General features: G+C 38.5%; 45 protein-coding genes, 2 tRNA genes and 3 pseudogenes (1 of these 50 running past the window's edge). 36 read left to right on the forward strand and 14 right to left on the reverse strand.

All coding sequences use genetic code 11. The features are described 5' to 3' along the window. Window positions 1-399 precede the first annotated feature (399 nt). Complete coding sequence (locus HEQ36_RS15210) at window positions 400-1,686, reverse strand: glutamyl-tRNA reductase (protein ID WP_053539956.1); 1,287 nt, start codon at window positions 1,684-1,686, stop codon at window positions 400-402. 398 nt (window positions 1,687-2,084) lie between these two features. Next, a complete protein-coding gene (glpX, locus tag HEQ36_RS15215) occupies window positions 2,085-3,122 on the reverse strand; it encodes a class II fructose-bisphosphatase (RefSeq protein ID WP_027404080.1) in 1,038 nt (345 codons plus the stop codon). 263 nt (window positions 3,123-3,385) lie between these two features. On the opposite strand from glpX, the gene HEQ36_RS15220 reads away from it, so the two are divergent. The 9 genes from HEQ36_RS15220 to HEQ36_RS15260 all read left to right on the forward strand — a co-directional run bounded on the left by HEQ36_RS15220 (window position 3,386) and on the right by HEQ36_RS15260 (window position 13,475). Further along, window positions 3,386-3,943 (forward strand): hypothetical protein, encoded by a 558-nt coding sequence (locus tag HEQ36_RS15220; RefSeq protein ID WP_027404079.1) that lies wholly within the window; start codon window positions 3,386-3,388, stop codon window positions 3,941-3,943. Between the two features lie 78 nt (window positions 3,944-4,021). Further along, a complete protein-coding gene (locus tag HEQ36_RS15225) occupies window positions 4,022-4,663 on the forward strand; it encodes a DUF3318 domain-containing protein (RefSeq protein WP_039200635.1) in 642 nt (213 codons plus the stop codon). Between the two features lie 724 nt (window positions 4,664-5,387). After that, a complete protein-coding gene (locus HEQ36_RS15230; protein WP_053539955.1) occupies window positions 5,388-6,437 on the forward strand; it encodes a sugar transferase in 1,050 nt (349 codons plus the stop codon). A 337-nt stretch (window positions 6,438-6,774) separates the two neighbouring features. Continuing rightward, the gene (gene rsfS, locus HEQ36_RS15235) at window positions 6,775-7,212 is read left to right on the forward strand and encodes a ribosome silencing factor (protein WP_027404076.1); all 438 of its coding nucleotides are present in this window, start codon (window positions 6,775-6,777) and stop codon (window positions 7,210-7,212) included. Between the two features lie 5 nt (window positions 7,213-7,217). Next, entirely contained in the window at window positions 7,218-7,718 is a 501-nt protein-coding gene (locus tag HEQ36_RS15240) for a CGLD27 family protein (RefSeq protein WP_168635328.1), read from the forward strand. Between the two features lie 254 nt (window positions 7,719-7,972). Continuing rightward, window positions 7,973-8,926, forward strand: a complete 954-nt coding sequence (locus tag HEQ36_RS15245) for an asparaginase (protein ID WP_027404074.1) — start codon at window positions 7,973-7,975, stop codon at window positions 8,924-8,926. 60 nt (window positions 8,927-8,986) lie between these two features. Next, a tRNA-Met gene (locus tag HEQ36_RS15250) sits at window positions 8,987-9,063 on the forward strand. Between the two features lie 1,069 nt (window positions 9,064-10,132). Next, window positions 10,133-13,141: a phosphoenolpyruvate carboxylase gene (ppc, locus tag HEQ36_RS15255; protein WP_168635534.1), complete on the forward strand. Its 3,009-nt coding sequence runs from the start codon at window positions 10,133-10,135 to the stop codon at window positions 13,139-13,141. A gap of 76 nt (window positions 13,142-13,217) precedes the next feature. After that, the gene (locus HEQ36_RS15260) at window positions 13,218-13,475 is read left to right on the forward strand and encodes a hypothetical protein (protein WP_168635329.1); all 258 of its coding nucleotides are present in this window, start codon (window positions 13,218-13,220) and stop codon (window positions 13,473-13,475) included. Window positions 13,476-13,494: 19 nt separating this feature from the next. Here HEQ36_RS15260 and HEQ36_RS15265 read toward each other — a convergent pair whose 3' ends face one another. Further along, a complete protein-coding gene (locus tag HEQ36_RS15265; protein ID WP_168635330.1) occupies window positions 13,495-14,280 on the reverse strand; it encodes a Uma2 family endonuclease in 786 nt (261 codons plus the stop codon). A 164-nt stretch (window positions 14,281-14,444) separates the two neighbouring features. Between HEQ36_RS15265 and HEQ36_RS15270 the strand changes: the two genes are divergently transcribed. The 5 genes from HEQ36_RS15270 to HEQ36_RS15290 all read left to right on the forward strand — a co-directional run bounded on the left by HEQ36_RS15270 (window position 14,445) and on the right by HEQ36_RS15290 (window position 18,350). Then, window positions 14,445-15,302, forward strand: a complete 858-nt coding sequence (locus HEQ36_RS15270) for a sigma-70 family RNA polymerase sigma factor (protein ID WP_168635331.1) — start codon at window positions 14,445-14,447, stop codon at window positions 15,300-15,302. A 2-nt stretch (window positions 15,303-15,304) separates the two neighbouring features. Continuing rightward, a complete protein-coding gene (locus tag HEQ36_RS15275; protein ID WP_168635535.1) occupies window positions 15,305-16,831 on the forward strand; it encodes a tetratricopeptide repeat protein in 1,527 nt (508 codons plus the stop codon). Between the two features lie 268 nt (window positions 16,832-17,099). Beyond that, the gene (locus HEQ36_RS15280; RefSeq protein ID WP_168635332.1) at window positions 17,100-17,459 is read left to right on the forward strand and encodes a hypothetical protein; all 360 of its coding nucleotides are present in this window, start codon (window positions 17,100-17,102) and stop codon (window positions 17,457-17,459) included. 395 nt (window positions 17,460-17,854) lie between these two features. After that, the gene (locus HEQ36_RS15285) at window positions 17,855-18,112 is read left to right on the forward strand and encodes a DUF4160 domain-containing protein (RefSeq protein ID WP_168635333.1); all 258 of its coding nucleotides are present in this window, start codon (window positions 17,855-17,857) and stop codon (window positions 18,110-18,112) included. Further along, the gene (locus tag HEQ36_RS15290; protein WP_053539947.1) at window positions 18,105-18,350 is read left to right on the forward strand and encodes a DUF2442 domain-containing protein; all 246 of its coding nucleotides are present in this window, start codon (window positions 18,105-18,107) and stop codon (window positions 18,348-18,350) included. Before HEQ36_RS15285 ends, HEQ36_RS15290 begins: the two co-directional genes overlap by 8 nt. Window positions 18,351-18,399: 49 nt before the next feature. On the opposite strand, the gene HEQ36_RS15295 is transcribed toward HEQ36_RS15290, so the two are convergent. Further along, window positions 18,400-18,780, reverse strand: a complete 381-nt coding sequence (locus tag HEQ36_RS15295) for a clan AA aspartic protease (protein WP_053539946.1) — start codon at window positions 18,778-18,780, stop codon at window positions 18,400-18,402. Further along, a complete protein-coding gene (locus HEQ36_RS15300) occupies window positions 18,777-19,049 on the reverse strand; it encodes a hypothetical protein (protein WP_027404065.1) in 273 nt (90 codons plus the stop codon). The genes HEQ36_RS15295 and HEQ36_RS15300 overlap by 4 nt, the downstream gene beginning before the upstream one ends. Before the next feature lie 163 nt (window positions 19,050-19,212). Here HEQ36_RS15300 and HEQ36_RS15305 point away from each other — a divergent pair, with 163 nt between their 5' ends. Beyond that, window positions 19,213-19,500, forward strand: a complete 288-nt coding sequence (locus HEQ36_RS15305; RefSeq protein WP_039200652.1) for a DUF4090 family protein — start codon at window positions 19,213-19,215, stop codon at window positions 19,498-19,500. Window positions 19,501-19,727: 227 nt separating this feature from the next. Next, complete coding sequence (locus tag HEQ36_RS15310) at window positions 19,728-20,090, forward strand: phage holin family protein (protein ID WP_027404063.1); 363 nt, start codon at window positions 19,728-19,730, stop codon at window positions 20,088-20,090. Between the two features lie 83 nt (window positions 20,091-20,173). Here HEQ36_RS15310 and HEQ36_RS15315 read toward each other — a convergent pair whose 3' ends face one another. Further along, a complete protein-coding gene (locus HEQ36_RS15315; protein WP_168635334.1) occupies window positions 20,174-21,322 on the reverse strand; it encodes a cysteine desulfurase family protein in 1,149 nt (382 codons plus the stop codon). 134 nt (window positions 21,323-21,456) lie between these two features. On the opposite strand from HEQ36_RS15315, the gene HEQ36_RS15320 reads away from it, so the two are divergent. The 3 genes from HEQ36_RS15320 to HEQ36_RS15330 all read left to right on the forward strand — a co-directional run bounded on the left by HEQ36_RS15320 (window position 21,457) and on the right by HEQ36_RS15330 (window position 25,859). Continuing rightward, window positions 21,457-23,097, forward strand: coding sequence for a DUF655 domain-containing protein (locus HEQ36_RS15320; protein WP_168635335.1), 1,641 nt, complete (start codon window positions 21,457-21,459; stop codon window positions 23,095-23,097). A gap of 19 nt (window positions 23,098-23,116) precedes the next feature. Continuing rightward, the gene (locus HEQ36_RS15325) at window positions 23,117-24,565 is read left to right on the forward strand and encodes a bifunctional orotidine-5'-phosphate decarboxylase/orotate phosphoribosyltransferase (RefSeq protein ID WP_168635336.1); all 1,449 of its coding nucleotides are present in this window, start codon (window positions 23,117-23,119) and stop codon (window positions 24,563-24,565) included. A gap of 379 nt (window positions 24,566-24,944) precedes the next feature. Next, window positions 24,945-25,859 carry a hypothetical protein gene (locus HEQ36_RS15330; protein WP_168635337.1) on the forward strand — a complete coding sequence of 305 codons (915 nt, stop codon included), beginning with the start codon at window positions 24,945-24,947 and terminating at the stop codon, window positions 25,857-25,859. A gap of 314 nt (window positions 25,860-26,173) precedes the next feature. On the opposite strand, the gene HEQ36_RS15335 is transcribed toward HEQ36_RS15330, so the two are convergent. After that, window positions 26,174-26,869, reverse strand: a complete 696-nt coding sequence (locus HEQ36_RS15335) for a methyltransferase domain-containing protein (protein WP_168635338.1) — start codon at window positions 26,867-26,869, stop codon at window positions 26,174-26,176. Between the two features lie 761 nt (window positions 26,870-27,630). On the opposite strand from HEQ36_RS15335, the gene HEQ36_RS15340 reads away from it, so the two are divergent. The 15 genes and pseudogenes from HEQ36_RS15340 to HEQ36_RS15410 all read left to right on the forward strand — a co-directional run bounded on the left by HEQ36_RS15340 (window position 27,631) and on the right by HEQ36_RS15410 (window position 45,621). Further along, window positions 27,631-28,545 carry a hypothetical protein gene (locus HEQ36_RS15340; RefSeq protein WP_168635339.1) on the forward strand — a complete coding sequence of 305 codons (915 nt, stop codon included), beginning with the start codon at window positions 27,631-27,633 and terminating at the stop codon, window positions 28,543-28,545. Between the two features lie 19 nt (window positions 28,546-28,564). Continuing rightward, window positions 28,565-29,788, forward strand: coding sequence for a macrolide family glycosyltransferase (locus HEQ36_RS15345; RefSeq protein WP_168635340.1), 1,224 nt, complete (start codon window positions 28,565-28,567; stop codon window positions 29,786-29,788). Window positions 29,789-29,841: 53 nt separating this feature from the next. After that, window positions 29,842-30,630, forward strand: coding sequence for a phytanoyl-CoA dioxygenase family protein (locus HEQ36_RS15350; RefSeq protein WP_168635341.1), 789 nt, complete (start codon window positions 29,842-29,844; stop codon window positions 30,628-30,630). 37 nt (window positions 30,631-30,667) lie between these two features. Then, window positions 30,668-31,204, forward strand: coding sequence for a methyltransferase domain-containing protein (locus HEQ36_RS15355; RefSeq protein ID WP_168635342.1), 537 nt, complete (start codon window positions 30,668-30,670; stop codon window positions 31,202-31,204). A 202-nt stretch (window positions 31,205-31,406) separates the two neighbouring features. Beyond that, a complete protein-coding gene (gene gntT, locus HEQ36_RS15360; protein WP_168635343.1) occupies window positions 31,407-32,771 on the forward strand; it encodes a guanitoxin biosynthesis MATE family efflux transporter GntT in 1,365 nt (454 codons plus the stop codon). Window positions 32,772-33,210: 439 nt separating this feature from the next. After that, on the forward strand, window positions 33,211-34,341 hold the full coding sequence (locus HEQ36_RS15365; RefSeq protein WP_168635344.1) for a succinylglutamate desuccinylase/aspartoacylase family protein: 1,131 nt from the start codon (window positions 33,211-33,213) through the stop codon (window positions 34,339-34,341). A gap of 220 nt (window positions 34,342-34,561) precedes the next feature. Further along, a complete protein-coding gene (locus tag HEQ36_RS15370) occupies window positions 34,562-35,755 on the forward strand; it encodes an NAD(P)/FAD-dependent oxidoreductase (RefSeq protein WP_168635345.1) in 1,194 nt (397 codons plus the stop codon). A gap of 118 nt (window positions 35,756-35,873) precedes the next feature. Then, window positions 35,874-36,527 carry an HAD family hydrolase gene (locus HEQ36_RS15375; protein WP_053539933.1) on the forward strand — a complete coding sequence of 218 codons (654 nt, stop codon included), beginning with the start codon at window positions 35,874-35,876 and terminating at the stop codon, window positions 36,525-36,527. Between the two features lie 126 nt (window positions 36,528-36,653). Beyond that, window positions 36,654-39,488 (forward strand): pentapeptide repeat-containing protein, encoded by a 2,835-nt coding sequence (locus tag HEQ36_RS15380; protein ID WP_168635346.1) that lies wholly within the window; start codon window positions 36,654-36,656, stop codon window positions 39,486-39,488. Window positions 39,489-39,608: 120 nt separating this feature from the next. Continuing rightward, window positions 39,609-40,421, forward strand: a complete 813-nt coding sequence (locus HEQ36_RS15385) for a carbon-nitrogen hydrolase family protein (protein ID WP_027404055.1) — start codon at window positions 39,609-39,611, stop codon at window positions 40,419-40,421. A gap of 140 nt (window positions 40,422-40,561) precedes the next feature. After that, window positions 40,562-40,633 (forward strand) — tRNA-Gln (locus HEQ36_RS15390). Between the two features lie 265 nt (window positions 40,634-40,898). After that, a pseudogene (locus tag HEQ36_RS15395) lies at window positions 40,899-41,012 on the forward strand (endonuclease V); the annotation flags it as partial. Window positions 41,013-41,243: 231 nt separating this feature from the next. Further along, window positions 41,244-43,454, forward strand: a complete 2,211-nt coding sequence (locus HEQ36_RS15400; protein ID WP_205748414.1) for a polysaccharide biosynthesis tyrosine autokinase — start codon at window positions 41,244-41,246, stop codon at window positions 43,452-43,454. 124 nt (window positions 43,455-43,578) lie between these two features. Then, window positions 43,579-44,724 (forward strand): SpoIID/LytB domain-containing protein, encoded by a 1,146-nt coding sequence (locus HEQ36_RS15405; RefSeq protein ID WP_053539930.1) that lies wholly within the window; start codon window positions 43,579-43,581, stop codon window positions 44,722-44,724. Window positions 44,725-44,841: 117 nt separating this feature from the next. Then, complete coding sequence (locus HEQ36_RS15410; protein WP_053539929.1) at window positions 44,842-45,621, forward strand: DUF6444 domain-containing protein; 780 nt, start codon at window positions 44,842-44,844, stop codon at window positions 45,619-45,621. A gap of 177 nt (window positions 45,622-45,798) precedes the next feature. Here HEQ36_RS15410 and HEQ36_RS15415 read toward each other — a convergent pair whose 3' ends face one another. From HEQ36_RS15415 to HEQ36_RS15425, 3 genes and pseudogenes are all read right to left on the reverse strand, one after another. Continuing rightward, window positions 45,799-46,167, reverse strand: a complete 369-nt coding sequence (locus tag HEQ36_RS15415; protein ID WP_168635347.1) for a 2TM domain-containing protein — start codon at window positions 46,165-46,167, stop codon at window positions 45,799-45,801. Between the two features lie 723 nt (window positions 46,168-46,890). Continuing rightward, window positions 46,891-47,967, reverse strand: a pseudogene (locus HEQ36_RS15420) (reverse transcriptase domain-containing protein); the annotation flags it as partial. 146 nt (window positions 47,968-48,113) lie between these two features. Beyond that, the gene (locus HEQ36_RS15425) at window positions 48,114-49,202 is read right to left on the reverse strand and encodes an ISH3 family transposase (protein ID WP_325064634.1); all 1,089 of its coding nucleotides are present in this window, start codon (window positions 49,200-49,202) and stop codon (window positions 48,114-48,116) included. A 102-nt stretch (window positions 49,203-49,304) separates the two neighbouring features. Here HEQ36_RS15425 and HEQ36_RS15430 point away from each other — a divergent pair, with 102 nt between their 5' ends. Further along, the gene (locus tag HEQ36_RS15430; protein ID WP_290708008.1) at window positions 49,305-49,547 is read left to right on the forward strand and encodes a hypothetical protein; all 243 of its coding nucleotides are present in this window, start codon (window positions 49,305-49,307) and stop codon (window positions 49,545-49,547) included. On the opposite strand, the pseudogene HEQ36_RS15435 reads toward HEQ36_RS15430, so the two are convergent. After that, window positions 49,488-49,640 (reverse strand): annotated as a pseudogene (locus tag HEQ36_RS15435) (RNA-dependent DNA polymerase); the annotation flags it as partial. The gene HEQ36_RS15430 and the pseudogene HEQ36_RS15435 overlap by 60 nt on opposite strands. 251 nt (window positions 49,641-49,891) lie before the next feature. Between HEQ36_RS15435 and HEQ36_RS15440 the strand changes: the two are divergent. After that, window positions 49,892-50,779, forward strand: coding sequence for an IS982 family transposase (locus HEQ36_RS15440; protein WP_168634808.1), 888 nt, complete (start codon window positions 49,892-49,894; stop codon window positions 50,777-50,779). Between the two features lie 145 nt (window positions 50,780-50,924). Here the strand turns inward: HEQ36_RS15440 and HEQ36_RS15445 are convergent, their stop codons facing one another. The 3 genes from HEQ36_RS15445 to HEQ36_RS15455 form a co-directional block, all read right to left on the reverse strand. After that, window positions 50,925-52,418: a reverse transcriptase domain-containing protein gene (locus tag HEQ36_RS15445; RefSeq protein WP_168635348.1), complete on the reverse strand. Its 1,494-nt coding sequence runs from the start codon at window positions 52,416-52,418 to the stop codon at window positions 50,925-50,927. Window positions 52,419-53,425: 1,007 nt separating this feature from the next. Then, window positions 53,426-53,755, reverse strand: coding sequence for a thioesterase II family protein (locus HEQ36_RS15450; protein ID WP_205748415.1), 330 nt, complete (start codon window positions 53,753-53,755; stop codon window positions 53,426-53,428). 642 nt (window positions 53,756-54,397) lie between these two features. Further along, window positions 54,398-57,671 carry the 3' portion of a non-ribosomal peptide synthetase gene (locus HEQ36_RS15455; RefSeq protein WP_168635349.1) on the reverse strand. 1,910 nt of this gene lie beyond the right edge of the window, so only the last 3,274 of its 5,184 coding nucleotides appear in the window; its start codon lies off the right edge, out of view; the stop codon is at window positions 54,398-54,400.

A 57,671-nucleotide genomic window follows, 5' to 3' on the forward strand; every position in this document is an offset into this window, starting at 1 on the left:
GGTTAGGTATTTCATCTTTCGGTTAAATACGATTAACCCCAGTATACTACGTTATTTTGAGATTAGAGAGTATGGCTGGGAAGAATAGGTCAGATTCTCTCATTGTTGTTTGAGCAATTTTATTAATAGGCGTTGCTGAATCGAGGTATGAAATTCCCAAATTGAATCTTTAAAACTCTTACCTCAGTGCGTCTTTGCGCCTTTACGTGAGACTAAAATTCATACCCTTAATCAGCAACGCCTATTAATAAATATTAAGTAGATCAGTAAGAGGGTTAAAAGAATTAAAATAAAAAGAGAAAAAAAGCACAACAGCGACCCAAAAAGCTAACGCAAAACCCCAGTAAAACAGGGAACAATCCCAGGAATGGCATAACATTTCCCTGTTTCTTGATAATTTCAGCTAAACTGTTCCTCAGCGTCCAAATTAAATAACATTTGCAGAGTTTGCATACATCGTCTTCTAGCTTCCACATCTTGCTGGGCGCGTAATTGCACCATCGGATCATGCAAAATCTTATTGACTATTCCTCTTGTCAAAGCCTCAATTACCTCTTGATGCTTTTCGCCAAATTCTGAACCCAAACGAGATAAAGCCTTTTCTAATTCCTGTTCGCGGATAGTTTCTATTTTATTGCGTAAAGAACTAATAGTAGATACAGTTTCTAAACTCCGCCACCAAATATCAAAAGCTTCAACTTCTTCATCTAAAATCTTCTCAGCTTCCTGTGCCATTTGGCGGCGGCTTTCATAATTTTGCGCCACAACTGCTTTCAAATCATCAACATTAAAAGCCTTGACATTGCCCAAATCATTGACATCTGCATCCACATTCCGGGGGACAGAAATATCAAATATCATCAATTTTTGACTGGGTTCTAACACTGTTTCTAACTTCACCCGATCTAAAATGGGTTCAGTTGAAGACGTGCTAGTAAATACCATGTCACTAGCGGCAATAACTGACATCATTTCTGGCAGGAGATGGATTTGAATAGGTTGTGCTGGGAACAACTTCGCCAACTCTTCAGCCCTGCTGCGGGAACGATTAACAATACTAATTTGAGTTGCACCTTTAGAAATTAGGTGTTGTACAAGTAACCGGGACATTTTCCCAGCGCCGAGAATAGACACACGATTTGTAGATAAATTTTCTACTTTCATCTGTGCCAATTCCACAGCAGCCGAACTGATAGAAACTGCACCAGTCCCAATACTGGTTTCGGTGCGAACCCGTTTACCCGCCGTTAAAGCTTGTTTAAATAAGCGATTTAAAATGGTTTTGATGCCATTAAATTGTTGTCCCAGTTTGTGGGTATTTTTAACTTGAGCGAGAATTTGACCTTCACCCAAAACCAGACTATCCAAACCACCGGCAACCCGTAAAATATGGGTGACAGCATCAACATGGAGCAACATAAATAGATGATGCCGTAAAGACATAATCGGCAGCTTGCTATGTTCTGAAAGGAACTGAGTCACTTCATGAATACCCTGGGTAGTTTCCTGACTAACAATATAAATTTCTAAGCGGTTACAAGTGCTGAGAATAGCAACTTCATCAACATGAGGATAACTGAGAAGTTGGGCGATCGCTCTTTCGATTTGAGGTTCAGGAATACTTAATTTTTCTCTAACTTCGACTGGGGCCGTTTTATGGCTTAACCCCACCACTGCAATATTCATTTCTTAAATAGATAATTGGTTAGGTGTCAGTTGTTCGTTGTCAGTTGTCAGTTGTCAGTTGTCAGTTGTCAGTTGTTAGTAGACTATCAATAACTGATTGACGGATATAAATTGACCAAAAACTATAAAACACAAAGTTTTTAGATTTTCACAACCTGTCAACAGATTTTGGATTAACTCCACCAAACAAGTGTGGACATTGAGGATTTTAGATTGGTGTTAGGGAAGCGTACGCAGCGAGTATTTTTGATTAATTCCGCCCTGGAGGGGCGGGTAACCTGTACCGAAAATTCCCAATCCAAAATCTAAAATCCAAAATCTCAGATTTTTCGGTCAAATTTACTTTGACAGACCACTAATAACAAGGGACTAATGACCACTGACTACTGACTTAATTACTAACGCAGTTGGATATTCTTAGGTTCGTCCCACAAGTGAACTGTATCCACAAACCGAGCGGTTTTGGATTGACTAGAAATAACCAAGCTTTGGGTTCTAGCACCACCGTGGAAGAAGCGCACACCATCCATCAAAGTTCCAGGAGTAATACCGCAACCAGCAAATAGCACTGTTTCACCAGAAGCTAATTCATTAGCGTTATAAACTCTGTCTCCGTCAGTAATACCCATTTCATTTAAACGGGCTAGATTACCTTCTCTGCTTTCACCAATTAAGCCAGTTTGGACAACTTCTGGATCATAGATTAATTGTCCTTGGAAGTGTCCACCCAAGCAGCGTAAAGCCGCAGCAGAAATTACACCTTCGGGTGCAGCACCAATACCCATCAAAGCATGAATATTAGTACCAGAGAAAGCGCAACAGATAGCAGCAGAAACGTCACCATCACTAATCAGTCTAACTCTTGCGCCAGCGGTGCGGATTTCTTGAATGAGTTCTTTGTGACGGGGACGATCCATCACTACTACTACCAATTCTTCCACAGCCCGGTTTAAGCACTCAGAAAGAATTTTCAGGTTTTCTGTAGCAGACTTATTGATATCAACATGACCTCTAGCGGCTGCTGGTGCTGCGAGTTTCTTCATGTAGAAGTCAGGAGCAGCAAATAAACCGCCCTTTTCAGAAATTGCCAAAACTGCCATTGAGCCATTTTGACCATAAGCAACTAGGTTAGTACCTTCGCAAGGGTCAACAGCAATATCAATTTCTACAAGCTCATTAACATTACAGAAATTTGCCGCATCAGGTCTGGTGCAAATACCAACTTCTTCGCCAATGTAAAGCATAGGAGCTTCGTCCCGTTCACCTTCACCGATAACGATGCGACCACGCATATGGATTTTGTTCATCCGTTCACGCATCGCTTCCACTGCTACTTGGTCAGCAATGTTCTTTTCGCCCTTACCCATCCACTTAGAAGAAGCGATCGCCGCTTGCTCAACTACTTCTATAATCTCTAACCCAAGTGTATTTTCCACGAGTATCCCCTTTAAATTACTTTTCTTAGCGTCGTTTTCTTAGCTATTTCAGTTTTTAAGTTTACCAAAGTGCGGATACATATTAGAAAAAAGTCTGGAATAGCAACTATGTTAAGTTTTGCAACTAAGGCAACTCCGACTGTATCAATACAAATGTATTAATGCAGTTGAGGCAGAAATTACAGCAATAATTGAGTAAATGCGCCTAGCGGGTTAAAATAGATTTGGTGACAGCCTCTTGTACTGTTCCTTACGAGGCTTTTATGGCAGCAAATCTCAAACAAATAGCCAAGTATCTAGATAATCTTGGTTGGGACTACCGTATTGATGAAAAAGAAGACCGGATTATTACAGGTGTTGAAGCGGAAAATATCGAAGATTTTCTGATAGTTGTCCAACTGGACGAGGAAGGAAAATTTTTTCGGCTGTTTGCACCCCAAGTTTTAGCGGAAGTAAAAGACCATCCCCATAAAGATGCTATCCTCCAGACGATGCTGGCTATTTCCTGGGAAACCAAAATGCTGCAATGGGAATATGATCCATCCGATGGTGAAATCCGCGCTATCATCGAATTTCCCCTGGAAGACTCCATGCTCACCGAGAGACAATTTAACCGTTGTCTGAGCGGATTAATCCAAATTGTGGATACCATTGCCCTACCGCGTTTGCAAGAGGTAATGGAAACAGGAGAAGATCCGGGCAATCTAGACTTAGGAGAAAGATTATTGTTGAGTATTCAAGAACAAGCTCCTGGATTATTAGAACTCCTAGAAAAAGCTATGGAAGCGCGGAAAAAACGCGGTAGTTTTGCCGATGATTAAGGCGAATAACTACTGAAATCGCTAGACTGCAAAGTGATAACCTGATCATATACTGAAATTTTGTAAGGCGGGATTTTTATGACATCCTATGCAACCTCCTCTGCTAAAGCAGAAATGAGTGAACTCCGGCGGTTAAAAAGCTTGTTACCCCCAGAATTGCAAAGTTGGGTAACAGTTGAAGGCACAATAGAGGTTAATCCATCCCTGATTCGTTGTGAAGAAATTGGCAAAGACCAAGTAGAAATTCAAATTGACTTGGTAAAGTGGGATGCTCTCGCAATGGATCAGCGCAATTTGCTGTTTTGGCACGAAGTTGCTCGCATTCAAAATGACACAATTCCCAAAGATGGTTGGGAAATGGCAGCACTAGCTATTGGTTTGGGTGGTGCTGTAGGTGAGTTGTGGGTACAAGATGGATTATTGCTAGTATTAGCTATGGCGCTCTGTGGCGTGTCCGGTTGGCGATTATATCAAAAAAATAATGGTGGTAAACAAGTTAAAGAATTGCTGGATGCGGACGAAAAAGCGATCGCTCTAGCAACCCGCTTTGGTTATAGTTTACCTAACGCCTATAAAAGTCTTGGTAGTGCCTTAAAAACTTTGGTGGAAAACACTCCTAGTAAACGTCAGCGTTCTCGATATGAAGCCAGACTTTCTGCTCTCAAACGGAGCGCCAACAAAGCTAAAACTAAATCGAGGAATGAGGATTCTGGTCTGTAAAATCTTCATAGCTAGTAGACAACGGCGTAAATAAACCAACCATTCTCAATCACCCAAAAGCCTATCTCGTACTCGTTTTGACTTTTGACTTTTGACTTTTGACTTCCGCTCTGCGGTACCAGTGGGTTGGGTGTTGCCCACCCCACAAGGATATAGATTTATGTTCCTGACTTCTTCACGCCATATTAAAACTTTATCAAACTTTCTTATTTCGCTCATCAAAAATTTTTAAATAATCTAATCGCTGCAATATTTTATAATTTAGAAAGTCACAGATTACAAAAATACCGGAATCCCATCATTCACCTTCGCAACTAATAAAACTGCCCATTCTAACTTTTTAACAACTGTACTTTGGAAGACAATTATTTTTACAAATACCTCTAATTTAGTGTTAGAGACAAGTTATATAGCGATATGGACTTTTTGTAAAATACATTGAGGAAATCAAAAATCTCTAGACACAGGGTTTTCATGCTCTTGATTGTATCACATCCGATTTCTTTTCCCTTTGGGGAAATTCTAAATACATACCTACGGAGTTTAAATAGATCCGACATATTCACAACAGCAAAAACTTTATAAATTGCTGTTATTGTGAAGCTTTATTGGTGATATTTTTCTAATCTTTAAAAATCTACCAACTTGTGCTTCATCAGACAGATTAAAGGTAAGGTTAATTGTTTTTCTAAAGCAAAATAACGTTGAGAAAATTAGATTATATATGGCAACTAAAGTCCAGAGTTTTATGAGTAGCCAACCCATATCAGTAGATTTTTCAGTGACTTATTTAGAAGATGCAGCAATCTTGCAAGTTCCAGTGAGGTTAACTGTACTTGAAGCTGTCAATTTTAAACAAACTTGCCAAAACTTAATTCAAGCGGATGTACCACCTGGACAAATTTTCATTGATTTTCAAAATACTACTTTTATGGACAGTAGTGGTTTAGGTTCTTTAGTCAGTAACTTTAAAAATTCTCAAGAAAAGGGAATTCAAGTCACATTGCGTCATGTGACACCCCAAGTCATGGCCGTTTTAAATCTGACGGGACTAGATCAGGTGTTTCCCATTGAGTCTCTTTACAATCTCACATTAATAGCAACAGATAATTTAACAGATGCCGGAAAAAATAATTATCGCAAAGTAGATCCACTTCCCCAAACTCATCACTCCGTAGCATCTTGGATGAAACGGGCTATTGATATTGTAGGATCATTGGTGGGATTAGTAATTACATCTGTTTTATTTATTCCCATAGCGATCGCCATTCAAATTGATGATCCCGGTCCGATTTTATTTCAGCAAACCCGTTGTGGCTGGATGGGTAAGCGGTTTGCAATTTGGAAATTTCGCTCTATGTGTGTAGATGCCGAAGCCAGAAAATCCCAAATCAAAAACCAAGCCGAAGGTGCTTTCTTTAAAAACGACAATGATCCCCGAATTACTAAAGTAGGTAAATTTTTACGCCGTACCAGTCTCGATGAACTACCTCAATTTTGGAATGTTCTCAAAGGGGAAATGAGTTTAGTCGGGACTCGACCACCTACACCTGATGAAGTAGAACGCTACGAAGTCCCAGAATGGCAACGTTTGGACGTTAAACCGGGCATGACTGGTGAATGGCAAGTTAACGGTCGCTCTAAAGTGCGGAGTTTTGAAGATGTGATTCGTTTAGATTTACAGTATCAGCAAAATTGGACTTTAGTTTACGATTTAAAGTTAATTTTCAAAACCATTGCCATTTTGTTTAATAAAAACAGTGGGGCTGTTTAGATTATCTACTCCTAAACTAAATTTACAAATTTATCTATGTAATTTACCCAAGTCATCAATCGGCTTGGGCTTATTTTTATGAAAGGGAACAGGAAGCAACAGAGAACAGGAAAACTCAGCCGCTTCCAAGGGGCAGTGTTGCCACCAATCCAGAAAAATATGGCTTTGCAGCTAATTTGTCTCTTTTTTTCCGCCTTCCCCGTTCCCCTTGTTCAGGAAGTAATCAACTGTAGAATATGTTACTATTTAGAGAAAACCTATTCATACAATTGCAGTTCAGATATTTGTAAGCAAGTTGAATAAGTATTTGCTTCCATGAAAACATACATGAGGTTTAATGACTGAATCTTTAAGAGGGAATTTCCCATTGACAAAAAACGCTGTGAGCAAACCTAAAACTGACACAGAAGCTACAAGCAAAAATTTAGCTTTAACCATTGCTGAGGCGGCTTTAGACCGCAAGGCTGTAGAAATCGTCCTGCTTGATGTGGCAGAAATTTCTTACCTGTCCGATTACTTTGTGATGATGACTGGTTACTCTAAAGTACAAGTAAGAGCGATCGCTGACGCAATTGCCGGACAAGTAGAAATTGACTGGCAACGACGACCCCTCAGAACCGAAGGAAAAGCCGAGGGAACTTGGGTACTCCAAGATTATGGTGATGTTATCGTCCATATCATGATGCCAAGGGAACGGGAGTTTTATAATTTAGAAGCGTTCTGGGGACACGCGGAACGTATTCCACTACCAAACTCCGATAATGTTGGGGGTTAACCAATATGATGCGATCCTCTCTAGCGAATTGCCCAGTTCCTACGGAACAACAACCGCTGAATGAGTACGAAGAGCTAAAAAATGCTTGGCTATTTCGAGATAGTACCCTAAGTTGGGGTAACTACACCAAAAAAATGTTTTGGATTTGGGCTTGGTCTTGGTTAATAGCCGGACCTGTGGCAGCAGCCAGCTTTCCTCCCCAAAAGCAGATTTTTAATTTTCTTCTTTGTGGATCTGGTGCTGCTAGTGTAACTGTAGTGCTAGTATTGGTACGGTTATATTTAGGTTGGTTCTATGTGCGCGATCGCCTTTACAGTCCCACCGTATTTTATGAAGAATCTGGTTGGTACGACGGACAAACCTGGACAAAACCCCAAGAAGTCATGAGCCGCGATCGCCTAATTGTTACCTACGAAATCAAACCCATTTTCCAACGCTTGCAAATTACCCTTGCCGCCTTGGCTCTAATGTATCTTATTGGTACTATAGTTTGGCATTTCTTGTAAATACTTATTAGTCATTGGTCATTAAGTAATTGGACAAAAATATTTACAGTCATTGCGAGCGAAGGGAAGCAATCACAACCCTGGCAATTGCTTCATTTCACTTCGTTCCATATGGCTAACGCCACGGAGCGCTAACGCAATGACATTGTGTAATTAATTCTGTCTCACTACTTAGTCATTGGTAAAACAACTGACAACTGACAACCGACAACCGACAACTGACAACTGACAATTCACAAAATAGATATAAACCCATGACAATGGGAAAACGAACTCAAGCCGCAGCACTGGAAGTCCGGTTGCTGCGTGAAGGTATTATCGAATCTCGGCATATAGTCCAGGCTGTAGTTAGTGATGACCGGGGACGGGTACTTTCCGTTGCTGGTAACGCTGAAACCGCCGCATTTGTCCGTTCTGCCCTCAAACCATTTCAAGCCCTGGCTGTCACCAGCACAGGCACAATGGAACGCTATGGTTTGAGCGATCGAGACTTAGCAATCATCACCAGTTCCCACAAAGGCAGCATGGAACAGGTGAGACAGGTATTTAACATTCTGTGGCGGGCAGATATTGACATCAACTCCCTGCACTGCCCAATCCCTAAAGACAAGCGTAGCTCTCTAGAATATAACTGCTCTGGTAAACACGCGGGAATGTTAGCTGTTTGTCAGCAACGCCATTGGCCATTAACTAACTATTTGGATCGTAAACACCCAGTCCAACAGTTAATTATTACTAAAATAGCCGAATTGTTGCGAATGCCAGCGGAAGAATTTCTCACCGCCCATGATGACTGCGGCGCACCTACCTATCTCATGCAACTCAGTCAAATGGCATCACTATATGCTGTTTTATCTTCCAGCAATAGCGTAGACATGGAACGCATTGTCCGCGCCATGAACCATCACCCCACAATGATAGCAGGTGAAGGGGAATTTGATACAGAATTAATGCGTCTCACTCCTGGTGAACTGGTTAGTAAGTCTGGGGCAGAAGGAGTACAGTGTATAGGCAGACTTGGTGAAGGCATGGGATTAGCTATTAAAGTTATGGATGGCTCAAAACGCGCCAAATATGCCGTAGCTATTCACATCCTCCAACAAATGGGTTGGATTACTCCCAGCGTTGCCCAAAGCCTGTCTGAGAAATTTATGAACCTGGGGAAATACAAGCGTTTGGAAGTAATTGGAGAATTATCGCTTTTGTAGTTGACAAACTTTTGACTTCGCGCTATATTAAAGGAGTCGAGAGAAAAGCGACACAAGCGACGCGGGATAGAGCAGCCTGGTAGCTCGTCGGGCTCATAACCCGAAGGTCAGTGGTTCAAATCCACTTCCCGCCACCAAATTGAAAAACGAATCCCTGTAATCTTCCAAGGTTGCAGGGATTTGTTTTATAAGGGAAATGCCGAAAACCCTTGAAGATGTAGCTTCCTAAGTCAGCTACATCTGTGCTTTAGACAAGAGATGAAGGCTAGAGGCAGAATTTATCCTGCATTGACATTAATTTAAAAATTTGAAATAATTTCAAATTTTAATCCATATTCGTGAGACAATCAGATTGTCAGCAAAGACATTAAAAACCTACCAGGGGACTCTCGGAAAGTTACGCCTGTCAGAGATGATTCTGCCAGTAATGGCAAACAGGATCAGGGCAAGAACCCAAATATTTATTTAAGGAACCCTGCCTGAAGCTGGGATAACTGAGAGATATAGACTGAAACTCTCTAATGATATTAGAGGCAGAGCCTCATCAACTGCATTCCTAGTCAGAGACTAGGAACGAGATGTGGTAGGGATTTGAGCTTAAGTTGACACTAATGAAGCTCTTGCTCTACCCCTACAAATCTAATTTTGTCGTGATTTTATATAGGGTTTGCTGAAAAAGTTGTCTGTGAGGGCAGGGAACAGGGAACAGTTTTAACTGTCTGGATATCCTCAATTTTCCAAATCTGAGAAAGAAAAATGCACCTATTTTGAGACACCATTAGCCAAAACCTTGCACTTTTTTGTGGTAAAAATCCGCGAAACCCTTTGTTAATAAATGGTTTTAGCTTTATTCAGCAAGCCCTATATAAAGTCTATGTCCCAACCATTTTGAGTATATAAGCCAGTACCGCAGGGTGAAATTAAAAATTCAGAAAAGTGTCCCAGATTAGGTGAAGCCTAACTCCTGACTTCTGCTATAGCTTTTCTCCTGTTAGCTATTGAGTGAAAGCGAACTTTATCCTAAAATAATCTAGTAGGAATTTGGTGAAGCGGTTTATTTTACTTGCCTCTTCTCTACTGAAAATGAATCAAAAGCAGTTAAAAGGAAGATAAGTCACCTGTGAGTAGCTCCTAAAGAAAAGCTAACAGCTTGATATTGGATGCTCAAAAAGGTAGGTTAGATGTTTTGAGTATCTTAAGAGTATGATGAAAAGTATGAAAGCTGAACATATTGATTTTCCAGTGCTACACTCAGAATTATTCTTACGTCATCGTCTACAGGTAGTAGAGGAATTGTGGGAGTCGGTGCTGCGTCAAGAATGCGGTCAAGAAATGGTGGATCTTTTGCGCCAATTGCGGGACTTATGTTCTCCAGAGGGACAAGCCACGAATGACTTAGCTGCCTCGGCTGTAGAATTAATTGAACAATTGAATATCAATGAAGCGATTCGTGCGGCGCGTGCCTTTGCGTTGTATTTTCAGTTGATTAATATTATTGAGCAGGAATATGAGCAAAAGCAGCAATTAAACCGCTATAGTGGAGAAACTGATGAGGAGGTTTTTCCCAGTATAATTTATTCTACGAACCAAAGAGAAGAAGAATTGCCTATTACTAAGGAAATAGGTAGTGATTTAATGACATCGGAAACTCCGCAAAAAGGGACTTTCGCGGCTTTATTTCCCCTGTTATTTAAGTTGAATGTTCCACCCCAACAAATTCAACGTCTAATTTCTCAACTGGATATCCGCTTAGTTTTCACTGCACACCCGACGGAAATTGTCCGTCATACTATCCGGGATAAACAGCGTCAGGTGGTTCATCTTTTGCAAAAATTAGATGAAGCCCAAAATCGCGCTGGTAGCTATCCTTGGGAAACTTTGGAAGTCAAGGAAAGATTACTGGAAGAAATTCGCCTGTGGTGGCGGACTGATGAGTTACATCAGTTTAAACCGACGGTTTTGGATGAAGTAGATTATGCTCTTCACTACTTTCAAGAAGTGTTGTTTGATGGTATTACGCAACTATACAAACGCTTCAAATATTCTTTGGGCGAAACTTTTCCCTGGTTACAACCACCAACGACAAATTTTTGCTCTTTTGGTTCTTGGGTAGGTTCAGACCGAGATGGTAATCCTTCGGTGACACCGGAAGTAACTTGGAAAACCGCTTGTTATCAACGAAAAATGGTGTTAGAGCGGTATATTAAGTCAGTTAAAGAGTTAGTGTCTTTATTGAGTGTATCTATGCACTGGAGTGATGTACTACCAGATTTGCTAGAGTCTTTGGAGTTGGATCAATCGCAGTTAAGTGGGGTGTATGATGATTTGGCCTTGCGTTTTCGCCAAGAACCTTATCGTCTAAAATTATCTTACATTCTCAAGCGTTTAGAAAATACCCGCGATCGCAATTTGGCTTTATATAATCGGGAAACGCCAAACAATGAAGATGCACCTATGTACCGAACGGGTGCGGAATTTTTAACAGAATTGTTGTTAATTCAACGCAATTTAACGGAAACAGGTTTAAGTTGTCGAGAATTGGAAAATCTGATATGTCAAGTGGAAATATTTGACTTTAATCTGACTCAATTAGATATTCGTCAAGAATCATCTCGTCATGCTGATGCTATCAATGAGATTCTCGAATATTTGCAACTTTTACCCCAATCCTACAACGAATTATCAGAAGCACAGAGAATCGCTTGGTTAACTTCAGAATTGCAAACTCGTCGGCCATTGATTCCCGCTGAATTACCATTTTCAGAAAAAACCAATGATGTGATTGAAACTTTCCGAATTTTGCGATCGCTACAACAAGAATTTGGCATTAAAATCTGTCAAACTTATATCATTAGTATGTGCCGCGAAGTCAGCGACGTACTAGAAGTTTTACTCTTAGCCAAAGAATCGAGTTTATTTGATCCTGTAGTTGCAGTGGGGACAATTCGCATCGTTCCTCTGTTTGAAACAGTAGAAGATTTACAACGTTCTAGAGGCGTAATGCGGGAACTGTTTGAATTGCCTTTATATCGGGCAATGCTGGCTGGTGGTTACGCCGCAATTAATAACAGTGAAAAACAAGCAGCCCCATCTATTTCTACTCTAAATCCTAACTTACAAGAAGTAATGTTAGGCTATTCCGATAGTAATAAAGATTCTGGTTTTTTAAGCAGCAACTGGGAAATTCATAAAGCTCAAAAATCACTTCAGAAAATCGCCGAAAGTTACGGTGTAAATCTGCGGATTTTCCACGGACGAGGCGGTTCTGTGGGACGTGGTGGCGGTCCTGCTCATGAAGCGATTTTAGCCCAACCAGGTCACAGTATTAGTGGCCGGATTAAAATTACCGAACAAGGGGAAGTATTAGCTTCTAAATATTCCTTGTTGGATTTGGCTTTGTATCACCTAGAAACCATCACCACAGCCGTAATTCAAGCCAGTTTACTAGGAACAGGGTTTGATGACATCGAACCTTGGAATGAGATCATGGAAGAGTTATCTCATGCGTCGCGTCAACACTATCGTAACCTAATTTATGAGCAACCTGATTTCATTGACTTCTTCCACCAAGTCACCCCCATTGAAGAAATCAGCCAATTGCAAATTAGTTCTCGTCCAGCCCGTCGTCCATCTGGTAAAAAAGATTTAAGTAGTCTGCGAGCGATTCCTTGGGTATTTAGTTGGACACAAACCCGGTTTTTATTACCTTCTTGGTATGGAATTGGCACAGCCTTACAAGAATTTTTAGACGCAGAACCAGAACAACATTTGAAATTACTTCGCTATTTCTACCTTAAATGGCCATTCTTTAAAATGGTGATTTCTAAAGCCGAAATGACATTAGCAAAAGTAGACATGGAAATGGCGCGTCACTATGTTGATGAATTGTCTAACCCAGAAGACAAACCCAGATTTGAGAAAGTTTTTGCCCAAATTTCTAGCGAATTCTTTCTGACCAGAGATTTAGTCTTAAAAATCACTGGACACCAAAAACTATTAGATGGTGATCCAGTATTGCAACGTTCTGTACAATTAAGAAATGGAACAATTGTGCCTTTAGGATTTATCCAAGTTTCCCTATTAAAACGCCTTCGTCAATCAAAAAATGCCCCCACAACCGGAGTAATTCACTCTCGTTATAGCAAAGGAGAATTACTCCGAGGAGCATTATTAACCATCAACGGAATTGCTGCCGGCATGAGAAATACAGGTTGATAAAAACCAAAAAGCAAAAGGCGTAATTTCTTCCTTTGCGCCTTTGCTCCTTTGCGCCTTTGCGCGAAACAAAAATATGATTAAAAAACGCATTCTTATTTGTACCTTTTTGGCACTTTCCTCTGGTTTTTTTACTGCTTTAATAGCTGGACAAATCACCGTAATGCAACATAGCCAAAAATGTCAAAACCAGACTTGGGGATTTAAACAAATGTGCAGCGCTTTAGTGACTCCAGGAGCAAGTTGGCAAGGAAGCACTGCGGGACTGTGGACAGGGACAATTTTAGGTGCATTTGTGGGTGGGTTGATTACTCGTAAATCTAGTGATTGGTAATTGGAGATATGGGTATTTTTTACAGTTCTGGTTCTACTCCTAAAGCGCGTAATTGGGCGATGAGGCGATAGCTTTTTTCTTTTTCACTTTCAGCCTGTTGGCGTTCATTTTCAGCCCGTTGGCGTTCATATTCAGCCCGTTGGCGTTCATATTCGGCTGTTTCATGACCATCAAGTAATAAATTACCATCTAAACCCCACCACCGTAGCCAAGGTAACTCCATATTTTGATATGTTCCTTGCCAAATACCTAATTCTACGCCCATAGGTGTAATCGGATAATGACCTCGTTTATTTGGTGGCAATAAATGATATTGTCCCTCCATGAGATGATATACTTCCACGCTGGCTTTACTAACTTCATAAATGCCGTAAAAGGCAGGTTTAATCACTTGTTCATAAATCCAAAATTTCCCCTGCCAAGGTGTTTTATCTCTTTCTTCTGTGCCATTTCCTGATACAAATTCTAAAGCAATTAATGGGGCAATAAATTCTTGCCAAAGCACATAGGAACGTCGAACTTTACCATCTAATAATGGTGGCACATGAGGAACATAAAACCAATCTGGGGCTTCTGCACCTCGTTCTGGTGGTTCAGTTATTCGCCAATAAATACCGCTATCTTGTCCTATAGCATATTGTCCATCAGCGTGGAGTTTTTGTAATACTGGAATGATAGATTGAGTTAGTAGAATGCTTTGAGGATGTTCCTGAAAATTCTTCACAAATAGTCCGTTAGATTCTGGTAGTTGAGTATGATCTGGGAGGCTGGTTTGTGTATAGGGAGGATCTGCGGTAAAGGTCATGATGTCCTCGTGTTTTATAAGGTTTATTGTAGTTAAGAATTTAAGACTCCTAACTTCTGAGATTAAGTAGGATGACAATGAACAAATTATAACAATAATTTACAGATACCTGAACTTACCTGAATTATACTGTACACCGTGCATTATCCTTCATCTTGTTAAGAATGAACAGTAAGTCATCTATGTCGGTAGAGCTAAAACAAGAACTCTTGTTTTTGTCATCAGAGATGGGAAACGGAAATATATTGCCAGAAAAAAGCCAATTTGGCGATAAAACTCCAAATAATTGTCAGGATTTTTGGCAATTATGGGACTTACATCAAGGTTATCTTTACAACTGTTGTTTAAAATGGCTCAACGATAATTACCATGATACAGAAGATGTAGTCAATCAGGTAATGCTTAAAGCTTGGGGTCAATGGACACAATCTACAAATGACATTGAACATCCTAAATCGTGGTTATCTCAAATTACTTATAACTATTGCATTGATGTCTATCGAAAACGTCAACGAGAAGTTGCAAAAGTTGATAATATTGACGACATTCAATTTGCAGATCATCCAGCACTTATCTGTAATTTATCACTTCCTGAATCCCAGCTTTTGAATCTGGAAATGGCCGTATATCTCAACTATCAAATAGCCTCTTTACCTGATAGATTGCGCTATCCTTTGATATTACATTGTCGTCAAAACAAATCCTATTCAGATATTGCTAAACAACTCACCATTCCTGAAGAGAACGTTCGTAAACGTATTCAAGAAGCGCGAAAGATTCTAAAACAGCATTTAAAGAAGTATATTGCGGGGGAAGATAACACTGCTTTTGATTCCCTTTCACCATTAAACACGGTGATTCCAATGGTAGAAGAATTAGAATCTGAGCAAATATGGAATCATGATGAGGAATCATCAATACCCACAAAAATTCAACAGCAAGAAATTAACTATAAAGTAACTTTAATATGTCTGGAAGCCTTACCGCATCATTGGTACAATTCACAGATTCATCTGGTATAAAGATGAATACTCAGTTATTTATAGAGGAAAAATCAGCCAGACAACAGCAGAAAATTATCACTTTAAACAAGTACATTGAAAAATATCCTCAAGGATGGGAAAAAAGATTAGAGTTAGCTGATTTGCTTTACGAAATAGGAAAATGGTCACAAGCCATTATCGAATATAGTCAAGTAATTGAACAACAACCTCAACTACTTGATGTGCATCTGCAATTGGGGAAAATATTGCAGTTAATGGGACAAAAAAAAGAGGCTTTACAAGTATATGATACAGCCCTATTTTTGTCTGAAAATCCGGGAACTCAGCATCATATACAAGGATTGATTGCAGTTTGCAAAGGTGACAATGAAAAAGCTCTCACAGCCTTTAATTTAGCGGCTAGTTTAGAACCTGATCAAGTATTTCACCGACTGGCTTTGTCACAGGTATATCAAAATGTAGAAAATCCCCTGGGTATTCTCCGCAGCCTAGAGCCGGTTTTAGTAATTAATCCAGATGATGTTATGTCCCTGATTTACAGCTATGATGCCCTGATGGTGGTGGGGGATATGCAAACGGCAAAAGAGAGGTTTAACAGCCTTATAGCCCTAGCTGGTGATGATTTTCGGGTAATACAACGACAAATTGATCAACGTTTGCTGGCGAGAATGGTATCCGGTGAAGAGGGGAAAATCACTAAAAAAATGATTACCTCCTTACTAGGAACAGTTCCCCATAGTGTTGAAGTCCATAAATCCTTAGCCTACTATCACATTCTACGAGGGGATTGGGCGCAAGGGGTGGAGGTATTAGCCAAATTTACCACGGAATGCCCCAATTATCCCTACGGTTGGTATTATTATGGGCGATGCTTATTCCACACAGGGAAATACCAGCAAGGGGCGGAAATGATGGAGAAAGCTTATTATCTGTATCCCCATGACCGGAAAATTTATCAGGGTTTGTGTGAAATTTTACCCCTTGCACCTCATCCAGAGAAGAGTAAAACGATTCTTGCTTCCATAGTGGAGGAGATGTTAACGCGCTTTCCTGAATGCTGGAGTATGTGGACAACTGCGGGGCGGGTATTGGTGGAAAATTTCCCAGACATTGAACGGGGTTGTCAGGTTTCCCAACAGGGAACAAAACTACAACCCCAGTTAGCTGATGCTTGGTTGCGTCATGGCCAGGTGTTGATTTTGGCTCGTAAACATCGGGAAGCCGTGGAAGCCTTAAAAAAGGCATGGGAGCTTTTACCAGATGGAGGTTATTTGCATTCCGTACCGGCGGCGTTTTGGTTGGGGGAGAGTTATCGAGTTTTGAAGAATGTGAAGGCTAGTAAACGGTGGTGGGAGGTAGCTGCTCAAGGATGTCAGGAGTTGAGGTTATTTAACCCAGCCATGGCTGATTACTGGTTAGGGAGGGTGATGTTTCGCTTGGGGGATAAGTCAGGGGCTAGACGGGCTTATACAGGGGCTTTGAGTCAGCAGTTGTTGTATCCCGTGCGTGGGGAGGTAGAGGGAATTTTGGAGAAGCTTAAAAGGTAAGAGGGGTAAGGGTTATGGCGATTTAGTGTGGTTTTTTTGGGAAAAAATTTGTCCGTAACTCGGAAAATTCACAAATGGGGGGGGTAAAACGTCTAAATAGTGTGGGAAGAAAAAACTACATCTTCAGTTAGTCTAGAAGGTAAGCAAATGTTAAAAAATTTCAAGACCCCAATTTCTGCAACATTGACAATTTGCTCTTGGTGTTTTCTTCACTGTTGGAGTTAACAATGCTAAAGCTATTTCCCTGCAAGGAGATAATGGTCAATACTTGAGTCGAATCAGAAGAGGTGGAATTGACGCAATTGAAGTTGCTAAACCAAACCTTGATCCTCCTTTTACTAGCTTTGATCTGGTCAAACTGCCAGACGGCAAAGTAGCTTTGAAAGCAGATAATGGTCAATACTTGAGTCGAATCAGAAGAGGTGCAATTGACTCAATTGAAGCTGCTAAACCACAACTTGATCCTCCTTTTACTAGCTTTAATCTGGTCAAACTGCCAAACTGGAAAGTGGCTTTCAAAGCAGATAACGGCCTATACTTGAGTCGAATCAGAAGAGGTGCAATTGACCCAGTTGAAGCTGCTAAAACTGATATTGACGTTTTTTCTCAATTCACACTAGATTTCTAATGTTATAACTGGGCTGGATTTTTGTTTAAGTGCGATCGCCTGATATTGTAGGGTGCGTTAATGAAATGTAACGCACCTTATGTATGTTTATTTACTGATTTTCGGTGGGTTACGCTGTTGCTAACCCACCCTACGTTTTTTGCCGTGGTTGATAGCCTTTCCCTTGTTTCCTCACCAATCAATCAACCTAATATTGTAATATTACTTACTCCAATCTCGAATTTCTAAGTTTTCTATTTTTCCAAAATCTCGATTAAATTCGGTGGGTTAGGGATAGCGTAACCCAACAAATAAAGTTTTCTACCACTAAAATAGAAGTATTATAGATGCGATCGCTCAGTTACACTAATTTTAGTATTAAGACAATATGCTAAAATGTGGTGAGGTGAAAGCAAATGCCAACAGTTCTATATATAAGGGGATGGCGATTTTTCTTTTATTCAGACGAGGGAAATGAGCCGATTCATATTCATGTGCAGAAAGGAGACAGTGAATGTAAATATTGGCTAGACATCGATCTGTACGAGATTCGTGAGGCTTATTCATATCAAATGTCATCACGAGACAGGCGGGAAGTCAAGAAGATCATCTTGCAAAACTTTGATGAAATAGTAGATGAATGGCAAACATTTAGGAATTGGCAAAATGGATAAGCAATACAACATATCAAATATTGACTTTAATGGAGAGTTGATGATTCTATCAGTAGATGGAAAAACTTATCAAATCCCAATTATTCAAGCATCTAAGCGACTTGCTCAAGCAACAGATATGGAGCGCAAAATGTATCGTATTTCGACCTCTGGTTATGGTATTCATTGGTACGCCATTGATGAAGATTTGACAACTAAAGGACTAATCAAACTAGCAGAGATCGCCAAGACAGCTTAAAGTGCGATAGTGAAGCACTGATGCAAGCAGATCGACCCTCATCCTGAATCTATGAAATCAAGGGTGGGATTTGTTCTAACGAAACTAAACCATTCTCTTCAAAATCAATCTCCAGATGATATCCTGCCATCAAAGCCGTTCCCAATAAAGGTTTAAAACCAGATGCTAAAATAGGAACTACTTTTTCTCGATTGTCCCAAACAATTGTTGCTAAATGTATAGATAACAACGTCTCCCTACCATCGGCTAATCTAGCAAGCGTAGTGGAATATAACGGCAGATTCATCGCGCTGACGGCTTGTGGTGGTAAGGTAAGATGGTCGTTGAATCCAGTATCAATAATAAAATTAATAGAAAAATCTCGTTGTGTCGGTAAACGAAAAATTACTGGCACAATCGCTTTGCTATCGATCAATCTCCCGTAAATCATTTGACAGTACGCTCAATCGCTCCCCCAAAGCTGACAGCAACATCATAACCAATCCGCATCGTAAATAATCTGGCATTTGGTTTCTTTTGCTTTAACTTTAGTGCAGTTTCTACACCAGTTTTATCAATTCCGTATTCTCCGGTTTCCGCATCAATTACAATCATTTTGCCAATGTGATCATCACATTCCACTTGTTGACGAATGCCATTTTCGTAAAATTGTTTAGCCCTTTGAGCAACTTCTTCTATGGTCCAAAAAATAGCCTGCATGATCATTAAACCTCCTTTATGCTGTTTAATTATTTTAAATGTAAATTAATCAAGCGATAAGTTAATTATATAGCAGAAATAGCGGAAAAATTTATTCTAGCTGAACCGTCCCTGTTCCCTATTCCCTGGTAAAATATTTCAACATCTCTGAAAATACGTTACCATGACTACTGAAAATACCACGGGTGCTGATGCTATTGATAGAGCGATATCAAGGGGAATTGATTTTGATGGTTCTCCTATTCCCATAGTTAAATTAGACCTATATGAACAAGTTATGGGTTTAGAATCAGGCAGACAACGCAGCGGTGTATCCAATACCATGCGTTCTCGCATTGTTCGGATTGGTGCTAAACATATCCCCCAAGCTGAACTTGATCAAAAGCTGGTTGAAGCTGGTTTTGCACCTTTAAAAGAAAAGGAAATTGCTTTTTTCTACGGTGGTAAATAAAAGACAAAGAATTCCGTGCAAAAGTCAGATCCCCGACTTCTCTAAGAAGTCGGGGATCTGGTGGTTTATAGTAAACCTAAAGATATCTAGAATAAATTTCAGTTCTAGTCAGAAATTCTGCTAATTTATAAATAATTGGTTAAGCTACGAAGATTTTTGGATCAAGAAACCAAGTCAACCAGGTAATTTATCGTCATATCAACATTCACGTTTCAGGGGTTCTGGTAATGGATATTACGACGCTGCTAATTGTTTGGTTAGTAACGGCTGTTAGTTTGTGGATTATTAGTAAATTACCTTTAGGAGTGGAAATTGATTCTCCTGAAAAGGCAATTTTTTCTGCCGCAGTTTTAGGTATTATTACAGCATTAGTGAAGCCAGTTCTCAAATTTTTGTTTGTGATACCAAATTTAGCCACCTTTGACTTATTATCTGGTATCTTCACTTTCATGATTGCTGTTGCTTGTTTTAGTATTGCTGCTTGGTTAGTAGATGGTTTCCGGTTACGTTTTGGCATTTGGAGCGCAATTTTAGGTGCTTTTGCGCTTACTCTTGTCAATAACATTATCTACAAATTATTAGGTGTTTAATTGGTAATTGGTGATTGGTAATTGGTGATTGGTAATTGCTTACTATCACCTATTCGTTATATTATCAATACGAATCCCAAAAATCAATCTGGGATTAATCTCTGCAAAATCTGTTTCACAACTATCCCAGTCCAATCAATATCCGCTGCTGTTGTCTGTTTTCCTAAAGTTAATCTAATTCCACATAAAGCCGCTTTTTGAGAATATCCCATTGCTAATAAAATGGGACTAGGGTTCAATTTTCCACTATTGCAAGCCGCACCTGCACTAATACCAATTCCGGCTAAATTTAACTGTCTTACTAAGGTTTTACCGCTGATTTTTTCTCCGTCGGCTGCTTCTAAATAAAAACTGAGATGATGGGGTAAACGATGAATTTTGTCACCTGTGGGTATTAAACCGGGAACATCTGCTAGAATGGCAAAGAGGCGATCGCGCAATAGGATCAATCTCCCTGTTTCCGTCTCTAATTCCTGTGCTGCTAACTCCGCAGCTACTCCAAATCCAGCAATAGCGGGCGCTGCTTGCGTCCCTGAACGCAGTCCGTTCTCCTGTCCACCCCCACCCAGTAGCGGCATTAATTCCACTCCAGTCCGCACATATAACGCCCCTGCACCCAAACCGCCATAGATTTTATGACTGGATAGACTCAATAAATCTACGGGTAATGTCTGCACATCTAGCGGTAAACGTCCAGCAACTTGCACTGCATCTGTGTGAAATAAAGCGCCGTGTGTTTTTGTGATTTTCCCCAATTCAGCAATTGGTTGAACTGTTCCTATTTCACTTTGTCCATAAATCACAGATACTAAAACAGTGTTATGTCGTAAAGCTGCTTTTAAGTCTTCGGGGTTGACTCTTCCTTGATGATTTACACCTAAACGGGTAATTTCCCAACCCCAATTTTCTAACATTTTCGCCGGTTCAGAAATGGCGGAATGTTCTACACTGGAAATGATCATATGTTGGGGGGTAGTGTAACACCGCGCCACTCCCATAATTGCTAAATTATCTGCTTCTGTTCCCCCAGACGTGAAAATAATAGATTCGGGAACTGCGTTAATTAATCCTGCAACTTGCATTCTGGCTGTTTCTAAAATCAAGGCGGCACGGTTGCCCCATTCATGTAAACTGGAAGGATTACCCCACTGTTGTGTTAGGATTGTTTGGATAATTGCGATCGCTTCTGGACGAGTTGGAGTAGTTGCACTGTAATCTAGATATACTTGCATAAAAATTAATAAATAATAATTACGTATTGCTATTTTTAGGTAAGAGTTTCACGCAAAGGCGCAAAGGAAGAAATTAATTCAGGGTGTGATATAAATACATTAAAATCCCTGTAATTTACTTTTATCAGATTACTGTGTTTATTTTCCCACAAATACGCTATTTTTCTTATATCTTTTTATTGCTATTCACTTTAGGTGGTTGTCAACAGGTTCAATCATCAAATCAGCGTTTAGCACCTTTACCTCAAGATCCTTTAATTCAAGTTTACTTTAATAATTCCCAATCTTCAGAATATCAAGAAACCTATCGTCAGCAAACCCGGTTAGGGGATGATTTAGAAAAGCAGATTGTTGACACTATTTCCCAAGCTAAATCTACTGTAGATGTAGCTGTACAAGAATTGCGTTTACCAAGAGTTGCCCAAATATTAGCACAAAAACAAAAATCTGGCGTAAAGATTAGGTTAATTTTAGAAAGTAATTATTCTCGTCCGTGGAGTAGTTTCACTTCCGCAGAAATAGCGAAGTTAGGAAAAAGAGAACAAGAACGATATCAAGAATTTCGGAAATTTGTGGATATCAATCAAGATAATCAAATCACACCAGAGGAAATTAGTCAACGGGATGGTTTAGCTATTGTTCAAAATGCCCAGATTCCCTGGATAGATGATACTGCTGATGGTTCAAAGGGTAGTAGTTTAATGCACCATAAATTTGTCATTGTTGATCATCGTTTTGTAATTATTACTTCTGCCAATTTTACCTTTAGTGATACGTCAGGTGATATTAGTAATCTTAGTAGTTTAGGGAATACCAATAATTTATTAAAAATTGATAGTTCTGAATTAGCAACCCTACTCACAGAAGAGTTTAATATTATCTGGGGTGACGGAGTAGGAGGAAAACCAGATAGTAAATTTGGAGTTACAAAACCTGTTCGTAACCCACAAACAATTACATTAGGGAATAGCAAAATTACAATTCATTTTTCTCCAACATCTCCTACTGAACCTTGGAGTAATTCCAGTAATGGGTTAATTGCTAAAACTTTATCTACAAGCACAAAAACAGTAGATTTAGCATTATTTGTATTTTCAGATCAACAACTTGCCAATATTCTCGAAGAACGTCATCATCAAAATGTGCAAGTTCGGGCTTTAATTGAACCTCAATTTGCTTATCGTCCCTACAGTGAAGCGTTAGATATGATGGGATTTGCTTTAAGTGATAACTGTAAATATGAAGTTGATAACCGTCCTTGGAAAAATCCCATTTCTACCGTTGGAGTCCCAATTTTAGCCAAGGGAGATTTATTACACGATAAATTTGCAGTCATTGATAACCAAACCGTAATTACAGGTTCACATAATTGGTCAGAAGCAGCAAATAATGGCAATGATGAAACATTAATAGTGATTGAAAATCCCACAGTAGCAGTACATTATCAACGGGAATTTGACCGCCTTTATGGTAAAATAAAACCCGGTTTACCAGCAAATGTTAAATCTAAAATAGATGCGGAAGTTAAAAAATGTCCCCAAATCAAACAACCATCATCTTTTGTAAATTCGATTAACACTAAAATTAATCTCAATACAGCAAGTCAAGCAGAATTAGAAACTCTTCCTGGTGTGGGTGAAAAGTTAGCCCAAAGGATAATTATAGCCCGTCAACAGCAAAAATTTACTTCTTTACAAGATGTTGATAAAGTACCAGGAATTAGTGCTAAAATGTTGGTAAAATGGGAAGGAGTGATCACATTAACCGCAGATTAACGCATATACGGATAATCATATGAAATTTTACGATAAATTGAATGGGGCGATCGCTCAAAATCAGAGTTTACTATTTGTAGGACTAGATCCTAATCCAGAAATGCTCCCTGAACGATATTCCCAGAAATCAGATCCCAAAAGTATGATTGATAGTCTGTGGAATTGGTTAGAATTTACTATTTCCCAAACCAGTGATTTAGTATGTGCCTATAAACCAACTCTGGGATTTTACGCAGCTTTAGGTATCCCAGGATGGGAATTATTAGAAAAAACTTTAAACGCTATTCCTGCCCATATTCCGATTATATTAGATGCTAAACATAGCGATCTTAATACTAGTACAATTTTCGCTAAAACTGTTTTTGAAGAATGGCAAATTGATGCGATTACATTGAGTCCTTATGCAGGACAAGATCACGTAGCCCCCTTTTTAGTTTATCCCGATAAAGCCGTTTTTATTTTGTGTACAACTTCTAATCCAGGTGCGGCAATTTTACAGCAATATCCTACAGCGGAATCCCCTTTTTATTTACAAGTAGTTAAAGAAGCAAAAAATTGGGGAACACCTGAACAACTGGGTTTAGAAGTAGGAACTATTCAGCCAGATATTTTAGCAAAAATTCGCAAAGAAGCACCAGAAAGAGTAATTTTAGCCCGCAGTATTTGGTCTGAAGGTGGTAATCTTAAAAACTTGCTATCAGCAGGATTAAATTATAATGGTGATGGGTTACTTCTTCCCGTTTCTCAAGATATGTTAGGAAGTGAAAATCTATGTACACAACTGCAATCTTTAAGGGCGGAAATCAATCATCTCAGAACTGAAATTTCCCAAGAAAACTCCGCTTGTTCCGTCTGGTTTCCTGATGTTTGTTTGTTAAATAAACACCCGCTTTTAGATTTAATTCTACAACTTTATGACATTGGTTGTATCATGTTTGGTGAATTTGTCCAAGCTTCTGGAGCTACCTTTCCCTATTATATAGACCTCCGTAAAATCATTTCCAATCCCCAAATATTTCATCAGATAGTAATTGCTTATGCAGAGATTCTTAAAGACCTAACTTATGATAGAATAGCCGGTATTCCTTATGGTTCTTTACCTACTGCTACTGGATTATCATTACATCTAAATTCCCCGATGATTTTTCCCCGCAAAGAAGTAAAAGCACACGGAACCCGCAAGGTAATAGAAGGTAATTTTAATCCTGGAGAAGTTGTTGTCGTTGTTGATGATATTCTGATCAGTGGTAAAAGCGTAATGGAAGGAGCAGAAAAGTTAAAATATGCAGGATTAAATGTCAATGATATTGTAGTATTTATGGACCATGAGCAAGGTGTAAAAGACAGATTGCGAGAAAATGGTTATCAAGCACACGCAGTTTTAACAATTTCTGAAATTACAGAAACTTTATATGCAGCAGGACGTATTAGTGAGGAACAATTTAAAACCTTATCTGAAATAAATTAGACATTTATTCTCAAGATAGTGATACAAAACTAATTCAATAATTAGGATTTTGTAGTAAACTGTAGTTAGAATGGTTAGATATGGGAATCTTCAATAATTTCCCAACAACAAAACACCCGACTTCTCTAAGCAGTCGGTTATCTGAGAGGTTGTTTGAAAAGTATTATATCAAACCGGTAATCTCCAAAAACCTAACCCCCCTACCCCCCTTCCCTGCAAGGGAATGGGGGTTTTAAAGCCTCTCCCCTTGCAGGGGAGAGGTTTGGAGAGGGGTCAGTCTATACATTCAAAACTTTTCAAACACCCTCTGAAACTCTGAATGTTTAAAAATAAAGCTTAGTAATTTTTATCACCAATCAAAACAGGAACAAATTTCTCAATGAATGCCATACGTTTTCATCATTCCTTAGTTAATAAAAAAATTCCTATCCTTGTTGATAGCACTGATCTTAATTATTATTTTCAAGAGCAAGGATATCAAACTATTTTATTTGATGATTACGATTTTGCTAGTCAACAATTAGCATTTGCTGTAATTTCAGATTATAGTTATCATGATCGACTTATGCAACTATCTCGTACCTCCAAAAGTACGATTATCCACCTACTAGCAGTTAGATATGATATAAATCCTCAAATTATCGCTTATTCATTCGAGCAACTTCTCTCTTGTAATTTAACAGAAGTATTAGAGTTAAGAGCTAAAACTTATGAGCAAATTGCTGAAGTGGAAGATGAATTATATTTATCTGATCATAGAGGGACTAAATTAACGTGCTTATTGTCAGAAAGTTTAGAAGTTATAAATACTCAAGATGATTTAGAACCAGGATGGTTTTACTCAATTTCGGAAATGCTAGAAAGCGGAATAGTCAATATTAAAAGTGATAAATCAAGTTTTTCACTAGATGGAACTTTCTTTTTTGATGGCATAATTCACGCTTGTGCAAACCCACAAGTGAGAGAACGTCACCAGGATGCTTTGACATATTTACTTGAGAAGGTCAATTCAAGTCAAGAAAAATATATTCATATCGAAGATAATACTATAACTCATCTCATTTTGGATGGTAGGGATGAAACTTCCATATTACTGGAAATGGATTATGGTTTAGAACGTAACTTGAGTTTTACTGAGATAGGATTTGGCTGTAACAAAAATATTGAAAAAAATCTGAATTGGCAGATAAACTCCATTATGAATCAAGGAGTATATGGAACGCACATAGGCATAGGTATGGCACAGAAATCTCCTTATATTGATTTTATTTCTCAAAGCATAAAGATTATTTAATGCCGATATAGCCGTTTCCATGCTAGTGAGGTACAAAGTTTTTTGGTTTTAGGGAAATGTAGAAATGTAGGTTGGGTTGAGCGATAGTGAAACCCAACATTACCAATGATTTTGTTGAGTTTCGTTCCGATTGCTCCGCGAACGTTTACGTTCCACAACCCAACTTACGATATAACAATAGACATCTGGTGAAAATTATCGTAGGGACAATTCATGAATTGTCCCTACAAGGTTTTCAGGTTATACACATTTAATTACCGGACAGGTTCAATGTTTTAGCCTTAACCGAACAGTATTGAATCCTATATAACCTGTCAAATAACTCTTTCAAACATTGGATCGAATAGGACAACACCATGAAGATAAGGAAACATAGCCTGAGTTGGAAGACGGTCTTGGTTTTTCGCAAAAACATACCAAGTTTGTCTGGGACGAAACCAGGGGATTGAGATTCCTACCAGTCCGGCATCTTGTGCTAACTTTTTAATTGTGGCTGGTCGAATTGTTACACACAAAGGGTATTCCCAACCATCTCCCTCCATGTCGGTATCTCCCTCCATAAAAGTAGCAACGATAAGACCATCAGGTTTCAAATGTTTAGCAAAGTTCTGAAAACAAAGATCTACTAAATTAGTCCTAGTATGAGTTAATACGGATTGTGCGAGGATAAAATTAAAATCGGTTTCAAATTCAGCTAAAGAGAACTTATCGTTATAACTAAAACACGGTTTTTTAATGCGAAGGAGATCCTCTCCAACTTGGAACTTTATAGCATCCTCGATTAACCACTTGTTGGGTTCTACTCCGTAATAACAACCTTCATCAAGGTAAGGTAGAAAAAGCCGACCTGCACGGAGCGAACCACAGCCAAAATCAAGCAATTTATGCTGAGATCGGAGACCTAGTGTACAAAGCAAGCGAAATTGAGACGCTCCCATGAAATCGTACTCTTTTGCCGGTCCTACATAATCATTGTAGTTTTCTCCAGCAGTTATTTTTAAATCCGCCATTGGTATTCTCACATTAATAAAGGTACTTTGCTAGGATAGCAGGCTACGAGTTGATCATATCCAAGTAATTTCACGAATAAAACCGGATATTTATATTATGATTAATACGCTTTTTGTCATCAGCCTATTCTATTAATAATTCACCAGTAATAGTCATACCCAAACAGTGAAGATAATTGATAAATAAACCATAAAATTCAATGCTTATAGGCTGAATGTTAGTCACAAAAATGCAGAGCTAGTTAGAATAATGGGATAATACAAGGTATATTCATTGGCATAGTTGTATTGTGCAAGCGGACTGTAATATAAAGGGTTTTTTTGACTTAAAAACTGCAAATTAAACCTTAATTACCTGATCCATCTTTATTTATTAAAAAATGTAAACATTTTGGAAATTGATCTTGTTAAATCAAATTGATGCTGATACAGTGATATCAACGAGTTAAAAAACAACTCGCCAATTAGTAGCTAAAATTGCAAATTTTAAGGAGCAACTAAAATGAACGCTAAGAAAACACAAAAACGTAAACTTGAACAAGTTAACAAAGAAACCCGCAGCAATTTGGGTAATGCTTACTGGTAATATTTACTAGTAATTTTTGCAGAAAACTAATTAGTAATGTAAGTATTTACAGGTTCTAAGACTAGTCTAAGCAGTTGGGCAACAATTCTCATAATTGTTGTCCAAAATTGTTAATTTTTCACACTTAATTAAGATATCTTGAAGACAATAAAGTTTTGTAATTCGTTAAATAAATATGCACATCTTAGAGTTTTATCAAGCTTTTATTCAAAGACAGATGCCAATTATTGTTGATAGTAATGAAATTCATACTTACTCTCAGGAGCAAGGATATAAAACTATTTTTTTTGATGATTATGACTTTAAGAGTAAACAAACAGCCTTTTTAATCTTTTCAGATTATAGCTACTATTACAAACTTAAACAACTCTGGCATGATTCTCAAAGTACCATAGTACATTTACCAGCAGTAAAGTTTGATGGGAGCTTACCTGTAATTCAATATTCTTTTAATCAGCTATTATCAGGTGATATTCAACAAGCATTAGCAATTAGAGATATTTTATATGATAAAATAGCTGAAAGTGAAAGTGAGTTATATTTATCAGACTCAAGAGGAAGCAAGCTCAAATGCTATCTAGGTGAGAATATAGAAATAGCTAATGCTGACGTGGAACTGGAGTCAGGATGGTTTTACTCTGTGGCTGAGTTCTGGGAAAGTTCAGTAGTGAATACAAAAGCAAATAAATCCAGCTTTTCTGTAGATGGAACTTTCTATTTTGATGGCATATTAACCCAAACTACAACTCAAGAAACAAAAGATTATAATTGGCAGCCTTTGCAATATATTACAGATAGGGTGAAATTAAGTCAAGAAAAATATCTAGAAATAGAAGATAATGCCATAACTCATCTGATCATAGATGGTAAAGATGAGATTGCTGCATTATTAGATATGACTTACAACTTAGAAAGAGGTTTAAATCTCACAGAAATAGCCTTTGGTGCTAATAAAAAGATTGGAGAAACAATTGATTGGTCAATAAATTCAGTTGTTAACGAAGGTATATATGGAACTCATGTAGGGATAGGAATGGCACAAAAAGCTCCCCATATTGACTTTATTTCTCAAGCTTTAAAGTGGGTTTAATTACTGAGGATTTACTATTATGGCAGATATTGCTTTCTTTGATCTTCCTAGTTACACCCGGATTGATACAACTCTAGGTTTAATTCAAGAACTCGCTGATAGAGGAGAAAAAATAGATTATTATTACTTCGATGAATTTCGAGATAAAATAGAATCAGCAGGTGCTAGATTTCAACCACTGCCTAGCATGAAACCTCCAGATTCAGATCCTACACTGCAATCGCGGTTGATAGAATATTGCTTAGATGCTGTACCAATTTTATTAGAAAATTTAAAAGTCAACCGCCCCAAATTAATTATTTTTCATGCTAAATGCTTATGGGCTGCTATCTGTGCGGATTTACTGAATATATCTAGCGTTTGCTTCCATACCAATTTTCTTCTACCACCTCATTTTTTGCCCCCGTTACCATTGTTATTAGCAGCCTACCCGATTAATGATATTGTTAAACATTTACAAAGATTTTACCGACATCAACGACTTTGGCGGCAATTAACCCAAAAATATACACTAAAGGCGATTAGCAAAAAAGATGTATTTCAACTACAACCAAATTCTATGAATTTGCGAGGTGATTTAAATATTGTTTATACATCGGAAATGTTTCAGATCCAACGTTCATATTTCGATGCCAGTTATATTTTTACAGGACCTTGCTACAGTGAGAGAGCAGTTGATTCTCAATTTCCTTTATTAAAGAGTGCAGAAAAACCAATTATTTATATTTCACTAGGATCGGTGACATTATATAATTCTAAAACCTTTTTTTATCAAAAATGTTTACAAGCTTTTGCAAATAGTGAGTATACGGTAGTAATGTCTGTGGGGAAATTTATAGATATTGCTGAATTGGGAAAGATTCCCCCTAATTTTATTGTCAGCAACTATGTACCTCAAATGCAAGTGCTTCAGCAGGCTAGTGTTTTCATTACTCATGGGGGAACTAATAGCACTTGGGAGGCATTAATTAACAAAGTACCATTGATTGTATTTCCCCAGGGAGGGGATCAATATTTAGTAGCTAATCGTGTAGAAGAATTAAATATCGGAGTATGGGTAAAACAGAAAAATATTGCTCCATTGAAATTGCGATCGCTTGTTGAACAGATTATCAAAGATGAAAAAATTCGTAGTAATATTGATCTATTAAGTGATTCTTTGATAACATCAGGTGGTACGCAAAAAGCAGTAGATAAAATTTTAGAATTTAAACAGAGGAATAGCATTTCTCATGTTTTTTAATAGCACAAATTTTATTATCTGCATTAACTAAGTAAATTATAATTAGCAGCAAAATGAAACTGACAATAGAGCAAATAAAAAGTTATGAAGAACAAGGATTTTTGTTCATTCCAGAGTGTTTTAGCCGTGAGGAAATTTCAGTAATTTGTGATCAAATTCCCAATGTCATGGACGATGAAGCAGTTGGTCGTGTTTTAGAAGATGATCAAAAAACCTTACGCACTCTCTATGGATCTCATCTCAATAACAAAATTTTCCGAGATTTAGTCCGTCACCCTCGTCTATTGGCAGTTGCACAACAACTTTTTGCCAGTGAATTGTACGTTTTTCGCAGTAAAATTGTCATGAAACCAGCTTTTACCGGAGGAATGTGGGGGTGGCATCAAGACTCTGCATTTGCACAGTATTACGAACGAATTTCCTCACCAAAAGGAGGAAATGCCATCCTTTTCTTAGATGAAGTCAATGAATTTAATGGACCAGTATATTACATACCAGGTTCTCATCAACAGGGAATACTCGAACCGGCAACTTCCGCTTCAACTACTAACTCATCCTTAGCAGTCGCTCCAGAAACAATTGCCAAATTTGCATCTGTGCAAGGAATTGTCGCACCGAAAGGCCTAGCAGGATCGGTTTTGTTTGTACATTACGATACATTACATGGTTCTGTTGCCAACATTTCTCCCTGGGACCGCCGAAACTTTGTCATCACCTATAGTAGTATTGAAAACAGCGCCCTTCCCAACAAAGAAAGACCAGCTTTTTTATCAAATCCTGATCTCACGCCATTAATAGCTCTGAGTGAAGACGAACTTGATCGTATATTTACTCAAAAATAAAATTAAATTATCAAGAATTTATACAAGAAATACAATTATGGGGATCACTTGGAGTCGAGTCATAATGAACCGGGAAACGGCGAAGCTACTAGAGAATTTGCCGTTTTCAAAATGGCGAGTATTAGAAGTTTCAGGCAAGACTTGGGAAACTTTTGGGTTTCAAGAGTATGAAAATATCAACTATCCAGAATATGATATTTGTTCTGCACCCCTACCAAGAAAGTTTGATTTAATTATCGCAGAACAAGTTTTTGAGCATTTATTATATCCCTATCGAGCCGGTCGCAATATTATTTCCATGCTTTCCCCCGGAGGGTATTTTCTCATCTCTGTCCCTTTTTTAATAAAAATTCATAACTACCCTATAGATTGCACACGCTGGACAGAAACTGGACTCAAACACTTTCTCCACGAATGCGGATTTCCTCTAGATAACATTCAAACTGGCTCTTGGGGAAATCGCCAATGTATCATTGCTAATTTCTCTCAATGGGTCGAATATGATCCTCTTTCTCATTCCCTAGATAACGAACCAGAATTTCCCTACCACGTCTGGGCATTGGCGCATTTATAACATCAAGCTAGGGTCAATATAGCAGTTGCTAGATAGATAAGAATTTAGGCGTTGCTGATTTGAGGTATGAAAATGATTTTTGATGATTTCAAAACCCTTGTAGAGACGTTCCATGGAACGTCTCTACACCTAAATTCATACCTGGTTTCATCAACGCCAGAATTTACTGAAAATATTGCCAAGAAATTAACAATTCAGAACGATGAATTTTACAATCCCTGAAGAATATAACTTCCTATCTCGCTTTTACCGACTGGCATTTACAAATATTCTCTCTAGTATTGTTGTGCCATTGTCGGGTTTAATAGACCTAGCCTACTTGGGACATTTACCTGATATCCGTTACCTAGCAGGAGTTTCTTTAGCGACAATTCTTTTTAGCTACTTATATCGAGTTTTGAATTTTTTACGTTCTTCTAGCAATGGTATGACGGCACAAGCTGTAGGAACAAATGATCCAGAAGCCATACTATTAGTATTACTCCGAAATGGTCTGATTGCTTTCGGAATAGGTACACTCATCCTCATTCTTCAGTACCCTTTACAAACAGTAGGGTTTACCTTTTTAGTGGGTGCAACAGAGGTAAAAGATGCCGGTCTTGACTATTTTCAGGCTCGTATTTGGGGCGCACCTGCGGTTTTACTCAACTTTGTCCTAGTTGGTTGGTTTTTTGGCCGAGAACTTAATATTTTTGTGGTGCTAATATCTGTAATAGAAAGCCTAACTAATGTAGTGCTGGACTACTTATTTATTATTCGCTGGGGTTGGGCTAGTACAGGGGCTGGTTTAACTACAGCTATTAGCCAGTATGTAGCATTATTTATAGGTTTAATTATAGTTTGCTTCCACATTGATTGGTCAATTCTATCAGGTGTCATCCCAAAAGTTTTGGATTGGTCAGCTATTAAAGCTACCTTTAAGTTAAATAGAGATATGTTAGTTAGGAGTTTGGCCGTAGTCTCTACCTTTGCCATTTTCACTGAACTCAGTTCGGCAATGGGAACAGAGATATTAGCAGAAAATAGTGTTCTTTTTCAAGCGGCAGCTTTGAATATGTTTGTTGTTCAAGGAGTAGGATTTGCCACCCAAAGCCTAACGGGAAACTTTAAGGGACAAGGTACATTACAGCAGCTAAAACCATTACTAATTGTTAGTTTACTCACTAGCTTATTGCTTTCAATTCCCATTGCTATTTTATATATTCTTTTTCCAGAAACTATATTTGGACTATTAACCAACCACACTGAAGTAACTGAAAACATTTCTGACTATGTCAGATGGTTGTTACCATTCCAGGGGTTGTTTGCAGTTACCGTAATCTTGGAAGGATTCTTCGGAGGTTTAACCGAAGGGCGAACGTTACGTAATTCTGCCCTCATTTCCTTTGGTGGAGGTTTCATACCTATAGCTATAGCTAGTTGGTATTTTCACAGTAACCATCTTTTATGGTTAGCGATGACATTATTTTCAATAACGGCTATTGTGGTATTTTCATTTAAACTATTAGATACATTTACAAGTGAAATAAAAATTCCTACCGTTTCCTCTACAACTACTGAAAGTTAGGATAACTTTGCTATTACTTGAAAACCCTCGCAGGAGGGTAATTATTAACTTAACTTACATAATAGAATAAGATACAGTCATAAGAGGATGTTTGAAAAGTTTTTAATGTATAAATAAACCCCTCTCCAAACCTCTCCCCGACGCGGAGAGAGGCTTTGAAACACCCCTTCCCTGGTAGGGAAGGGGGCTGGGGGGTTAGGTTCTTGGAAATTATTGGTTTCATCTAATACTTTTCAAACAACCTCTAAGCCCCCTCCTCGCTTGCGGTGAACCAGCGCTGTAGGCGGGTTTCCCACCGTAGGCGACTGGTGAACCCGAAGGGGGCGGGGGTTGGGGGTGGGGTTCTTGTATTTCACTCAACCAATAACCGCTATAACACCGATTCAATCATCAAAATTAAGTAGTAAACTGTTTATTAGTTTGACTAGGGATTTGATTTATGATTGCCACTATTGCAACTATTCCCCTTTTTCAACTTGCTTCTGGTGAGTTTCTTTCTCTTCAAGTATATAAATTTGTTGGTGCTAAATCTGGTAAAAAAGTATATATACAATCTAACTTACACGGGGCTGAAATTGTTGGTAATGCTGTCATTTACCAATTAATTGATTTTCTCACAACATTAAATAATACTCAGTTAATAGGAGAAGTTTGGCTTGTACCTGTTTGTAATCCCTTAGCTGTTAACCAGCGAAATCATAACTTTTCTACGGGTAGATTCAATATTTATGATAGTCAAAATTGGAATAGAATTTTTTGGGATTATGAAAAACAACATGATGATATAGAAGAATTTGCCCGTTCTCAATTTGGTTTAGACATAGATACTATCAAATATAATTTTTCTCAAAAAATCAAATCTAGTTTCGATAGTCTTTTAGATAAAATCAATGCCCCTAGTAGTGTACAACTAACTGATAAATATCGCTACAAGCTGCAATCTCTTTCTTTCGATGCAGATTACGTCATTGATTTACATAGTCACACTGGAGAAGGAATAGAATACCTTTATTATTTCCGAAATCGAGAAGAAAGTGCCAATTTATTTCTCCTCAATTATGCCATTTTATTTGATGAATATGATGGTGATGCTTTTGATGAATCATTCATAAAACCCTGGTTAGCTTTAGAGAATGCTTTATTAAAATTAACCGGACAAAAAATGATATTTGATAAAGAAGCATGGACTTTAGAATTAGGAACGGGAATGCAAATGAATCCAGATTCAGTAACTAAAGGAGTGAGCGGAATTAAAAATTATTTAACTCAAAAAGGTATTTTAGCAATACAGGAATTTACCCAATCAAAAACTATATCTCGTCAAACAAATTTTCGTTCACTTAGTCAACTAAAAAAATATTGGAGTCCCGTAGGAGGAATGATTTTATCTAAAGCTGAATTAGGTACTTCAGTAAATCAGGGAGATTTGCTATATCAAGTTCTGACATTCAATAAAATCGGTGAATTACCCACAACTATTCATGTTCATGCAGAGAAAACAGGCTTGGTTTATGATACATCAATAAATAACTCTGTTAACGAAGGAGAATTTGTATTAGCGACTATGTAGTTTGTCATGGAAAACATTTAACACAGAATTATTCAATCTATTAATTCATCTGCGTTTATTTGCGTTTATCTGCGTTCAAATCTTGATTCTTAAATAAAATTACCATTTGTCTTGATTTGCATGAAGATAGATATCAGGATTGTCGGTTAATGGCAAGAAACCGTAATAAAACATTACACTAAAATAAATATCTGACTGGGATTTAGCGCCTAAAAAAATTATGACTCAACCAACTACAAAAATTTGTATACTAGGTGGTGGCTTTGGTGGACTCTACACCGCCCTGCGTTTAAGCCAACTCCCCTGGGATTCTACACCCAAACCTGAGATTATTTTAGTAGATCAGAGCGATCGCTTTGTCTTTTCTCCCCTGCTTTACGAACTCCTCACCAGAGAACTCCAAACCTGGGAAATCGCCCCACCATACTCAGAACTACTGCAAGGAACAGGAATCCAGTTCCACCAAGCCGCTGTTTCCACAATAGACATTAGCAAGCAAACAGTTCAATTACAAGATAAATCAGAACTAAATTATGACCGCTTAGTCTTAGCATTAGGTGGCGAACCCCCCCTAGACTTAGTTCCCGGTGCTGCCACTCATGCTTACCCTTTCCGTACTATCACAGATGCCTACAAATTGGAAGAACGTTTGCGAACTCTCGAAGCAGCAAAGCCAGAAAAAATCCGTGTTGCCATAGTTGGTGCAGGTTACAGCGGCGTAGAATTAGCTTGTAAACTAGCAGATAGAATCGGTGAAAAAGGACGTTTCCGCCTCATTGAACTCAGCGACCAAATTCTCCGCACTTCCCCAGAATTTAACCGTGAAGCCGCCAAAAAAGCCTTAGATAGTAAAGGCGTATTTATTGACCTAGAAACCAAAGTAGCAGCAATTGATCAAAATAGCATCTCTCTGGAGTATAAAAATCAAGTAGATACCATACCCGTAGATTTAGTCATTTGGACAGTGGGAACAAAAGTTTCTCCAGTTGTCACAGCCTTACCCCTCAAGCACAATCAGCGTGGACAAATCACCACCACACCGCAATTACAGGTGCTAGAACATCCTGAAATCTTTGCTTTAGGAGACTTAGCCGACTGTCTCGACGCAGACGGAAAACAAGTCCCCGCCACCGCCCAAGTCGCCTTTCAACAAGCCGATTATACCGCTTGGAATATCTGGGCTACTATTACCAATCGTCCCCTCCTCCCCTTCCGCTATCAACCATTAGGAGAAATGATGGCTTTAGGAATAGATAACGCCACCCTCACCGGGTTAGGTGTGCAATTAGATGGTTCTTTTGCCTACTTAGCCCGTCGTCTAGCGTATCTGTATCGTTTACCCACATTAAATCATCAATTAAAAGTCGGGTTTAATTGGTTAGTTAGCCCCATAATAGAAGCCATTTCCAAGTAATTAAATTAAAGATCCCCGACTTCTCAAAGAAGTCGGGGATCTGAAATGGTAAACTAGACAAATTCAGATATTATGGCTATGTATTTAGCGACTGCTGCGGACTAAAGTATTAATTCTTATGAAAAAGCCTAAAGTTATTTTTGTAGATGCTGTTGGTACATTGTTTGGGATTAAAGGTAGTGTTGGGGAAATTTACCGACAAATCGCCCAAGAATTTGGTGTAGAAGTTTCCGCCCAAATTTTAGATCAAAACTTTGTCAAAAGCTTCAAAGCCTCACCACCACCGATATTTCTTGATGCAGATATCAGAGATATTCCCCAGCGTGAATACGATTGGTGGCGGATAATTGCCTTAAATACCTTTGAAGGTGCCGGTGTTCTCCAAGAATTTACCGATTTTACCGCTTTTTTTACCGAACTTTATATCCACTTTGGAACTCCTGAACCTTGGTATGTTTATCCTGATGTAACTTTGGCGTTAATGAACTGGCGACGCTTAGGAGTTGAATTAGGAGTATTATCTAATTTTGATTCTCGTTTATATTTAGTATTGCAAGGTTTAAGACTCAGAGAATACTTTTCCTCTGTCACCATTTCCACTCAAGTTCGTGCCGCTAAACCAGATCCAGAAATATTTAAAATTGCTTTAAACAAGCATAAATGTTCAGCAGAAGAAGCATGGCACATTGGTGACAGCATAACAGATGATTATTATGGGGCTAAATCGGCAGGAATCAGAGGCGTTTGGATTAACCGTAATCCCACCGTCTAATACCGTAATTATACGGTGAATATAGGTTTGTGGTGTAAATTTTTCTTGCAAAAATTTTATATATAGCTATATTTACAAGTGATTACTGTTAACCTATAAATTATATTTTTAACTAGTTTGAGTAGTATGAAAAAATCTCTATCAAATATTTGGTATCAATTTCGTCAAGCTTTCTCAGTGACAGCAGAAAGTATTAATACAACCACCGCAACAGGTGAAGTAGTTTTAGAAGTAGCAACAGCCATTCAATCACAAGGTGCTAATTTAGAAATTTTGCAACTGTTACTGCAAAATTCATCTTCTTTATTAGATGTATTGTGTTCACCATTAACCCCAATAATAACTGGAGAATTATCATTCTTATCCCTGGGAGTAGCTGTTCTCAAATCTTATCGTGATCTTTCTCAAGAAACGCCTACTTTAGCAGATTACATATCTATTATTAGTCAAGTTGCCTATTTAGAAAGCATCCGGGATATTTTATCTTTATACCCTTCTTTAAACTATGATCACCCCGATAAAAATGAAGAATTAGGAGAAATATTAGCAACTATCAATAATATTGAATTAGATGAACAAACTGCTATCCAGACCATTGAATGTTTTTATGAATCTGAATTAGCAGTAGCATTTAATCAATTATTATCCACAAGGTTGATATCTGACTATTTGGGTAAATATCCAGCCAGACTTTTAGCAAAACGAATTGCGGTCAATACCAACTCACATATTATCAAGTTTTTGATAGATCTAGATGATGATATCATCCCAAATTGTCGAGATACATGGACAGCAGAATACCAGAATATTCAAAACATTCAGGAATATCTGCAACATCATATTGATACTCAAGCATTAGATCAGGTATTTGATCAAACTTGCTCATTGAAGAATATTTATATTCCTCTTAAAGCTCAATCTGTAAATCAATATGGGCAAATAAATATTAATGCTGAATCTTGTGATTTAGAAGCATGGGTAAAGAAAAATATCTTGACTGAAAACAACTTAGAAAAATTTATATTTATCCAAGGAAAAAGAGGCAGAGGTAAAAGTGTTTTCTGCAAAATATTCGCCAATTGGATCAGACAACATTTACATCCTTTCTGGACACCAATTTTAATTAATGTCAAAGATATCAAAGTTTTATCATCTCAGTTAGCAGAAACATTAACTGCAAATTTAGATATTAGCTTGATTCGTGGTAATCATCATTGGTTAAGAAATAAAAATCATCGTTTTGTTTTTATCTTTGATGGTTGGGACGAATTACCAACTGCGTCTAGAAATAATCAAAATCTGGAAAAATTTATTCAGCAAGTTAGCGAATTTCAGCAACAATGTGAAAATGATGAAAGCATGGGACATAAGGTATTAATTACCAGCAATGTGATTCCTTTATCAATTATCTCTAATTTACCCACAAATTTAGAAAGAGTAGAAATTCTTCCCTTAGATCAACAACAACAACAACAATGGTTAGGAAAATGGCAATCTCTACCAAATAATCACGGCAAAAATACAGATTTACAGCAGTTTCTAGTGAATCAAAAATGTCCTGCAATTATTCAAAAATTAATTTGTGAACCATTGTTACTATACTTTTTGGCGGGAATGTATCGAGATGATCAACTGGTAATTGATAATTTAGCAGCGGATAATACTCGAACTGCTACAGCTTTAATTTATCAATCAGCCATAAATTGGCTGATTGCTAAATCAGGTGATAGTTTCCATGATCAATTACTAAATTTAAAAGATATTCTCACAGAAGCTGCTGTTGCTGTCACCCAGTCAGGTGAAGAATTTTCTGCAATATCAATGCTAAAATCTCGGCTAGGAGATGATGCAAAATCTATCAAGGATGAAATTATCAAAACACCCTTAGCAGATTTTTATGTTTATCCTCATCATGAGTCAGACAATCAGGTAAAGTTTAGCCATCAAAGTTTTCGTGAATTTCTCTTTGCTGACAGGTTGAAATTAAGCCTAACTGCCTGGACACAGTATTATAATACGGAATCTGCGAAAGAATTAATTACTAATGAAGCAGAGATGAATTGGCAAATTTATGATTTGCTGGGTTTTGGCATTCTTACCCAAGAAATAGTTGAATATTTAATGGGTTTAATGATTGCTATTCCCAATTTTCGTTGGGTACAACTATATAGACGGTTGGATGATTTTTATGTTAGTTGGTGTCAAGGTAAATTTATTGATACGGCTGAAGAAACCTTACCCCAAACTAAGCTGCGAGAATTGCAAAATACTGGTGTTTATCAATTAGGTCAGCGTCAAGTAGATGTTTATGCTGGGTTAAATGTGATGATTTTACTTTTAGCTATACAGCGTTATGCTCAAGAGGATGAGTTACTCAAAGAGTATATAATTTTTTATCCCTCTGGTCAACCGGAAGAGAATAATTTCACCTATCAATTACAAAATATTATTTATTACAGTAGTTGTTTGCAGGGTGAAAATTTCCGCAGTTTAGTTGGTCAATTTTTGAGTGGCGCTCATCTTCGTAGTGCAAGTTTGTTACAAACAAATCTTAGTTACGCGGATTTAACAGAAGCAGACCTTAGCCGCGCTAGTCTTTATGGGGCAAACTTTAGCTATGCTAACCTTAACCGTGCCTATTTCATTGGTTCAGATTTAAGAGATGTAGATTTTTCTGGTGCAAATTTAGCAGAAACTTACTTGAGTGGTGCTAATCTGAGTCGTGCTAACTTATGCGGTGCAAATCTTCAAGATGTGGATTTGAGTCGCGCTAATCTGAGTGGTGCAGACTTACGCGGTGCAAACTTTGATGGTGCAAATTTTATGGGTGCTATATTTAGCGATAATACCTTTGGCGCTATTCGTTGGGATGAAAAAACTAATTGGCAAAATGTGGAAGGTTTAGAAATGGCGAAAAATGTCCCCTTGACTTTGAAGAAACGATTTTTGAGAGACTTTTAATTTCTGGGGGGAGAAATTGTCCGGGGAAACCCCGCCCCTACTTTTTGTTTAAAATGGAATGATATGAGGATATATTTAGATATCTATAATTGTCTCAATCTACCGTTTGTTCTTGAATCTATGAAGTCTTATTTAGCCGCCGCTATTCAAATGACCAGTGTGCCTGATTTACAAAAAAATTTGGCACAAGCAGAAGAATTAATTGATTTGGCTGTGCGTCAAGGTGCAGAGTTGGTGGGTTTACCAGAAAATTTCTCTTTTATGGGGGAAGAAAAGGATAAACTAGCTCAAGGAAATGCGATCGCTCAGGCAACGGAAACATTTCTCCAAAAAATGGCACAACGCTTTCAAGTTACCATTCTCGGCGGCGGCTTCCCTATCCCTGTAGATAGTAGTGGTAAAGTTTATAATACAGCATTACTGATAAATGCCAACGGTCAAGAACTCGCCCGTTACCAAAAAGTCCATTTATTTGATGTCAATGTCCCTGATGGTAATACCTATCAAGAATCCAGCACCGTCATGGCTGGACTTGAATTACCTCCCGTTTACGCTTCCCCGGAGTTAGGGAAAATTGGCCTTTCTATTTGCTATGATGTTCGCTTTCCCGAACTGTACCGACATCTATCCAATCAAGGCGCAGATATTCTATTTGTTCCCGCAGCCTTTACGGCTTTTACTGGTAAAGACCATTGGCAAGTATTACTCCAATCTAGGGCGATAGAAAATACCTGTTACGTTATTGCTCCCGCCCAAACTGGTACTAATTATGACCGTCGCCAAACTCATGGACACGCCATGATTATTGACCCTTGGGGTGTCATTTTAGCAGACGCTGGGGAAAAACCAGGAGTGGCGATCGCCGAAATCAAACCCACCCGACTAGAACAAGTTCGTCGCCAAATGCCATCCCTACAGCATCGTGTATTTTAACCACACCCCGGCAGATCCCCGACTTCTTCAAGAAGTCGGGGATCTATTTGGGATCTATTTCCTAAGTCAGCAAAATCTTTTTTCCCAAAACACTTGACATTATCTGAAGAGAACTGCTATATTCTCTATAGTGAATTCGTTGGGGCGTAGCCAAGTGGTAAGGCAGTGGGTTTTGGTCCCGCCATCCCTAGGTTCGAATCCTAGCGCCCCAGTTATAGAAAGAGCAAGTTTTAACAGCTTGCTTTTTTTTATACTCAAAACAGTTGGAACATGGACTTTTATAAAATTACAAAAAACCTTGATTTGTAGGGGTAAACCAAAAGCTTATTGGTGTCAACTTAACGTAAAACATCTATCCCGCAAAGAACTCAAGTCGTCTCATTCCCAGTCAGAGACTGTTCTTCCCTCCCCTGCCCCCTCTGCCTCTCTTCTCCCCCTGCTTGCCTTCACCCGTCATTTTCGGGTTGACAGACTACTAGTGGTCATCGGATTAGCTTACCAACAGCAATTGAATATGTATTACACTGCACACCAAAATATCGCTTACCAGAAACTACCCGCATTGCTGATAAATTAGCCTCTGCAAGATAAATATTTCCACAATATTTGCAGAAAATTTATGTTCCTCACACTGATTAGACATATACCTGCTTGAAGGTATTAGCCAAGAACTACTTGCTGAATACTTTCTGTTAAGTATATCTGTAATCATAGGAAGAATAAGTATTGATTATTAACCAGAAAACACTGAGTATCAAATATCTCTAAAAGTTTTCTAATTATCATCTTCTTCCAGATATATTGTTGCAATTTGAGAGGAATATGATTGTGGCTACAAATGTGATAACATTGAAAAAATTACTTACTAGCTCTACACATAGGGTAATTGATATCAAAAAAATAGTTCCAATTGCACTTTATCATCGGTGGTTAATATTAGGGATTTCCTGTGCAGTCATGTCAGTAACAAGTCTAATAGCTGTCACTACTAAACCAACTTATCAAAGCTATATGCAAATATTGGTAAGTTATAATTCAGATAAATCTTTACCAAATAGTAAAATCGAAAAGATAACAGAAGACTTACGTAAACCGCAGCTATCATCCATTGACTACAGTAGTCAAGTTAAATTAATGCTGAGTAGTAAATTACTACAGAAAACTGTAAATTTACTTCATGCTGATTACCCACAAATGACCATAGAAGATATTTATAATAACAGCAAAATTGATGAAGTTTCATCTTTAGGACTAACTCAGTTACCAGTAGATACAGGAGTTAATCAAAATTTTACCCAAGTATTTTTACTCTCTTTTACAGACAAAGATCCTCTCAGGACAAAAAGAGTATTACAAGCTTTAGAGAAAGTATATCAGGACTATAATACCGATCAAAAAAATCAGCGGATTAATCGAGCATTAGCTTTTGTTAATAACCATATACCGCAACTGCAAAAAGATGTATTAAAAGCCGAGAAAAAATTAGAAAAATTTCGTCAACAAAATAGTTTAATTGATCCAATTTTACAAAGTCAAATTTTATTACAGTCTTTAGCAGATATTCAAAAACAGCGGCAAACAACTCGCGCTCAACTGCAAGATGTCCAAATTAGACATAACAGCCTAGAACAAGCAATTGAGTCTTCCAGTCAAAATAACATAAATATGAATGATTCCCCGGAATCTAGCCAAAATCAAGCCTTAATTAGTGAATTTAAGCAAACAGAACAAGCCTTAACGCAAGCTCGTTTTCTTTATACAGAAAAACATCCTATCATCCAACAACTGAAGCAGAAACAGCAAATTATCAGTACACTATTACAACAACAAGGACAAAATAAAACTATTACTATCAATAGTAAATCAAAATTATCAAAACAAATCATTCCAAAGGTAGAAAATGATTTAACTCAATTAAAAATGAACGCATTAGGACTAATTGCTTATGATCGTGATTTAGCAGAATCCGAACAAGAAATTCGTTCTTTACTGAATACATATCCAAGTTTAATTACAGAATACAAGAGGTTAGTTGCCAATATAGAAATTTATCGCAAAACACTGCAACAATTGACGCAAGCGCAAAATTCATTAGGTGTCAAAATTGCTCAAGAAGGTTTTAATTGGCAAATTTTAGAAGAACCCGCTTTAGGAATACATATAGGTAATTTACGCTGGTTACTAATTTTTGGAGGAATATTAATGGGGCCAATATTGGGTTTAGCAGCAGCCTTAATTTGGGAAAAATTTAATAATGCAATTTTCTATACTCAGGATTTACAAAATTTGACCAATATTCAGTTATTGGGGTCAGTACCAAGATTAGGAAAACGTCAAAATAGTTGGACAAACCAACTAAAATCTATAGTTAGAGATAAATCTAAAAATGTAGATATTTCTCATCCAGGAATTATCAAAAATTTGCCGAATCATAAAACATTGGATATTATTTACCAGAATATTCAGATGTTAAATAATTCTCTACCTTTAAAATCATTGATGTTAACTTCTGCACTACCAGGAGAAGGAAAAACAACTTTGGCTTTAGGGTTAGGATCTAGTGCGGCTCGAATGCACCAAAGAGTATTAATAATTGATGCTAATTTGCGTTCTCCCAGTTTACATAAAACTCTAGGGCTGACCAATGATTGGGGTTTATCCTTATTACTGGTTGATGATATCAATACATCATTTAATACTTACATTCAGCCCATCCACCCAGCTATTGATGTTTTAACTGCTGGTCCCATACCAGAGGATGTGGTAAATCTGTTGAGTTCCGAGCGAATGCAAGAATTAATGGATTTATTTGAACTAAACTATGATTTAGTCTTAATAGATGCACCCTCTGTTTTAGATACAGTTGATGGCAGAATTGTGGCTTCTTTATGTAATGGGATTGTTATGGTAGGACGGATTGGTAAAGTTACTCCCCATAAATTGATGGAAGCTACAGAAATTTTAAGCAAGTTAAATTTAATTGGCATTGTTGGTAATGAAGTTTATGATTCTCCCCAAATATTGACACCTTGAAAAGAGGAGTCAGGAGTTTAGAAGAAGAAAGAAGAAAGAAAATTACCCAGTTTCCAGTTCTCAATCTGTCTGTTTAGAGAATTGCTGAACTAGAATAGTAGACGCTTGTGATCAAACAATTAGCATGAAATTCCAACTTTTATTAGGCAATTTGTTTTCTGAGATTAAAGGTAGACATTGGTGGATAGGTATCCTGATCTGGTTTGTATTACTTGCTCCTGCACAAGCATCTGTAATTCTGCGTGTGGCAATTGAAAGAGAAGTCAAACAGGTAAAAGTCGGTGCTTCCACAACCGCTATTGTGAAAGATAGTAGTGGTAAGACTCTTGGAGAACTACCGGGAATGAGTGCCTTTGCGGCTCAAGCAGTTCCTGGAGGAGTAGCTTTAGATAGATGGCAATCCGGGTTATTTTGGATAGAACCCACCAAGAAGGGATATGTTTATATTGGCGATCGCTGGTTTCGTGGTAGAACCCTAGTAGTCCCCACAGCCAATGGTTTAACCGCTGTGAACTGGGTAGATTTAGAAGAATATCTCTACAGCGTCATTGGTGGAGAAATGGACACTAGCTGGCCACAGGAAGCCCTGAAAGCTCAAGCCATAGCAGCCCGTACCTATGCCCTCTATGAACGTGAAAGACAACGGAGAAATCCCCTTTACGACTTAGGAGATAGTCCAGACCGTTGGCAAATTTACAAAGGTGTCAGTAGTGAATCCCCCAAAACCTACAGCGCAGCAGACACCACCGCCGGCAAAGTCCTCACCTACAACAACCAAATCATTCTTTCCGTCTTTCACGCTTGTTCCGGTGGACACACGGAAAACGTCGAAGATGTTTGGACTAGCAAAGAACCTTACCTGCGGGCTGTTCCCGACTTTGATCAAAATATCAAAGAATGTAACTGGGTAAAAACCTTTACCCCCGGAGAAATTAGCACCAGAATTTCCGGTGTCGGTAATGTCAAAGACATGATCATCGAAACTCTCTCACCATTTAAAAGTGTCAAATCCCTAAAAATTATTGGTGATAAAGGGACTAAAATTCTCCAAGGTGAAGAAGTGAGAACCGCACTCAGAATTAAAAGTACCCGTTTTATTGTTAATAAAGACGTAAATGGCGGTTTTGTTCTCCAAGGACTAGGTTTTGGACACGGTTTAGGAATGAGCCAGTGGGGAGCTTACGAACTAGCAAAACGTGGTGCAAACCACCTGCAAATTTTAGGATACTACTACAAAGGTGTAGCCCTGACACCCATTCAAGCAAAGTAGTATTTTGAGGAAACAGGGAACAGGGAACAGGGAATAGGGAACAGGGAAGGTAACTGTTCACAGGATGAATTCGGATACAAGAAAAAATAAGTAGAAAGACATGGTAGAGTAGAAGGCATGGAAAAAATCAGCCTCATCTGCCACATCTATAAAACGGAAATACCGGAAACGGATTGGGAACAGACTCCAACCAGTGTCAAAGGACGGATGGAGGAGATGGAGCAGTGGATACAAGAATTAGAAGAAAAACTAAATAGAACATCAAAAAATTCATCATCACCACCATCAGCAGACCCGCTCAACACCCAAAAGAAACCAGTCAAGAAAAAGAGTGGAAAAAAAAGAGGAGGACAACTAGGACACAAAGGATTTGCAAAGTTTCTGTATCCAGAATCTGATTGTGAAGAGGTAATAAATTATAAGCCAGAGTCCTGTAGTAGCTGTGGAGGGCAGTTAGAAGGAGAAGATGCAAACCCGTACAGACACCAGCAAGTAGAAATACCACCCATCAAACCCATCGTCATAGAACATCGGTTACATCAACTCGAATGCGGAGAATGTGGTAAAAGTACAAGAGCAAAATTACCAGAAGAAGTAGATCCGAATCATTATGGAACAAGAGTTGTAGCTCTTGTTGCGGTGTTGAGTGGACTGTATCGCCATAGTCAGAGAACGGTGAAAACAGCAATGGCGGAAATATTTGACATCAGACTCAGTTTAGGAACAATCAACAAACTGAGAATGGAAGCAAGTAACTCGGTAGAAAAGGCGGTAGAAGAGGCGAAAACCTACATCCAGAATGCGGCAGTAGTAGGTGCAGATGAAACCAGATTTAGTCAAAAAAACACGGATGGATATAACAGCAAAAATAGTCAAGCCTGGTTGTGGCTGTCTTAGTCTAAACTCCAGATAAGTAGGTGGGCGTTAAAAATTGTCGTTGGGGCAAGGGAACAGGGAACTCTTAACTGGGAACAGGAAGAGAGTTTTGAGTGATTTTACTTTTCTTCACATACCTTTAAATTTTTCTGTTCACCTACTTAGCGTGTCCGCAGGACCTTTACCCCAAGAGGGCTATCAAGAACGGTTTCGATAAACCTTCCAACCATGAAAAAACAAACTCAAGCCCCAACCTAGTAGTGGAAAAATTGCCCAAAAATATAAAGGGCTTATTACCAAATTTAACAAGACTAAAAAAATATTGATTGCAATAAAATTAGTCAGGTGAGATTTGAATTCTTTACGTTGGCGGGTATTCAGCATATGTTGCCTTTGCGCTTTTGTTCGCTGTATCGACCATTCTTGTTCAGCAGATTGGAGTGCTTCTGCTGAGATATCTAATTCTGATGCTATCTCTATAAGCTGTTCTCGTGAAAATTCTTTCTCCTGCTTGTGAGTCAATGCTATCTGCAAAATTTGTTGCACTTCTTCTGAATGGTAGATCATATAAATACCTTGACGGGGGACAAAATAGGTTAAAAAGCTTAGGTTTCATATAGTCGCTGGGGAAGTACCAATGTACTCATGCCGCATTCGCAAAAATGGATAGCTTAAGCGAAGGGCTACCTCACATCTTGCACCAATAAAAAATGATGCAATTTAATCACACAGTATAATCCTAAAACCCTTGATCTACAGTTACAAACCAATAAAAATAAGGTAGCCTTATCGCACTTCTTTTTAGTTTATCTGGAATTGTACGGAGAGGTGCAAGATGTGAGCTACCCACTTACCTGTTAGAAACCGAAGAATAATAGTACGAATTTCTGTCATTATAACTGGGTAGAGTCGAAGGCGGGTATTATCCCGCGCTCCTCTCTGTTAAATCTGCGCTTGCGATTTTCACCGCACCCAGCTTCCGACGTTCTTAGCTTTCGCGTTTGCTCTTATGGATATAGTCGTGGCAGCTTTCATGAATGGCTAGAAGGTTTTTAGTTTTCCAGTTTTGGTGGTTTCCATCAACATGATTTCAGAGGGAACAGGGAACGGGCAACAGGGAACACTTCGACAAGCTCAGTGCATCGCAGGAAAAACTCATGTTTAAAAACATGAGATTGAAATAATGACACGGTCACTGAGCGGTGTCGAAGTGCTGTTTTTTTCGTGCTACGCATCTTTTAAAAACATCCTTTTTTTGACTGAGCTTTAAACTCAGCAAATGAGTGTTTCTTATTTGCTCCCTGTTAAGAGTTCCCTGTTCCCTGTTCCCTTCTTTTGTAAATGTACCTTCTCGTCACTAAGTAGCTTTAATCCGCAATATCCACAAGTATGGTTTTGCCGTTTGAGGGCTTTAGAGGTATTGTTGTTATAGAGCTTGCTGTTACGCTCGCTCCAGTAACTAAAGTCTCCATCGTAGGGTGATTTCTCGCCTTTGACGCTGATGTGTTTGTTTTCGGAGTAAGGGACTGCTGGGAACGCTTTATCTAGTAATTGCTTACAAGTATGGCGGTTCTGCTTAGTTTCCTTGTTGAATACCTTGAAAGCTCTGTGTTGGATGTGGTACAGCGAGTTACGTGACCCGTCCATTTTACAGAAGCGATGGTAATTCCTCCAACCTCTAACTACAGGGGCTAATTTTTCAGCCTTTGTGGTAGCACCATAATTCGAGCAGTTGACGATGGCTTTTACTTTCTTACGAAAAGCTTTAAAGTTATCCACTGATGGGACGCATCTAAATTTTCCGTTATTCTGGACTTTAAAGTGCCAACCGAGGAAATCAAATCCATCTGTCGCGGCGGTTAGCTTGGTTTTCTTTTCACTAACTTTCATTCCCCGCTCTGCTAAAAACTGACTGATTTTATCAAGTATTTCCTGAGCATCGTCTTGAGGTCTGAGTATTATTACCATGTCGTCCGCGTATCGGATTGATGGCTCTTTAATACTTTCCCTTGGAGTTTTGTCCGTGATTCTTTTATTAGATGCCTCGTGGTATCTATGAATACTTTCAATCCCATTCAAGGCGATATTAGCTAAAAGTGGACTTACTACCCCGCCTTGTGGTGTTCCTTGTTCGGGAAATTCTGGATTGACCCCTGATTTAAGACAGCGGAAGATTCCCTGTTTTATGCTTTTGGGGGCGATGAGTCTATCCATGATGGCGGTGTGGTTTATCCTGTCAAAGCATTTTTCGATATCGAGTTCTATGACTCGTTTTTCTATTCCTTTTGCTTGAGAGTTTAGATTATGGAACAGGACTTTTTGAGCGTCATGTGCTGACCTACCTGTTCTCAGTAAACCAAAAAGTTTTTCCCAAAAAGCGATTCCTATAAAACACTGATGCTATCATCAAACAATCAGTAATATAAAATACTTTTTAATTCCCAGTGTTCTAACCAGTAGATATCATATAGATAACAATTACTTATGATTGGCTGGGTAATAATTTCTTGACGCTAACCGGATGGAATATAAATGCTTTCAACGACTTGATATTTCCTCTGTAGGGCTTGAGATAAAAAAGCTAACATCTGTTTGAGTGTGAAAAGTGTGCGATAAATTAATCGACTACCCTTCCTTTTACGGCTGATTTTGAGCCATAGTAGATTCACCCAGATATTAACTAGAAGAAAGGATATTCCAATGAATAGTAATCTCAAAACTGGATTTTTGTTATTCGTCTTAATTCGACAAATATTTTTCAGACGATAACTAGTTTCAATGCCAAATCTTTTTCGATAATCTTGATAGATATAATTTAAATTTGTTTTGACCTTATAAGCAAGATAAACAAAGTATTGAACTCCATGCTTTTTATGCTTTCCCTTTCTATATTTACAGACAATCCATAAATCAAATGTGACGAAATCATCTTTGTCTCTTGTAATGGTATAGGTAGTTTTATAACTTTTTTTACCCTTGAGAAATTGTTTGATTCCTCCTTTTTTTCCAGTCTTGATAGCAGGCATAAGAAAGGGGATATCTAATGCCTGTAACCATCTAATTACAGGAGTATTAAAAAATCCTCTATCCAAGTAGAGTTTTTTTACATTTATTTTGAGGGGTTCAAGTTCTGCTAATAAATAAGTAATTAAAGCCACACTAGTATCTAATTGGCGAACACCTCTTATTGCCAGAGTTACACGCTTATTATTACTAATAACGTATAAAGTGGCATAGGCGTAAAATGAATTAGTACCAGATTTAGCTTCACTTCGATATATGTAGGGTAATTCTGACGGTGTTGGTTTACCATAATAACAAATTAAATTTAAATCAATCGCTATTTTTAAACACCCCTTTTTTAATCCTAAAGGAATTCGACTTTTTAATGCTTGATTTATTTGCGCTTCTAATTCCTCAAAATTATTAATTTTATTGAGATGATATCTAATATCATTAGCTGTCGGAATATTTTTTAACAATTTAGCTGTGTTTTCAATACTGTCTCCAGTGCTGGCTGCTTTAACCAGAATCTCGAATAAAGTTTGTTGGTCACAGGCTCCTTGCGTTTCAATCGAAAAATTTTCTACTAAACACTGAATAACCTGCGTCTTGGGTTTCTGAGTCGGTTAAAACGAGTTCTTCTGTAGATTCGCCCTGCGTGGCTTTTGTTAGAGATGAAACAGTCAATTTTTTCAACCAATATGCTACACACTACATTCATCATTTCATATTTTGACCCAGTGCAAATTACTATAACTATTTCTTATGTATTTAGTATTTTATATCACATAAATGTCTATCGTATTTTGTTGTTGATGCCTGCTTCGTCTGTAGCAATAGCGTTAGCATTCCGTAAAAATCGCTCTTTGGGAAAAACTTTTTGGTTTACTGGTTCTGAACCCGAAACTCCTGGCGTGGAAAGTTGCTTCGTGTGCTGGTTCTAGTGCGTATTTTGCTAGGCATTGCCAGGCTCTATCCGCAATAGTGGGGATTTTCAGCATTCTAATAGTACCGTCCTTTTTGGGGATTGGTATTTCACCTGAGTTCGATGTAAGAAAACCAGCTAAAAATGAGTATTCAAAAGGGTTAGAGGCTTTTCTGGAAAGAGCCTATATTCTCAATAAGCCTTAATTATTGAGAATTAATAGGAAACCAGCCTAGATTTAAGTAAATTTTCATAACAAAATCTAAATTTATATTACGAATACTATTTGAATACAAACTCAAAGTACCTCAGATTAGGGACAATAGAAGAGGTTTAATTAAAGAAAATTAATGATTATAACTCATGGAATTAGAAACTATTTTCTGTGAAATTGATGATTTTTGTACCTATTTTGAGCCAATATTTCAAGCTCAACTTATCCCATCCCAAATAAAAAAAAGAATTAGACCCAGCCGATTATGTCTAAGTGAAATTATGACAATAATTGTGTATTTTCATCGCTCTAGTTACCGCAATTTTAAAGATTATTACCTGAAACATATCTTCAAATATTGCCAAGGTGAATTTCCCAATTTAGTGAGTTATCAAAGATTTGTTGAATTAATGCCAAATGCTTTAATTCCCTTGATGTATTATCTGAATACACGAAAAGGACTCAATACAGGTATAAGTTTTATTGATAGTACCTCTATTCCCATTTGTCATTCTAAAAGAGCCAAGACAAATAAGGTCTTTAAAGATTTAGCTGGCTGGGGGAAAAGTTCTATTTGTTGGTATTTTGGGTTTAAACTTCATTTGATTATTAATGATCAAGGAGAGTTACTTGCGTTTCAAATTACTCCTGGAAATACAGATGACCGAAAACCTGTTCCCACTTTGACTAAGAACTTATTTGGGAAAATATTTGGAGACAAAGGATATATTTCTCAAAAACTCTGGCTTGAACTTTGGTCTAATGGACTCAAATTAATCACTCCTTTCAAGAAAAATATGCGGAATAAGCTCTTGTCCCTGGAGGAGAAATTAATGCTCCGAAAACGCTCTTTAATTGAAACTGTTAATGACCAACTCAAAAATATTTCACAACTTGCTCATTCTCGACATCGAAGTGTTACTAATTTCATGGTTAATGTTGTTGCTGCAATAATAGCTTATACTTGGCAACCTAAAAAACCTTCTTTAAGATTTGATGAAAATGAAATTGAAACCTTACCAGTTTTATTAGCTTAATTACCAATTAAATATCAATATTACCTAATAGTAAATACATTTCAAAAAATTAATTTTTTGAGAACTTTTTGGCGTGGGCTTTAATTCTCAATAACCAATACTTATTGACAGAACTGTTGCTGTTACGTACTTTTAGACTTTTTATTTACATCGAACTCAGGTGATGTAGATGTACCTTCTCATCACTGAGCATTTTAAGACCACAATGACCACATTTATGGCTTTGCCGTTTGAGGGCTTTAGAGGTATTGTTGTTATAGAGCTTGCTATTACGTTCGCTCCAATAACTTAAATCTCCGTCGTAAGGTGATTTCTCTCCTTTGACCATGATATGTTTGTGTTCGGAGTAAGGAACTGCTGGGAACGCCTTATCTAGTAATTTCTTGCTAGAGTAGCGGTTTAGCTTAGTTTCCTTGTTGAATACCCTAAATGCTCTGTTTTGGATATGGAATAACGAGTTTCTTGACCCGTCCATCTTGCAGAAGCGGTGGTAATTCCTCCAACCTCTAACTACAGGGGCTAATTTCTCAGCCTTTGTGGTAGAACCATAATTCGAGTTGTTGACGATATGTTTTACTTTCTTGCGAAAAGATTTAAAGTTGTCCGCTGATGGAACGCATCTAAACTTCCCGTTTTTCTGAACTTTAAAGTGCCAGCCTAGGAAATCGAACCCATCTGTCGCGGCGGTTAGCTTCGTCTTTTTCTCACTGACTTTCATTCCCCGCACTGCTAAAAACTGACTGATTTTTTCAAGTATTTCTGTGGCATCGTCTTGGGGTCGGAGTATTATCACCATGTCGTCCGCATAACGGATTGAAGGTTCGATAATATGTTCCTTTGGGGTCTTGTCTGTGATTCGATTTTTAGAAACCGTGTGGTGTCTATGAATACTTTCAATTCCATTTAAGGCGATGTTAGCTAATAGTGGACTTACCACGCCACCTTGAGGTGTTCCTTGTTCGGGGAACTCTGGATTAACTCCGGCTTTGAGACAAAGGAAGATTCCTTGTCTTATGCTGTAAGGAGCGATGAGTCTGTCCATGATGGCGGTGTGGTTTATCCTGTCAAAGCATTTTTCAATATCGAGTTCTATAACTCGTTTATCTATTCCATTTCGTGTAGAACATAGGTTGTTGTACAGGTATTTCTGGGCATCATGTGCCGAGCGTCCTGTCCTAAACCCGTAGCTCCTGGCGTGGAAGGTTGCTTCGTGTGCTGGTTCTAATGCGTATTTGACAAGGCATTGATACGCCCTATCTGCAATAGTAGGGATTTTCAGCATCCTGGTAGTACCGTCCTTTTTGGGGATGGGTATTTCTCTTAGCCCCTGGTGTTTCCAGTTGTTGGCGGATGCTTTTAGCAGTTCATTAAGCTCAAAGCGTTCCTTAAAGGTAAGGGACTTTTTGCCGTCAATTCCTGCGGTCTTTTTCCCAGCGTTTAGCTGTGATACTTGACGGATAGCCAGTAATCTCGCTGCGGAGGATTTCAGAATCAGCTTTTGTAGGGACTTAGCTTTACGCTTGTCTCCAACTTGAACCGCTTTGTACACTCGTTTTTGTAGGCGGAATAGGTTACGGCGGAATTTCTTCCAAGGTAACTTCTTCCAAGATTCACTAGAGTTGTCTCTGTGTCCAATCATGCTCTGCTCCAATCTGTGTATTCTGAACACCTCAGACCAATTACGGTCTGTCCTACCCGAATTGAAGGGATTCCGCTGCTCGTCCAGCCTACTTATGGGGTTCGACCGCCCCTAGACCTTCAATCCGTTTTTATTCGTTCCCTCGGATGATTGTTAGGTCCGTTAGGTGTAGCCACTTCAACCGCTGGATTCCCTGGACTCTTACCGCTATCAAGCGCAGGATGCGGCGGGAATTAACTCCAGTGTGGTCAGGGTTTTTGATGTTGCGCCCTGCCTCTAAGTAGGTCGCTTTTTAAGGCTCTGTTTCACCGTGGGAACTCCCCTTTAGCACCAGTGTCACCCCACAACGGATGTCTGATTATGCCCTGTTCCCAGCTTCGACCTCCCGAAACCGAGTCGGGTTATCGTGGGCAGATGGGGAGTCATACCTGAGTCTGGTAGATGGGACTTGCACCCATATCAGACCGAGAGTTCAACCTTTTTCCATGATTGGATGGGGTTGGTTAGCTTATGTACGGGCTGGATACCGTGATTCAGCTAACAACGAATCGCACCCGCTATCTTAGTGAAATGCGGCGGGAATTAACTCCAGTAAAGTCGGGTTTTTGAGTTGTGTCCCGCTTCAGGATAAGTTGCTTTTATAGGCTCGGTTTCATCATAGGAACTCCCCATTAGCGCCAGTGTCACCCCACAACGGATGTCTGATTGCGCCCTGTTCCTAGCTTCGACCTCCCGAAACCGAGTCGGGTCATCGTAGGCAGATAGGGAGTCATACCTGAGTCTGGCAGATGGGACTTGCACCCATATCAGACCGAGAGTTCAACCTTCTCCTGTCGTCAGGTTGGGTTGGTGAGGTTATTTACGGGCTTTCACCGTGATTCACTCACAACGAATCGCACTACTATTTTCCGTACTCCCCTAATGCCTGGATGCTCCTCTTTATTCCTGTCAATCAGGATGTTGAAAACAGGTCATCAAGTCCTTAGCGTAAGTTTCGGAATGGATGCTCATTTCACCCCGGCAGTTACAGTTTTGTTAATAAGTTGCAGAAGAAAGTACTGTGCAGTATTAATAAAAAAGTGATCACCAGGAAGCAGATGGAGTGAAAAAGAACTTAGTGTATGCTCTTTCCAAGCTTCCATATCATCACGATTGACCAATGGATCTTGTAAACCTCCGAAAACAGTAATTGGACAATCCAGCGGAGGTTCTACGGTGTAAGTATAGGATTCATTGATCATCAAATCTGCTCGTAGAGTGGGGAGCAGCAACTGCATCAATTCAGCAGATTCTAATACTTTTTTCGGAGTTCCATTGAATCTACGCAGTGCTTCCAAAAACTTAAAAAGTATTGAAATTTCATCTGGGTATGGTTTGCTGAAAAAGTCTTTTTGTTAGGACTAGGAGTCAGGAGGAAAAATTAGAAGAAGATAAGAATAGTCTTGAATCTGGGAAAGTGATAGTTTTTTGATAGTTTTAACGCTTATTCCTTGCACCTGATTCACCTTTTAAACCTTCAAACTTTTGATATGTCTAGGTTTTTGGTTTACTCAGCAAGTCCTAGATATTTGTAGTATTAAGCCTACAGTTATAAAGAGTGATCTTAAAGTAGTGGTATTTGAGACATTGACTATACATGAACTTTAGTGATTCAGATGGAAACTACACAACTTAAGGAATGTGAATTAAATAAGGTGCAAAAGTAGGGTGTGTTAGCGACAGCGTAACGCACCATTCCAGGTTACATCAGAATTGCAGGTTATTAAATTTGCGTTCCTAAGTATATCAACCAATTGCACTACTAAATTCATCAAATCAAGGAAATAACCAGTGTTTCAGACTCTATTTACCATATAAACTTAGGATCTCTATTTTATAAACACAAAAATTGTTGTCAATAGGCTCGAACTGTCTAAGTAAGTTGACGTTAAATAATTAACATATGTAACGCCAACTTACTTATCTGCTATATTAAAACATTAAAAGCCTTCGATGTAACCTGCTAAATTAGCGATGTTTGGTGTTTCAAAAAGTTTGTTCAATGGTAACTCAACTTGAAATACCTCACGTATATGTAAAATCAACCTAATCGAAAGTATAGAATTACCTCCCAACTCAAAGAAATTATCTTCGATACCTACCGAGTCTACTTGGAGCATTTCTGACCAAATTGTAGCCAGTTTCTTTTCAATAGAAGTCTGAGGAGGGACAAAATGTTTTTCTATCTGGAAATTGATAGAAGTCGAATTAGCTAGAGCTTTACGATCCACTTTTCCGTTGGATGTGAGTGGAAATTCTTTCAGAACCGTAAATAGTGAAGGTATCATATATTCTGGAAGTTTCTCACGGAGAAAATTACGTAATTCCCGCTCGTCGAAGGCATCTTCATTCTGATGAAGAATATAGGCGACTAGCTTTTTATTGCCCTTGGTCTCTCCCACCGTGGTAACAATCCCATCTTGTATTTTTGAATGTTGTACTAGTGCTTTCTCAATTTCTCCTAACTCGATTCGATAGCCTTGGATTTTTACTTGAAAGTCTTGTCGGCCTAAAAACTCAATATTTCCATCTGGTAGATAGCGACCCAAGTCACCTGTTCGATATAATCGCAATCCAGTTTTGGGGTGGACAATGAAGCTTGCGTGGGTTTTCTCCTCATCTCGCCAGTAGCCCATAGCCAATCCAACGCCACCAATATAAAGATGTCCTGATACCCATACAGGACATGGTTCTAAGACATCATTCAATACGTAAAATTTCTGATTAGCCATAGGTTTTCCGTAGGGAATGCTAGACCAATTCGTATCAACTATTTCAATAGGATAGAGGATTGACCAAATTGACGCTTCAGTTGCACCTCCCAAACTAATCACCTTCACATCGGTTGATAGTTCTTTAATTTCATTTGGTAAAGAAAGAGGAATCCAATCACCACTCATCATCACCAGACGCAGAGATTCAGGTAGATATTTACCTTGAGACTGAGTGTATTCTGTCAACATTCCCATTAAAGCTGGAACTGAGTTCCATAAACTTACTTTCTCCTGTATCATGAGTGGTAACCAATGACTGGGATCTCGTCTACTGGAAGCATCAGGGATGACAACTGTTCCACCCGCTGCAAGTATGCCAAAAATATCGTAGACTGACAGGTCAAAGTTCAATGCAGATATTGCAAATACCCGGTCTTTATTTGTTACTTGAAAACGCTTGTTAATATCCACAATAGTGTTGACCGCACCACGATGGTTAATCATCACACCTTTCGGTAACCCAGTAGAGCCTGATGTGAAAATAACATAAGCTAAGTCGTTTGCTCCTTGTACTGTGTTTAGTGGTTGGTCACTAATATTTATAAAGTCGTTGTTGTCCACGCACAATCTCTGAACGTGTTGAGGCCATTCTAGAAAAGTATTAAGCCAAGACTGTGTGAGAACTAATTGTACTTGTCCTTGTTCTATAAGATACCAAATACGTTCTTGAGGTTGTTCAGGATCAATTGGCAAATAGGCAGCACCAGATTGCAAAATACCTAACACTGCCACTACTTGTTCCCAACCTTTCTGCATGACTACAGCAACTAATGTGTTTGGACGCGCTCCTAATTGCCGTAAACGACGACCAATTCTATTTGCCTGACGGTAAACTTCTTCGTAAGTCAGTCTGTTTTGGGGTGTAACTATTGCTACTTCTTTTGGTTGCAGGGATGCCTGAGAAGTAAACAAAGTATGCAGTAAATTTGCACACATTTTTTCTTCAGTAGCATTAACCTGTAATTGTTGCTGAAACTGAGCAGGTGGTAGTAGATATAGTGTTGGTTCTTGCCAAATAGCATCTTCATTGGCAAGTCGAGGCAACAATTCACAGTAAGCGATGAACATATCCTGTAGTAATCCTTCTGGGAATATTTCCTCTACCACATCCCAGTTAAAAATTAATGTTCCTGATTCTTCCCAAACCTGGTGATCTAACCATACTTGAGACGTTTGGGTGATACCGTATACCGGACGTAGGGCAATGGGAGAAGATTCTATATCGGGAACTGGAAGTGTTAGAGCACTGGTAAATACAATTGGCATCTTTGCCCTTGTCACCCCTCCCTGACGACGATTCAGTTCCCGTAATACTTGGATGCCACTAACATGCCGATGCTCTAGGTCATTCCACAGTTTTTCCTGGGTACGCCGGGCCCTATCTAGAAATGAATCCCGCACTGAGTAATCTAAAGCTAATAGCGTCAAGGAAGTAAACTCACCTACAATATCGTTCACCTCTGGATGCAAGGGGAGACGATTAAAGAAAGTGAGATTCAATGTAAATTGGGGATTCTTGCTCCAAAGAGCAAGCACCTCAGAAAAAGCGGTAAGTAATAATCCTGTTGGTGTTAATCCATATCTTGTTGCTTTGGTTCTAAGTTTAGTCCAGGTTTCTTTTTCTAAAGTTGAATGCAGTCGGCTAAAGTGGGGTTCGTTCAAGGAACTGGGATTTTTTGCCAGGGGTAATTCTGGTGCCGGTGGTAAAGTTACTATTTGAGTCTGCCAATAAGCTAGAGAACGTTGATAGTCTTCTGTAAATTTAATAGATTGTTCTGCTAGGACATAATCTCGGAAGGATAGATTTATAGGAGGCAAGAAAGCCTTGGGATCATCAAGAAGTTGCGATAACTCTTTGATAATGACGATAAAACTCCAGGCATCAAAGGTGAGTGCGTCTGTACTTAAGTGCAGTCGGGCAACTTGCTGATCTAAAAGAGTCGCACGAAGCTCAAATAGTGGCCATTGATGAGTTTTGAATATCTGATGTGACATTTGCTGGCGAATAGTTTCAATTTGGGATTCTATTTCGTCAGGAGCTTTGCCACTTAAATCCAAAACCTCAATTTTATAGTCGGGAACATCCCGCCAAATTTTTTGTTGGCCATCTGGTAGCACAATTGCTCTTAGCATTCCATGACGTTTAATCAATCGCTGCCAAGCTAGGTGCAAGTTTTCCACATCTAAATTTTTGAATTCCAGTTCGTCGTAACTATGAGTTGAAACATTACCCATTTCAAACAATTCGTTACGACCAACCCAATAAGCCTCCTGAATATCTGTAAGTGGAAACGGCTCATACCATTCCTCTGGAATTGCGATCGCATCTGGATAGTTACTAAATTCTTGCTCTTTGCCTTGATGTTCCGCAATTACACTGGCAAAGTTAGCTACAGTGGATGCTTGAAATAACTTTTGTAAAGGAATTTGTACTTCAAAT

This window comes from Anabaena sp. 54 (genome assembly GCF_017355725.1).
Lineage (GTDB): Bacteria > Cyanobacteriota > Cyanobacteriia > Cyanobacteriales > Nostocaceae > Dolichospermum > Dolichospermum heterosporum.

Coding starts and splice junctions, on each gene's coding strand:
- HEQ36_RS15210 (WP_053539956.1), bottom strand. CDS start 1,686: ATGAATATTGCAGTGGTGGGGTTAAGCCATAAAACGGCCCCAGTCGAA.
- HEQ36_RS15220 (WP_027404079.1), top strand. CDS start 3,386: ATGGCAGCAAATCTCAAACAAATAGCCAAGTATCTAGATAATCTTGGT.
- HEQ36_RS15225 (WP_039200635.1), top strand. CDS start 4,022: ATGACATCCTATGCAACCTCCTCTGCTAAAGCAGAAATGAGTGAACTC.
- HEQ36_RS15230 (WP_053539955.1), top strand. CDS start 5,388: ATGGCAACTAAAGTCCAGAGTTTTATGAGTAGCCAACCCATATCAGTA.
- rsfS (WP_027404076.1), top strand. CDS start 6,775: ATGACTGAATCTTTAAGAGGGAATTTCCCATTGACAAAAAACGCTGTG.
- HEQ36_RS15240 (WP_168635328.1), top strand. CDS start 7,218: ATGATGCGATCCTCTCTAGCGAATTGCCCAGTTCCTACGGAACAACAA.
- HEQ36_RS15245 (WP_027404074.1), top strand. CDS start 7,973: ATGACAATGGGAAAACGAACTCAAGCCGCAGCACTGGAAGTCCGGTTG.
- ppc (WP_168635534.1), top strand. CDS start 10,133: ATGAAAAGTATGAAAGCTGAACATATTGATTTTCCAGTGCTACACTCA.
- HEQ36_RS15260 (WP_168635329.1), top strand. CDS start 13,218: ATGATTAAAAAACGCATTCTTATTTGTACCTTTTTGGCACTTTCCTCT.
- HEQ36_RS15265 (WP_168635330.1), bottom strand. CDS start 14,280: ATGACCTTTACCGCAGATCCTCCCTATACACAAACCAGCCTCCCAGAT.
- HEQ36_RS15270 (WP_168635331.1), top strand. CDS start 14,445: ATGAACAGTAAGTCATCTATGTCGGTAGAGCTAAAACAAGAACTCTTG.
- HEQ36_RS15275 (WP_168635535.1), top strand. CDS start 15,305: ATGAATACTCAGTTATTTATAGAGGAAAAATCAGCCAGACAACAGCAG.
- HEQ36_RS15285 (WP_168635333.1), top strand. CDS start 17,855: ATGCCAACAGTTCTATATATAAGGGGATGGCGATTTTTCTTTTATTCA.
- HEQ36_RS15290 (WP_053539947.1), top strand. CDS start 18,105: ATGGATAAGCAATACAACATATCAAATATTGACTTTAATGGAGAGTTG.
- HEQ36_RS15295 (WP_053539946.1), bottom strand. CDS start 18,780: ATGATTTACGGGAGATTGATCGATAGCAAAGCGATTGTGCCAGTAATT.
- HEQ36_RS15300 (WP_027404065.1), bottom strand. CDS start 19,049: ATGCAGGCTATTTTTTGGACCATAGAAGAAGTTGCTCAAAGGGCTAAA.
- HEQ36_RS15305 (WP_039200652.1), top strand. CDS start 19,213: ATGACTACTGAAAATACCACGGGTGCTGATGCTATTGATAGAGCGATA.
- HEQ36_RS15310 (WP_027404063.1), top strand. CDS start 19,728: ATGGATATTACGACGCTGCTAATTGTTTGGTTAGTAACGGCTGTTAGT.
- HEQ36_RS15315 (WP_168635334.1), bottom strand. CDS start 21,322: ATGCAAGTATATCTAGATTACAGTGCAACTACTCCAACTCGTCCAGAA.
- HEQ36_RS15325 (WP_168635336.1), top strand. CDS start 23,117: ATGAAATTTTACGATAAATTGAATGGGGCGATCGCTCAAAATCAGAGT.
- HEQ36_RS15330 (WP_168635337.1), top strand. CDS start 24,945: ATGAATGCCATACGTTTTCATCATTCCTTAGTTAATAAAAAAATTCCT.
- HEQ36_RS15335 (WP_168635338.1), bottom strand. CDS start 26,869: ATGGCGGATTTAAAAATAACTGCTGGAGAAAACTACAATGATTATGTA.
- HEQ36_RS15340 (WP_168635339.1), top strand. CDS start 27,631: ATGCACATCTTAGAGTTTTATCAAGCTTTTATTCAAAGACAGATGCCA.
- HEQ36_RS15345 (WP_168635340.1), top strand. CDS start 28,565: ATGGCAGATATTGCTTTCTTTGATCTTCCTAGTTACACCCGGATTGAT.
- HEQ36_RS15350 (WP_168635341.1), top strand. CDS start 29,842: ATGAAACTGACAATAGAGCAAATAAAAAGTTATGAAGAACAAGGATTT.
- HEQ36_RS15355 (WP_168635342.1), top strand. CDS start 30,668: ATGGGGATCACTTGGAGTCGAGTCATAATGAACCGGGAAACGGCGAAG.
- gntT (WP_168635343.1), top strand. CDS start 31,407: ATGAATTTTACAATCCCTGAAGAATATAACTTCCTATCTCGCTTTTAC.
- HEQ36_RS15365 (WP_168635344.1), top strand. CDS start 33,211: ATGATTGCCACTATTGCAACTATTCCCCTTTTTCAACTTGCTTCTGGT.
- HEQ36_RS15370 (WP_168635345.1), top strand. CDS start 34,562: ATGACTCAACCAACTACAAAAATTTGTATACTAGGTGGTGGCTTTGGT.
- HEQ36_RS15375 (WP_053539933.1), top strand. CDS start 35,874: ATGAAAAAGCCTAAAGTTATTTTTGTAGATGCTGTTGGTACATTGTTT.
- HEQ36_RS15380 (WP_168635346.1), top strand. CDS start 36,654: ATGAAAAAATCTCTATCAAATATTTGGTATCAATTTCGTCAAGCTTTC.
- HEQ36_RS15385 (WP_027404055.1), top strand. CDS start 39,609: ATGAAGTCTTATTTAGCCGCCGCTATTCAAATGACCAGTGTGCCTGAT.
- HEQ36_RS15400 (WP_205748414.1), top strand. CDS start 41,244: ATGATTGTGGCTACAAATGTGATAACATTGAAAAAATTACTTACTAGC.
- HEQ36_RS15405 (WP_053539930.1), top strand. CDS start 43,579: ATGAAATTCCAACTTTTATTAGGCAATTTGTTTTCTGAGATTAAAGGT.
- HEQ36_RS15410 (WP_053539929.1), top strand. CDS start 44,842: ATGGAAAAAATCAGCCTCATCTGCCACATCTATAAAACGGAAATACCG.
- HEQ36_RS15415 (WP_168635347.1), bottom strand. CDS start 46,167: ATGATCTACCATTCAGAAGAAGTGCAACAAATTTTGCAGATAGCATTG.
- HEQ36_RS15430 (WP_290708008.1), top strand. CDS start 49,305: ATGCTACACACTACATTCATCATTTCATATTTTGACCCAGTGCAAATT.
- HEQ36_RS15440 (WP_168634808.1), top strand. CDS start 49,892: ATGGAATTAGAAACTATTTTCTGTGAAATTGATGATTTTTGTACCTAT.
- HEQ36_RS15445 (WP_168635348.1), bottom strand. CDS start 52,418: ATGATTGGACACAGAGACAACTCTAGTGAATCTTGGAAGAAGTTACCT.